The sequence below is a fragment of the Ideonella alba genome (genome assembly GCF_018069875.1).
In the GTDB taxonomy this organism is placed as follows: Bacteria; Pseudomonadota; Gammaproteobacteria; order Burkholderiales; family Burkholderiaceae_C; genus Ideonella; species Ideonella alba.
Map to the genome: position 1 here is coordinate 1 of NZ_JAGQDF010000018.1, position 57671 is coordinate 57671.

At 70.3% G+C, this 57671-nt stretch carries 42 protein-coding genes and 1 pseudogene (1 of these 43 running past the window's edge); 16 read left to right on the top strand and 27 right to left on the bottom strand.

What is annotated here, in order from left to right:
* The 4 genes and pseudogenes from KAK07_RS23035 to KAK07_RS23050 form a co-directional block, all read left to right on the top strand.
* Positions 1-495: pseudogene (locus tag KAK07_RS23035) on the top strand (type I glyceraldehyde-3-phosphate dehydrogenase); the annotation flags it as partial.
* Positions 492-1682, top strand: a complete 1191-nt coding sequence (locus KAK07_RS23040) for a phosphoglycerate kinase (protein WP_210863375.1) — start codon at positions 492-494, stop codon at positions 1680-1682. The pseudogene KAK07_RS23035 and the gene KAK07_RS23040, both read left to right, overlap by 4 nt.
* A 27-nt stretch (positions 1683-1709) precedes the next feature.
* On the top strand, positions 1710-2747 hold the full coding sequence (gene fba / locus KAK07_RS23045; protein WP_210863377.1) for a class II fructose-bisphosphate aldolase: 1038 nt from the start codon (positions 1710-1712) through the stop codon (positions 2745-2747).
* A gap of 7 nt (positions 2748-2754) precedes the next feature.
* Entirely contained in the window at positions 2755-3492 is a 738-nt protein-coding gene (locus KAK07_RS23050) for an HAD-IA family hydrolase (protein WP_210863379.1), read from the top strand.
* Here the strand turns inward: KAK07_RS23050 and KAK07_RS23055 are convergent.
* Positions 3477-4052 carry an outer membrane lipoprotein gene (locus KAK07_RS23055; protein WP_210853114.1) on the bottom strand — a complete coding sequence of 192 codons (576 nt, stop codon included), beginning with the start codon at positions 4050-4052 and terminating at the stop codon, positions 3477-3479. The genes KAK07_RS23050 and KAK07_RS23055 overlap by 16 nt on opposite strands.
* Positions 4053-4256: 204 nt before the next feature.
* On the opposite strand from KAK07_RS23055, the gene KAK07_RS23060 reads away from it, so the two are divergent.
* The 4 genes from KAK07_RS23060 (at position 4257) to KAK07_RS23075 (ending at position 10986) form a co-directional block, all read left to right on the top strand.
* The gene (locus KAK07_RS23060; protein WP_210863381.1) at positions 4257-5972 is read left to right on the top strand and encodes a hypothetical protein; all 1716 of its coding nucleotides are present in this window, start codon (positions 4257-4259) and stop codon (positions 5970-5972) included.
* 22 nt (positions 5973-5994) lie between these two features.
* Positions 5995-9129: a hypothetical protein gene (locus tag KAK07_RS23065; protein ID WP_210863383.1), complete on the top strand. Its 3135-nt coding sequence runs from the start codon at positions 5995-5997 to the stop codon at positions 9127-9129.
* A gap of 7 nt (positions 9130-9136) precedes the next feature.
* Positions 9137-9820, top strand: a complete 684-nt coding sequence (locus tag KAK07_RS23070) for a CpXC domain-containing protein (RefSeq protein ID WP_210863385.1) — start codon at positions 9137-9139, stop codon at positions 9818-9820.
* Positions 9821-9936: 116 nt separating this feature from the next.
* Positions 9937-10986, top strand: coding sequence for a hypothetical protein (locus KAK07_RS23075; RefSeq protein WP_210863387.1), 1050 nt, complete (start codon positions 9937-9939; stop codon positions 10984-10986).
* A gap of 112 nt (positions 10987-11098) precedes the next feature.
* Here the strand turns inward: KAK07_RS23075 and KAK07_RS23080 are convergent, their stop codons facing one another.
* A complete protein-coding gene (locus KAK07_RS23080; RefSeq protein ID WP_210853100.1) occupies positions 11099-11671 on the bottom strand; it encodes an SEL1-like repeat protein in 573 nt (190 codons plus the stop codon).
* Positions 11672-11860: 189 nt separating this feature from the next.
* Positions 11861-13687: a serine/threonine protein kinase gene (locus KAK07_RS23085; RefSeq protein WP_210863389.1), complete on the bottom strand. Its 1827-nt coding sequence runs from the start codon at positions 13685-13687 to the stop codon at positions 11861-11863.
* Positions 13688-13896: 209 nt separating this feature from the next.
* On the opposite strand from KAK07_RS23085, the gene KAK07_RS23090 reads away from it, so the two are divergent.
* A complete protein-coding gene (locus tag KAK07_RS23090; RefSeq protein ID WP_210863391.1) occupies positions 13897-14466 on the top strand; it encodes an OmpA family protein in 570 nt (189 codons plus the stop codon).
* Positions 14467-14550: 84 nt separating this feature from the next.
* The gene (locus KAK07_RS23095; RefSeq protein ID WP_210853094.1) at positions 14551-15063 is read left to right on the top strand and encodes an OmpA family protein; all 513 of its coding nucleotides are present in this window, start codon (positions 14551-14553) and stop codon (positions 15061-15063) included.
* 21 nt (positions 15064-15084) lie between these two features.
* On the opposite strand, the gene KAK07_RS23100 is transcribed toward KAK07_RS23095, so the two are convergent.
* Together KAK07_RS23100 and KAK07_RS23105 are read right to left on the bottom strand one after the other, a co-directional pair.
* Positions 15085-16044: a ligand-gated ion channel gene (locus KAK07_RS23100; protein WP_210863393.1), complete on the bottom strand. Its 960-nt coding sequence runs from the start codon at positions 16042-16044 to the stop codon at positions 15085-15087.
* 34 nt (positions 16045-16078) lie between these two features.
* Positions 16079-17869 (bottom strand): type VI secretion system contractile sheath domain-containing protein, encoded by a 1791-nt coding sequence (locus tag KAK07_RS23105; RefSeq protein ID WP_210853090.1) that lies wholly within the window; start codon positions 17867-17869, stop codon positions 16079-16081.
* A 229-nt stretch (positions 17870-18098) separates the two neighbouring features.
* Between KAK07_RS23105 and KAK07_RS23110 the strand changes: the two genes are divergently transcribed.
* Both KAK07_RS23110 and KAK07_RS23115 read left to right on the top strand, forming a co-directional pair.
* Entirely contained in the window at positions 18099-18695 is a 597-nt protein-coding gene (locus KAK07_RS23110) for a hypothetical protein (RefSeq protein WP_210853088.1), read from the top strand.
* Positions 18696-18748: 53 nt separating this feature from the next.
* Positions 18749-20080 (top strand): hypothetical protein, encoded by a 1332-nt coding sequence (locus tag KAK07_RS23115; protein WP_210853086.1) that lies wholly within the window; start codon positions 18749-18751, stop codon positions 20078-20080.
* Between the two features lie 43 nt (positions 20081-20123).
* On the opposite strand, the gene tssM is transcribed toward KAK07_RS23115, so the two are convergent.
* The 6 genes from tssM to tagH form a co-directional block, all read right to left on the bottom strand.
* A complete protein-coding gene (tssM, locus tag KAK07_RS23120) occupies positions 20124-23699 on the bottom strand; it encodes a type VI secretion system membrane subunit TssM (RefSeq protein WP_210853084.1) in 3576 nt (1191 codons plus the stop codon).
* A gap of 71 nt (positions 23700-23770) precedes the next feature.
* Entirely contained in the window at positions 23771-25108 is a 1338-nt protein-coding gene (locus KAK07_RS23125) for a DotU family type VI secretion system protein (RefSeq protein WP_210863394.1), read from the bottom strand.
* Positions 25109-25149: 41 nt separating this feature from the next.
* Positions 25150-26487 (bottom strand): type VI secretion system baseplate subunit TssK, encoded by a 1338-nt coding sequence (gene tssK, locus KAK07_RS23130; protein WP_210853080.1) that lies wholly within the window; start codon positions 26485-26487, stop codon positions 25150-25152.
* 13 nt (positions 26488-26500) lie between these two features.
* Complete coding sequence (locus KAK07_RS23135) at positions 26501-26887, bottom strand: DUF4280 domain-containing protein (RefSeq protein WP_210853078.1); 387 nt, start codon at positions 26885-26887, stop codon at positions 26501-26503.
* A 12-nt stretch (positions 26888-26899) separates the two neighbouring features.
* Positions 26900-27712, bottom strand: a complete 813-nt coding sequence (locus KAK07_RS23140; protein WP_210853077.1) for a PP2C family protein-serine/threonine phosphatase — start codon at positions 27710-27712, stop codon at positions 26900-26902.
* 58 nt (positions 27713-27770) lie between these two features.
* Positions 27771-29654: a type VI secretion system-associated FHA domain protein TagH gene (gene tagH, locus KAK07_RS23145; RefSeq protein ID WP_210853075.1), complete on the bottom strand. Its 1884-nt coding sequence runs from the start codon at positions 29652-29654 to the stop codon at positions 27771-27773.
* A gap of 216 nt (positions 29655-29870) precedes the next feature.
* Between tagH and KAK07_RS23150 the strand changes: the two genes are divergently transcribed.
* On the top strand, positions 29871-30824 hold the full coding sequence (locus KAK07_RS23150) for an NEL-type E3 ubiquitin ligase domain-containing protein (RefSeq protein ID WP_210853073.1): 954 nt from the start codon (positions 29871-29873) through the stop codon (positions 30822-30824).
* Between the two features lie 21 nt (positions 30825-30845).
* Here the strand turns inward: KAK07_RS23150 and KAK07_RS23155 are convergent, their stop codons facing one another.
* From KAK07_RS23155 to tssA, 16 genes are all read right to left on the bottom strand, one after another.
* Positions 30846-31658 (bottom strand): hypothetical protein, encoded by an 813-nt coding sequence (locus KAK07_RS23155; RefSeq protein WP_210853071.1) that lies wholly within the window; start codon positions 31656-31658, stop codon positions 30846-30848.
* Positions 31655-33418 (bottom strand): hypothetical protein, encoded by a 1764-nt coding sequence (locus KAK07_RS23160; RefSeq protein WP_210853069.1) that lies wholly within the window; start codon positions 33416-33418, stop codon positions 31655-31657. The genes KAK07_RS23155 and KAK07_RS23160 overlap by 4 nt, the downstream gene beginning before the upstream one ends.
* 58 nt (positions 33419-33476) lie before the next feature.
* Positions 33477-34046, bottom strand: a complete 570-nt coding sequence (locus tag KAK07_RS23165) for a DUF4123 domain-containing protein (protein ID WP_210853068.1) — start codon at positions 34044-34046, stop codon at positions 33477-33479.
* Between the two features lie 19 nt (positions 34047-34065).
* On the bottom strand, positions 34066-36153 hold the full coding sequence (locus KAK07_RS23170) for a type VI secretion system Vgr family protein (protein WP_210853066.1): 2088 nt from the start codon (positions 36151-36153) through the stop codon (positions 34066-34068).
* A gap of 44 nt (positions 36154-36197) precedes the next feature.
* Positions 36198-38876, bottom strand: a complete 2679-nt coding sequence (tssH, locus tag KAK07_RS23175; RefSeq protein ID WP_210863396.1) for a type VI secretion system ATPase TssH — start codon at positions 38874-38876, stop codon at positions 36198-36200.
* The gene (gene tssG / locus KAK07_RS23180; RefSeq protein WP_210863398.1) at positions 38873-39991 is read right to left on the bottom strand and encodes a type VI secretion system baseplate subunit TssG; all 1119 of its coding nucleotides are present in this window, start codon (positions 39989-39991) and stop codon (positions 38873-38875) included. The genes tssH and tssG overlap by 4 nt, the downstream gene beginning before the upstream one ends.
* 7 nt (positions 39992-39998) lie before the next feature.
* A complete protein-coding gene (tssF, locus tag KAK07_RS23185) occupies positions 39999-41864 on the bottom strand; it encodes a type VI secretion system baseplate subunit TssF (protein WP_210863400.1) in 1866 nt (621 codons plus the stop codon).
* Between the two features lie 13 nt (positions 41865-41877).
* The gene (gene tssE / locus KAK07_RS23190; protein WP_210853058.1) at positions 41878-42405 is read right to left on the bottom strand and encodes a type VI secretion system baseplate subunit TssE; all 528 of its coding nucleotides are present in this window, start codon (positions 42403-42405) and stop codon (positions 41878-41880) included.
* Positions 42398-43228: a type VI secretion system accessory protein TagJ gene (locus KAK07_RS23195; protein WP_210853056.1), complete on the bottom strand. Its 831-nt coding sequence runs from the start codon at positions 43226-43228 to the stop codon at positions 42398-42400. Before KAK07_RS23195 ends, tssE begins: the two co-directional genes overlap by 8 nt.
* Positions 43229-43250: 22 nt before the next feature.
* Positions 43251-43838, bottom strand: coding sequence for a zinc ribbon domain-containing protein (locus KAK07_RS23200; RefSeq protein WP_210853054.1), 588 nt, complete (start codon positions 43836-43838; stop codon positions 43251-43253).
* A gap of 25 nt (positions 43839-43863) precedes the next feature.
* Entirely contained in the window at positions 43864-44487 is a 624-nt protein-coding gene (locus tag KAK07_RS23205) for a type VI secretion system tube protein Hcp (protein ID WP_210853052.1), read from the bottom strand.
* A gap of 27 nt (positions 44488-44514) precedes the next feature.
* A complete protein-coding gene (locus tag KAK07_RS23210) occupies positions 44515-45030 on the bottom strand; it encodes a type VI secretion system tube protein Hcp (protein ID WP_210853051.1) in 516 nt (171 codons plus the stop codon).
* Positions 45031-45154: 124 nt separating this feature from the next.
* A complete protein-coding gene (locus tag KAK07_RS23215; protein WP_210853049.1) occupies positions 45155-45658 on the bottom strand; it encodes an Hcp family type VI secretion system effector in 504 nt (167 codons plus the stop codon).
* A gap of 42 nt (positions 45659-45700) precedes the next feature.
* Positions 45701-47200, bottom strand: coding sequence for a type VI secretion system contractile sheath large subunit (tssC, locus tag KAK07_RS23220; protein ID WP_210853047.1), 1500 nt, complete (start codon positions 47198-47200; stop codon positions 45701-45703).
* Between the two features lie 47 nt (positions 47201-47247).
* Positions 47248-47748 (bottom strand): type VI secretion system contractile sheath small subunit, encoded by a 501-nt coding sequence (tssB, locus tag KAK07_RS23225; RefSeq protein WP_210853045.1) that lies wholly within the window; start codon positions 47746-47748, stop codon positions 47248-47250.
* A gap of 107 nt (positions 47749-47855) precedes the next feature.
* Positions 47856-48944 carry a type VI secretion system protein TssA gene (gene tssA / locus KAK07_RS23230; protein ID WP_210853043.1) on the bottom strand — a complete coding sequence of 363 codons (1089 nt, stop codon included), beginning with the start codon at positions 48942-48944 and terminating at the stop codon, positions 47856-47858.
* A 328-nt stretch (positions 48945-49272) separates the two neighbouring features.
* Between tssA and tagF the strand changes: the two genes are divergently transcribed.
* From tagF to KAK07_RS23245, 3 genes are all read left to right on the top strand, one after another.
* Positions 49273-49938: a type VI secretion system-associated protein TagF gene (gene tagF / locus KAK07_RS23235; RefSeq protein ID WP_210863401.1), complete on the top strand. Its 666-nt coding sequence runs from the start codon at positions 49273-49275 to the stop codon at positions 49936-49938.
* A gap of 134 nt (positions 49939-50072) precedes the next feature.
* Positions 50073-51800 carry a ShlB/FhaC/HecB family hemolysin secretion/activation protein gene (locus tag KAK07_RS23240; RefSeq protein WP_210853034.1) on the top strand — a complete coding sequence of 576 codons (1728 nt, stop codon included), beginning with the start codon at positions 50073-50075 and terminating at the stop codon, positions 51798-51800.
* A 67-nt stretch (positions 51801-51867) separates the two neighbouring features.
* Positions 51868-57671 carry the 5' portion of an autotransporter-associated beta strand repeat-containing protein gene (locus KAK07_RS23245; protein ID WP_210863403.1) on the top strand. 4042 nt of this gene lie beyond the right edge of the window, so only the first 5804 of its 9846 coding nucleotides appear in the window; its start codon is at positions 51868-51870; its stop codon lies off the right edge, out of view.

Consider the following 57671-nt stretch of genomic DNA (forward strand, 5'->3'; position numbering starts at 1 on the left):
GGCCTGATGACCACGGTGCACGCCGCCACCGCCACGCAGAAGACTGTGGACGGTCCGAGCAACAAGGACTGGCGCGGTGGCCGCGGCATCCTGGAGAACATCATCCCCAGCAGCACCGGTGCCGCCAAGGCGGTGGGCGTGGTGATCCCCGAGCTGAACAAGAAGCTCACCGGCATGGCTTTCCGCGTGCCCACCAGCGACGTGTCGGTGGTGGACCTGACGGTGGAGCTGAACCAGGAAGCCAGCTACGCCGACATCTGTGCCGCGATGAAGGCCGCCTCTGAGGGCGCCATGAAGGGCGTGCTGGGCTACACCGAGGACAAGGTGGTGGCCACCGACTTCCGCGGCGAGCCGTGCACCTCGGTGTTCGATGCCGAGGCCGGCATTGCCCTGGACACGACCTTCGTCAAGGTCGTGGCCTGGTACGACAACGAGTGGGGCTACTCGAACAAGTGCCTGGAGATGGCGCGCGTCATCGGGAAGGACCTGCGATGAAGGTGCTGCGCTTCGAGGACCTGGCGAACGACGGCCAGGCGCGTGGGCGGCGCGTCTTCATCCGCGCCGACCTCAACGTCCCGCAGGACGACGCCGGCCACATCACCGAGGACACCCGCATCCGCGCCTCCGTGCCCTGCATTGCGATGGCGCTGCAGGGGGGCGCCGCGGTGATGGTGACCTCGCACCTGGGCCGCCCCACCGAGGGAGAGTTCAAGCCCGAGGATTCTCTGGCCCCGGTCGCCAAGCGCCTGGGCGAGCTGCTGGGCCGCGAGGTGAAGCTGGTCGCCAACTGGGTGGACGGCGTGGCGGTAGAGCCCGGCGAGGTGGTGCTGCTGGAGAACTGCCGCGTCAACAAGGGCGAGAAGAAGAACAACCCCGAGCTGGCGCAGAAGATGGCCGCACTGTGCGACATCTTCGTGCACGACGCCTTCGGCACCGCCCACCGCGCCGAGGCCAGCACCTACGGCATCGCCCAGTTCGCCAAGATTGCCTGCGCGGGCCCGCTGCTGGCCGCCGAGATCGATGCGATCAGCAAGGCCCTGGCCAACCCGAAGCGCCCGCTGGTGGCCATCGTCGCGGGCAGCAAGGTCAGCACCAAGCTGACCATCCTGCAAAGCCTGGCCAAGAACGTGGATGGCCTGATCGTGGGTGGCGGCATCGCCAACACCTTCATGCTGGCCGCCGGGCTGAAGATCGGCAAGAGTCTGGCCGAGCCCGACCTGCTGGGCGAGGCCACCGCGGTGATCGCCGCGATGAAGGCGCGCGGCGCCGAGGTGCCCATTCCTGAGGACGTGGTCACCGCCAAGGCCTTCGCGGCCGACGCGCCGGCCACCATCAAGGCCGCCACCGAGGTGGCGGATGACGACCTGATCCTGGACATCGGCCCAAAGACCGCGGCGAAGCTGGCCGCGCAACTGAAGGCCGCCGGCACCATCGTCTGGAACGGCCCGGTGGGCGTGTTCGAGTTCGACGCCTTCGCCAAGGGCACCGAGGCCATCGCCCGCGCGATCGCCGAGTCGGACGCCTTCAGCATCGCCGGCGGCGGTGACACGCTGGCGGCGATTGCCAAGTACGGCATCGAGCAGGACGTGGGCTACATCTCCACCGGCGGCGGCGCCTTCCTGGAGGTGCTGGAGGGCAAGACCCTGCCGGCTTTCGAGATCCTCAGCCGCAGGGCGGCCTGACACCCCATTCGCAACCAGGAGACTGCCATGGCACTCATTTCACTGCGCCAGATGCTGGACCACGCCGCCGAGCACGGCTACGGCGTGCCGGCCTTCAACGTCAACAACCTCGAGCAGATCCACGCGATCATGCAGGCGGCGCAGGCCACCGACAGCCCGGTGATCCTGCAGGCCAGCGCCGGTGCGCGCAAGTACGCCGGCGAGGCCTACCTGCGCCACATGGTGCTGGCGGCGATCGAGACGCACCCGGACATCCCGGTGTGCCTGCACCAGGACCACGGCGCATCGCCTGCGGTGTGCATCCAGGCGATCCGCTCGGGTTTCTCGAGCGTGATGATGGACGGCTCGCTGATGGAGGACGCCAAGACGCCGGCCAGCTACGACTACAACGTGAACGTCACCGCCAAGGTCCGCGAGATGGCCCATGCGGTGGGCGTGAGCGTCGAGGGTGAGCTGGGCTGCCTGGGCTCGCTGGAAACCGGTGATGCCGGTGAGGAGGACGGTGTCGGCGCGGTTGGCAAACTCAGCCACGACCAGATGCTGACCGACCCGACCGAGGCGAAGGACTTTGTCGCGCGCACCGGGGTGGATGCGCTGGCGATTGCCATCGGCACCAGCCACGGCGCCTACAAGTTCACCCGCCCGCCCACCGGCGAGGTGCTGGCGATCGACCGCATCGCGCAGATCCACGCCGCCATTCCCCACACCCACCTGGTGATGCACGGCAGCTCCAGCGTGCCGCAGGAATGGCTGGCGATCATCCGCCAGTACGGTGGTGACATCAAGGAGACCTACGGCGTGCCGGTGGAGGAGATCGTGCGCGGCATCGCCAGCGGCGTGCGCAAGGTCAACATCGACACCGACATCCGGCTGGCGATGTTCGGTGCGATGCGCCAGCTCTTCGCCACCCAGCCGGCCGAGTTCGACCCGCGCAAGGCGCTGGCCGCGGCCACCAAGGCGGCGCAGGGCATCTGCCAGGCGCGCTTCGAGGCCTTCGGCTGCGCCGGCCAGGCCAGCCGGATCAAGCCGGTGGCGCTGGACGCCATGGTCCGCCGCTACCAGTGAGACGGGCATGCTGAAGGCCCTGCTGTGGGATGTTGACGGCACGATCGCCGAGACCGAGCGTGACGGCCACCGCGTGGCCTTCAACCTGGCCTTTGCTGAACTGGGCCTGGACTGGGGCTGGGACGAGCGGCGCTATGGCGAGCTGCTGCAGGTCACCGGCGGGCGCGAGCGCCTGCTGGCCGACATGCGCACCCGCGCCGATGCGCCGGCCAGCACCGCCGAGCGCGAGACCTTGGCGCTGCGCCTGCATGCGGCCAAGAACCGCCACTACGCTGCGCTGGTGACGCAGGGCCGCATCGACGCGCGCCCCGGCGTGCTGGGCCTGATGCGCGAGGCCGCGGCCGCCGGTCTGCGCCAGGCCATCGTCACCACCACCAGCCGCAGCAATGTCGACGCGCTGATGCCGCGCCTGCTGGGCGAGGACTGGCGGACCCTGTTCGAGGTGGTGCTGTGCGGCGAGGACGTGGCCCGCAAGAAACCCGACCCCGAGGTCTATGACCGCGCGCTGGCGCGGCTGCGGCTGGCGCCAGGGCAGGCGCTGGCGATCGAGGATTCCTCCCCCGGCGGTCAGGCAGCGCAGGCCGCGGCGGTGCCGGTGATGCTGCGCCCCAGCGTCTACTTCCCGGCGCGCGAACTGCCCGAGGGCTGGCGTGGCTGGTTCTGCGGGCCGCAGCAGGCGCTGAGCGTGCCGGTGCTGCGCGAGCACCACGCGGCCTGCACGGCGCTGGCTCAGCGCGGGGTATAGACCGGCGCGCTGGCGCCAGTGGCCGGCGGCGGCACGGCCGGCCGGGCCGAGAGCACCGGCGGCGGCAGCGTGGGCGCCGCGGGCGCGGCCTGGGCGTTGCCGCCAGCCGCCTTGCTGACCCGGGCGCGGTAACCGTCGCTGACCACGGTGACCGCATCACCGGGCTGGAAGACCTCGGCGCCCTGGCCCTGCACGATCATGCGCTTGTCGCCGTTGCGCATCTGCAGCGTCAGCTCGATGCCGTTGCTGCGCGTGGCGTCGCGCTCGATCGCGTTGCCCAGCATCGCGCCGGCCACGAAGCCGACGATGCTGCCGACGAAGCCGTCACGGTAGCCGCCGATCTGTGAACCCGCGACACCACCCACCACCGCGCCGATGGCCGAGCCGCCGCCGCTCTGGTGGCCGTCAATGGTCACCGGGCGCACGGCCACCACGGTGGCTTCCTGCACCGATTGCAGGCGCTGGGTCTGGTAGACCGGCACCCGGTCCGGGGAGGTGACGACGCAGCCGCCCAGGGCAAGGGTCAGCAGGCTCAGCGGCAACAGGCGCGAAGGGTTCATCACGGGGCAACGATCCAGGGGGGTCTCGGGTTGACAGTGCCGATTGTCGGCGCGGGCGGGCATCGGGGGTGCTGCCCGAATGTCAAGGAATGTGTCGGCCGCCAGGGCCCCCCGCACATGGGGGGCCCGAAAGCTCGGCAGGCGCGGCATCTCGGGGTATTCTGGCCCACGCTGGCGACGCCCTGTGCCGCGCGGAGACCCGAGATGGCCGACAAGATCCTGACCGAAGCCGAGTGGAAGAAGTTTGCCAAGGGGCGCACCGTCAAGGACGCGGCCCTGCTCAAGGCCATGGCCGAGCTGGGCAAGGCCGAGCGCGCCGGGCCGGACGCCGTGCTCAAGGCCCTGGACGAGCTGGAGAAGCAGGCCGACGCGCTGGCCAAGGCCCACAAGGCCGACAAGGAGGTCGCCAGCCAGGTGGCCGACATCGGCAAGGCCGTGGCCAAGCAGCGCAAGCTGTCCGAGCAGGAGGCCAAGGCGGCCGCCAAGGCCCAGGAAGAGGCCGAGGACGACGAGTCCAGCCCGGCCCAGCTGACCACCAAGCTGATCCCGCTGATGCGCGAGGTCCGCAAGGGCAACCCGATGCACGCGCTGATCGCCTTGGGCGGGCCGCTGGCGGCGGTGCTGCTGTCACGCCGCCCGATCACCGCCAGCTCGCGCAAGCTGCTGGCCGGCGAGTTCGACGGCGGCAGCATCAAGTACTTCCCGGCGCAGTGCATCTTCGAGGCCAACAGCCACACCTTCGTGCTGGAGACGCTGCCGGCCGGCATCGCCAAGAAGCTGAAGGCGGCACTGCTCAAGCAGACCGAGCAGCGCTACAAGGTGCGCGCCCGTGGCGCCGACCCGAACGAAGTGGACGACGACGGTGACCTGGTCGAACCCGACGACCTGGCCGAGGACAGCGCCGATGCGCCGCGCTCGCGCGGCGAGGCGCTGGCCGCGCACGCCGACGACGAGCCCGACACGGGCGACACGGCGACGCGCGGAAGTTCCGACGGCGAGCGCACCGACACCCCCACCGATACCTCACCGGACACGCCGTCCGACCCCGTGGCCGACCCGGAGCAGGTCCGCTTCGACGCCCGGCTGCGCGAGATGCGCGCCTCGATCGAGCGGTTCGCGGCCTCAGGCGTGGCCGAGGTGGCCAAGCTCAAGCCCCTGCTGGACTTCGCCACCGGCAAGGCCGCTGAAGGGCTGCACCGCGCTGCCCACCAGGGTCTGGACGCGGTGGCCAAGCTGATCGAGAAGGCGGCCCCCAAGGTCGGTGCCGAGTCCGCGACCGCCGCGGGCGACGGCATGACCGGCTTCAAGTCCCGCATCACCGAGCTGACCGCGGCGCTGAAGACCGCGCTGGACGCCGGCCGCGACGGCGCTGCCGAGCAGCGCGCCCGGATGGCGCAGGCGGTGGCGGCCGCGGGCAAGCAGGCCTTCGACCAGGCCCATGGCCTGCTGGATGAGGTCGAGGCCTGGCTCGGCACCGCCGCGGCGTCGGCCGGTGGCGGCCTGGTGGCGCTGCAGCAGAGCCGGCTGGCCTTGGACGGCCTGCGCCAGCGCGTCAGCGACCAGCTGGACGCGCTGGAGCAGGCGGTGATCGAACAGGTGCGCGCCCACAACGCCGACGCCGACAACGAGGACGAGTTCGACGAGGCCGAACTCACCGCGGGTCTGCGCCGTCTGCACACCCTGCTTGATCGGCTCGACACCCGGCTGATCGACAAGCTCGACGAGGCCCTGTCGGCCAGCGGCGCCGACCGCCAGCAGCGCCACCGCGAGGCCCAGGCCATCGTCACCGAATACCGCAGCTTCGTCGGCTCCGACCCGCTGATCGCCCAGATTGACGCCAACGGCTTCCTCGACACCGCGATCCGCCGCGAGGCCGAACAGACCCTGACGCAGCTGGCCGAGCGCCTGCAGACCGCCTGACGATGCCTGGAGAGACCCCGCCATGAAGCTCAACGCGCTCCAGAAACAGTTCATCACCGGCCAGCTGGGTGTCCAGCCTCGCAAGCGCACCGGCCTGTTCAAGAGCACCGACCAGAAGACCGACGAGGCGATCGGCCAGGCCGCCGAGAACTACACCCGCCGCGAGGGCAAGGTCCTGAAGGACCTGGCCACGCTGGAGAAGTCGGGCGGCCTGGGCGGTCTGATCGCCAGCTTCGAGAACGAGGTCGGCCAGATCCAGAACCGCATCAAGGGCGCCTTGCGCGATGCGGGCGAAGCCGTGCTGCGCGAAGCCTATGAAGCCCTGGACGCGATCAAGCAGGCGGTGCGCAGGGAGGTCGACGCGGAGAAGGCCAACCCCGGCTTCGTGGCCAAGCGCGAGGCGGTCAAGGTCCTGCTCGACAAGCTGGATGCCCACGCCCAGGCGGCCCACGTCAAGCCCTGGACCGACCAGGCGCGCACCGACCATGCCGAGGCGATCCGCCTGAACGACGCCAAGCATTACCCGCAGGCCACGGTCAAGATCGACGCCGCCAAGAAGCGCTGCGACGAGGCCCTGGTGGCGGCCGGCAAGTACAACGACTACCGCATCGCCCGCGCCCCGGCCACCGGCACGCTCAAGACCATGGCGGGCATGTACGCCACCGCGGCCACCTACACCGGCTTCCAGGACAAACTCAATGCGGCCGATGCCAAGGCCACGCTGGCCACCGGCAAGTACGACGAAGCCATCGCCGCGGTCAAGAAGATCGCATCGGACATGTCGAGCACCCGCAAGACCTGGCTGGACGATGACCTCAACAACGCCATCACCGAATTGAAGAAGCCCCCCCAGGCGGACTTCATCAAGGACGACAGCCTGAAGAAGCTGCAGGACATGCTGGCGGCGGTGCCCGGCCAGGTGGCCTCGGGCGACTACGCGGCCTTGAACGTCGTCGATCGCGCCGCCCGGCGCGAGCTGCAGCGCGGCCAGGACATCAAGCAGCGCCGTGAGGCCTTCGTGCAGGCGCGCACCGCCGCCGTCCAGGCGCTGGCGCCGCTCAGGACCTGCGTGCCGCTGGCGGCCCGGGTGGGGCAGCTGGACACCCGGCTGAGCGCCGAGGCCGATCCGGCCGCGTCGATTTCGACCATGCGCTTCGAGGAGGCCATCTCGGTGTGCGATGCGGTGCGCACCGAGGCCCTGGCCCTGGCTCCTGCAGCCGCTTTGGCCACCGCCGTGGTCAACGACCTGGCCGGACTCGACAAGCGGCTGGAGGTCCTGGACCAGCTGGCCGGCACGCGCCGCCCGGCTGCGGCCCTCGAGACCCTCAAGGCACTGCGTCTGAAGGCGGGCGAGCGCGCAGCGCCGGACACGGCCGACTGGGCCGGCGCGCGGGTCTACATCACCCAGTTGTCCACCGAGATGGACAACGCCGAGAACCTGGCCAAGCAGCTGGACGCCACCGCCGGCGTGGCCGACGCGGTCCAGTCGAGCGCCGACGTGACGGCCCTGGGCAAGGCCCTGGAACAGCTGCAGGCGGATGTGGCCAGGCTGGAGGCACCGCCGTTCCCGGACCTGTTGACCAAGGAACTCAAGACCGCGCGCACCCAGCTGTCGCAGGCGCTGAAGCTGCTCACCGAAGGGGCGGCGGACAAGGTGGGCGAGTTGATCGCCCAGGTCGCCCGCATCGTGGCCGACGGCTGGGTACGCCGCGAGCAGCAGCGCAGCGCCGACGAGGCGCTGACCTCGCTGCGCGAGCGGGTCAAGGCGCTGGAAGGCCAGACCAAGGCCGGCAGCTTCAAGGCCCTGGCGGGCAAGGCGGGCGAGCTCAAGGCCGAACTGGCCAAGGCCGAGAAGGCGCACAAGGGCAGCGACGCCACCGCCACCCAGACCGGCATCGCCAGCACGCTGGCGCTGGCCGGCGAGATCGACCGCTGGGTCGAGGACATCAAGGCCTTCGATCTGCGTGCCACCGACCTCGGCCAGCGCAGCCAGGACGCCAAGTCCGCAGGCGCCGACGTCAAGGCCATCGACGCCCTGCTGAAGAAGGCCGCCGAGGCGCTGGCCAAGCTGGATCTGGCGGGGGCGCGCAAGCACCACGACGACGCCGACGCGGAGCTCACCACGCTGCGCGTGCAGTCGCTGGCCAAGGCCAACCCCGATGACCCGGCGGTGGTGGCGCAGGCCGAGGCCCTGCTCAAGTTGCCTGGCGGCGACAAGAAGCTCGACAGCTTCGTGCAGACGCTGGGCAACGAGGCCGATTTCGGCCTGATCTGCAAGCTGGCCGAAAAGCGTTTCGGCATTCAGCTCGATGAGCGCACGCGCACCGCACCGGGCGATGCCACGACCTCGGGCGAGGCCGGCGCCAAGACGGTGTCGGCCAAGGGCATGTGGGAGGCCCTGGCCCAGGTGCCCACCGGCCATGCCAAACAGCCCAGCCTGAAGAAGGTGACGCTCGACAAGCCCAACAGCGATGGCGGCGCCTACAACTGGGCTGACAAGGCCATCACGATGGATGGTCGCCCCGACGACGGCAAGACCGAGAACTTCGACCACGACACCCGGATGAAGGCACTGGGCCACGACAACCAGGACGAGTACGCGCCGATCGACGACACCGGCAAGAACCTGTTCAACATGACCGCCCTGCACGAGATCGGCCACGCGGTGGATGATCGCCTGGGCTTCATGAACGGCAAGATGGGCCAGGCTGCCTTTGGCGGGTGGCGGGTCTACACCGACCTGACGCCGATCGCCCAGGCGGTGGCCGCGGCCAAGCAGTTCGACGAGGGCTTCGTGCGCCAGCTGATCAACGGCCAGGAGCCGGCGCCGGTGGTGATGCCCGCGGACTACCCCGGCGGGGCCGAGAAATGGGCCAAGGCGCGCCAGGCGGTGCTGGAGTGGCACCAGCTCGCCACCAAGGGAAACATCTGGTACAGCTACGCCAAGTCGAAGGCGGCGGCGATCGGCGACGACGTCTACCAGGAGGCCTACGCCAACAATTGGGTCAGCTACAAGCTGGCCGAGCGGGCCAAGGGGGTCACTGGCTACCAATGGCGGGCGCCCGGCGAATGGTTCGCCGAGGTCTACATGTGCTGGCACGGCGGCAAGCTCGACAAGGCCAAGCACCCGTTCAAAGACTGGCTGAACGCCCTCTGAGGTCCGCATGTCGATCTTCCGAACCCTCACAGCCCACTGCTCCGCCTGCGGCGGGGCGGTGCCCGTGGATGTCGTCCTCAGCGTCAATGCCGACCGCCGGCCGGACCTGCGCGAGGCCATCCTGGACAACAGCTTCCAGATGCGGCGCTGCCCCGGCTGCGGCAGCGAGACCCGGCTGGCCCCGCAGTTCCACTACCTGGACCAGAAGCGCGGCCGCTGGATCGCCGCCTGGCCGCGCGAGCGCCTGGGCGACTGGGAGGCCGCGGTCGAGGAATCCCACCAGGCCTTTGACGAGGCCTTCGGCGCGGCGGCGCCGGCAGGCGCGCAGGCCATCGGCCGCGAGCTGTCCTGGCGTGTCACCTTCGGCTGGCCCGCGCTGCGCGAGAAGGTGCTGCTGGCCGGCTCCGGCGTTGACGATGTGCTGATCGAGATGGTCAAGCTGGCGCTGATCCGCGCCGGCGGGCCGGCGCCCCTGCTGTCGGCCGAGTTGCGCCTGCTGAACCTGGCCGATGACGAGCTGGTGTTCGGCTGGCAGGACAACGAGTCCTCGGTCGTGGTCGGCTGGCGGCGCGCGCCGCGCGCGCTGCTGGCCGAGATCGACGCCGATCCGGACTGGGCCGAGATGCGCGGCCGCATCGCCCAGAGCCCCTTTGCCGATGCCACCCGGCTGTTCATGCCGGCGGAGGTCTGACGATGCCTGAACATGATCCCGCTGCAGGCGCCCGATGGCGCCGACGAGACCTGCCCGCCGTCCTGGCTGGTCTGTCCGGACTGATGTCCGCCTTGCCCTCGAAGGGAGCCCCCGCCGTGCATGAGATTCCGCTGCTGCTGGTCGTCGAGCGCCTGACGGTGTCCAACCAACTGAGCGTCAATGGCCTGCCGCTGCGCTGGTTCGCGGCGGTGGAGGCCGGCATGGGCGGCCAGGCCAGCGTGCTGGGCCGGCCGCTGGCCCGCTACGCGGTGCTGCATCCGTATGCGCTGCGCCCGCGTGGCAACCTGCTGGTGCTGGACCTGGGCGCGGTGGGCGACGTGCCGGTGCAAGTCGACCTGCGCCCGGCGATGATGCGCTTCACGCCCGGCCAGCCGCGGGGCACGGTGTATCCGCTGACCGAGCTGGGGCGGCTGTCCCGCAGCGTGGGCGCCGGCTCGGCCGCCCAGCGGCTGGAGCTGGCCTTCGACTGCCCGGGCCTGCCGGCCTGGGACTGGGTGGACGCGCCGCTCATCGACGACACCCCGGCGCGGCGTGAGAGCCTGCAGACGGCCGTGCAGGCGGTCTGGGAAGGCTTGTACCGGGCCGGCAGCGGCACGCCGCCCACGAACTGGGTGGCCTCGGTGCGCGCCAGCACCGCTGACTTCCAGCGCGCCAGCGCCCTGGGCGGCCGGCCGGCCTGGGCACTGGATCGCCTGCTGGAGGTGGCCACCCGGCTGCAACTGCCTGGCGACGAGAGCCCGGAGCAGTTCGTGCGCAGCCTGGAGCGGCCTTCGGGTGGGCGTGACAGCCGCGACGACGCACCGACGGTCGCCGACCTGCCAGCGCGCCTGCCCAACGGCCAGTGGCCCCCGCGTGTGCAGCTGCGCTATCTGTCGGTCTTCGGGCCGCTGACGATGCAGACCATGGCGCAGGGGCGTCTGGCACGCCTGACCGACGCCCACGGCCAGTCACTGATCCAGTTCCAGAGCAACTACCCGGACGGCCCGCGCGGGCGCCCGGAGACGGTGCGCCTGGCGGTGGATCCGCTGTTCCGCCTCAACGCCCGTCAGCAGTGGGAACTGGCGGCGCTGTACCCGACCAGCCTGGCGTCGATCGTGATGACCGACGACTGGCCGCACCAGATGCTGGACAAGCTGCCCTACTGACGAGCCTGTGCCCGGCCCTGCGGGTGCGCAGGGCGGGTCAGCGTGGGCCAGGACAGCCACGGCGGGGCCCGCAGGCCCGGTGTGTCAAGGCAGGACCCGAAGGCCCTGCGTGTCACTTGCGGACGTGGTCGAGCGCCACCGGCGCCACATAGCCCTGCTGGGCGGCGCGGGTCTCGTAGACGGCGGCCTGCGAGGGCTGGCCTTCGCGGCGGAAGAACAGCGCCAGCTCATACGAGGCGTTGTCGCTGCCCAGCTGCGAGGCCAGCTGCAGCCAGCCCACGTAGCGGTGCGGGTCGGCCACCGCGTGGGCGCTGCCCGGCTGGTAGCGGCGCGCCATGCGCAGCGCGGCGTCGGCGTTGCCCAGCGCGGCCTGGCGCAGGTCCTGGCGTTCGCCCGGGTTGTTGCCGGCCACGAAGGCGCTGCGTTGCAGCAGCATCACGTTGGAGCGCAGCAGCTGCGCGGTCCAGGCGGCCTTGCGGCGGGTGTCCCAGGCGTCGGCGATCGCATCGTCACGCTCTTCAACGGCCAGCAGGCGGTCGGCGATGCGCACGATGTCGGCCGGCCAGGTGGCGGCATGCATCTGCTGGCGCAGGTCCTCGCGCGGCGCGGTGGCTTCATTGGCCAGCGTGGCGGTGGAACCCAGCGCGATGAGGAGGGCCAGCAGCAGCCCGGAGGTCTTGTTCACGATCACCTCTTCCGTTGAGCGAGTGTCGCTCCCAACTTCGGCCATCGGCAGCGGAACTTGAGCCGCTGGGGTCGCCCGGACCGGGGCCCTGACGCCCGGCGGGCCGCCTGGCTCATACGGCAGTTTGACCCGAGACAAGTGATTTGTCACGCACCACTGCGTGATCGATACCACGATCGTGGGTGGGCGTTAGCGCACGATGTCCAGGCGGATCTCCGCGGCACCGTAGCGCGCGCAATCGGGCGTGCTGCAGTTGCGCGCCCGGCCGATCAGCGGTGACACGGCGCCCGCCTCCTGCACCACGCGCTGCAGCGTGCCGGCGTCGGTGGGCAGGCTCAGGTAGCCACCTTCCTCGCGGCCACCCCAGGTGGAGAAATCACGCTGCTCGGGGGTGACGATCACCAGCAGGCGGGTCGGCCCGGGCGGGTCGCCGATCGGAATGCGGTCGGGCGGCAGGCGCAGCGGCTTGCCGGCCACCACCGGAATGCTGCGGTGCAGGCTGTCGGGCAGCAGGCGGATCAGGCTGTTGTCCGGACCCAGGGCGAGCACGGTGGCGAAGCCGTTCTGGCTGGACCGCAGACCGAAGACCAGGTCGTCGCGGTCGATCTTGAGCGTGGTCTTGGGCGCACTGGCAGACACCTGGACGTCGGCGTGGGACTCGCGCAGCACGCGGTCGAACTCGCTGGCGATGCTGAGGCTGGCCTGGGCGGCCGGCGCGGGCGGCGTGGCCACCGGGGTGGCGGCCGGGGTCGTCTCAGGTGCGCTGGCCATAGCCACCGGCGGCGGGGCCGGGGTGGCCACGGTATCGATCGGGGCGGCGCTGGCGGCCGCGCTTGGTGCGGGGGCCGGCGCCGGCGACCGCCCCAGCGCCAGGTAGCCCACGGCGCCCAGCACCGCCAGACCGGCCACGCCGGCGCCCACCCACAGGCCCATGCCGCGCTTGGCCGGTGCCGGCGCGGGGGCGCTGGTGGGGCTGGCCCGGCTGGGGGCCGGCGCGGAGGGCATCAGCGTGACACCGGCGCCGAAGCTGCCCGCCTCACCCAGGCCCAGGTCGGCCCGGAAGTCGTCGATGGAGGGCGTGCGCTGGTCCGGCAACACGCCCAGCGCCTTGTCGATCGCGGTGAGGAAGGACTCACTGTACTGGCCGGCGTGGGTCTGCGCGATGGGCTTGTAGCCATCGGTGACGATGCGGCTGACCGACGGCGGCGGCGTGCTGCCGGTGATCGCGTAGTAGATCGACGCGGCCAGCGCATAGACATCGGTCCAGGGTCCCTGCTTCAGGTCGGGCGATTCGGCGTACTGCTCGACCGGCGCGTAGCCCGGCTTCAGGATCACGGTCAGCGCCTGGGTCATGTCGCCGATCACACGGCGGGCGGCGCCGAAATCCAGCAGCAGCGGCCGCTCGCTGCCGGCCAGCAGGATCACGTTGTCGGGCGCGATGTCGCGGTGGAAGCAGTTCTCGCGGTGGATCACCGCCAGCGCCTCGGTCAGCGGCGCCAGCAGGGTCATCAGCCAGGTTTCGTCGGGGGCGCTGCCGTGGTTGCGCAGCCAGTCCTTCAGCGTGATGCCCTCGTAGAAGGGCATCACCATGTAGGCGGTGCCGTTGGCTTCCCAGAAGCGGTAGACCTTGACCAGCGAGGGGTGGTCGAACTGGGCCAGCAGCTTGGCTTCGTTGATGAAGCTTTTCATGCCGGCGGCGAAGGTGTCCTGGTGCCGCTGCGACTTGACCTGCACCTGGGTGGCGCCCACCCGCATGGCCAGCGAGGAGGGCATGTACTCCTTCAGCGCCACGCGGCGCTCCAGCGAATGGTCCCAGGCCAGGTAGACGATGCCGAAGCCGCCTTCGCCCAGCACGCCGGTGAGCTCGAACTCGCCCAGGTAGGTGCCGATGGGCAGGTTGCTGCCGCCGTCCTGGGGGGCGGGTGCCGGCGCGGGGGGCGCGGCCGGCGTGGGGGCGCTGGACGCCCCCACGGGGCGGATGACGGTGCGGTCGTCGTCGTCGGAAGGCAGGGTCATGGACGAGCGGGCAGTTGGGGGCGAGCGGCGGCGTGCCGATTGTCACGCTTCAGGCGCACAATCGACGCCCGGCGCTGCGTCGGGCGTGGACGTCCCCACTTTACGGGGGGGGCGTCAACGCGGATTAGCGTTGGATTGTTTTAGCATTTCACAGTTGATCACAAATGCCTGTCCTGCGGGGCGGCAGCATCCCGAACTGGGGGTCCCCGATGAAACAAGTTGCTCGCGGCGTGCAGCGTTCGCTGCCCGTGCTGGCCTGGCTGGCCGCCGCCGTGCTGTCGCTGCCTGTCCAGGCAGCGGAAGGCAGTGTCGAGCTGGGTGCCGGCGTGCCGACCGTGAAGGATGTCGAGCAGGGTCTGTTCCCCGACGATGTCTGTGAAGACCTCAAGGCCAGCGGCTTCAAGTGCATGGGCTTCAAGCCGCCGGTGCGCTTCGTGCTGCCCACCACCTCGTTCCAGGTCGGCTCGTCCGCCTTGCCCGATGGCCTGAAGAAACAGCTGGATGTGTTTGCCCAGGTGCTGAAGGGCAAGAGCGGCTCGGCGCGCGCCGTGCGCATCGAGGGCCATGCCGACGCCTCGGGCACGCCGGAGGTCAACGAGGCGCTGTCACTGCGCCGTGCCGAGGCCGCGCGCGATTACCTGGTCAGCAAGGGCGTGTCGCCCGACCTGCTCAAGCCGGTGGGCATGGGCAGCAAGGCGCTGGCCGTGGGGGACCAGCCGATGTCGCCCAAGAACCGCCGCGTCGAGATCGGGCGCGAACAGCCGCCCCAGTCCCCCTGACCGCCGACCGGCCAGTCCCTGAACCCGCTTGATTCGATGGTGATTCCGATGCGTGCTGCTGCTTCTCTCCTCCGCTGTGCTTCCGTGGTCCTGGCCCTGGGCTGTGTGGGGGTACAGGCATGGGCCGCCGATGACGGCGTCGAGCTGGGCAACAAGGTGCCCAGCGCCACCGACATCGAGCAGGGCCTGTTCCCGGACGACGAGTGCGAGCAACTGAAGGCCGCGGGCTTCAAGTGCATGGGCTTCAAGCCGCCGGTGCGCTTCACGCTGCCGGCCGCCACTTTCAAGCTGGGATCGGCCGAGCTGCCCGACGTGCTGCGTCAGCAGCTGGACGCCTTTGCCAACGTGCTGCGCAACCGCCGCGCCACCGACCGCAAGGTGCGGGTGGAAGGCCACGCCGACGCCTCGGGTGACATGGCTGCCAACCTGGAGTTGTCGCAGCGCCGCGCCGATGCCGCCAAGCAGTACCTGGTCGACAAGGGCGTGAACCCCGACCTGGTGATGGCCGTGGGCATGGGCGCCAAGCAGCTGAAGGACCCGCGCAATCCCAATGCGGCCGAGAACCGCCGCGTGGTCATCGGGCGCGAGCAGCCCTGAGGGGCTGCCCGCCGCCGGGCCTTACATCGACCGGTAGATCGTCCAGCCGGCCCAGCCGTAGAACAGCAGCGGCATCACGACCAGCACGATCCGGTCGATCTTGAAGGCCAGCTCCTCGCGGCCGGTCACCTCGAACTTCAGCGCAATCGCTGAAATCAGCAGGCTCACGAAGATGAAGGCCAGCGCCACCATGTGCATGTGGTCGGCCAGCGTCATCACGCCGGAGTCGGGCACCGAGCCGGCCGCCACGAAGGCGCTGGCCGCCACCGCGAACAACGAGCCCACGCCCATGCCGAAGCGTGCATCCAGGTCGGACGGCTTGACCATGAAGGCCACGAAGGCCACAGCGGTGGCCAGCAGCACCGTGCTCAGCAGCTTGAAGGCGCTGCCGAAGGTCTGACGGTCCAGGTCCAGCGCGAACGAGAAGCGCGAGAAGTCGGACCGCGCTTCCGACGACAGCGACGGGTCGCCGTAGTTGCTGTGGTAGGTCATGGTGCTGACCTGGGTGGCGAAGTTGCTGGGCACCCAGCCGGCAATCGTCATCTCGTCGCCCAGGCGCGAATTCGGCTTGTCGTCGACGAACACCATGTCATCGGCGCCCAGATTGCTGTCTTCGATCGCGATCTTGATGCGGTGGCGGTCGAAGGGGTAGCTCACCAGGTCCCAGGGCTCGTTGATCGTGGCCACGATGCGGGCACTGGCGTAGTGCTCACCGTTGACGACCTTCTCGACGACGCTGGACTTGTCCTCGATCTTGCCGTTGACCAGCTCGAAGCTCTCCAGCGGCTTGTAGTCCTTCAGCGCGTCGGTCTCGCGCCAGCGGAACCAGATGAAGAAGTCCATCGTGTACTTGTTGGCCCGGAAATCCAGGTCGCGCACTTCCTTGACATAGCTGCCGATCGTCACCGGTGACGGTGCCGCCTGGGCCGTGGGTCCGAACAGCAGCCCCGCCAACAGGGCGAGCAAGGCATACCAACGCATGAACATCCTCCGTGTGTGTCGTCGATCCGTGTGATCAGCCCAGCGACTTGAGCAGCGCCTCGAGGTCGGGGTCCATCGCCGGCTCCTCCGCGGCGGGCTCGGCCGGCGTGTCCAGGCTGGCCAGCAGCGCGGCCAGTTCGTCGTCGACGGCCGAGGCGGCCTCTTCAGCGGCCGGCGCGGCGGTTTCGGTCGCGTCGCTGCTGCTGTCCTCGGGCGCATTGGCGGTGTCGTCGCTGTCGGCTTCCTCGGTGCGCATCGGTGTGCTGACCGTCACCGTGCCGCCACCGCGCGCCTCGGGTGTCCAGTCGGTCTTGACCGGGGTCTTGCTGTGCACCGAACCACGCTCCACCACCAGGCCCGAGCGCGGCGCGGCCTGCGTGGCCAGGCCGTCGCCATTGATGGCGGTGACGCCGGTCAGGCGCACCAGCGGCTGGCCCTTGAAGGCCATCAGGCCATTGATGCCCATGTCGCGCAGCAGCGTGGCCACGGTGGTGCTGACCAGGCGCTCGGTGCAGGGCAGGGCGGTGGAGTCGCCGTCCTCGTCCAGGTAGTGGTGGAAGGGCAGGTCGTTGATGGTGAGCTGCGCGCCGCGCACGCACAGCACGCACAGCGCCAGCAGCGCCGGATGGCCCCACAGCATGCTGCGCAGGCCGCTCTGGCGGGTGAATTCCTCGTAGGCGAAGCTGCTGATCGGCTCGCTCTTCTTGCCGTAGGGGTGGCGCAGCAGGAAACGGGGGCCGAACAGGCCCAGGAACGAGGCCTGGGGGGACTCGCGCAGCGCCTTCACCGTGTCGCGCACCAGCCGGTGCGGCGGCTCCTTGCGGTTGCTGAAGGCGGTGGTGTCGATCGCGCTGAGGAAGGGCGCACCGGCCGCCGCGCCCAGCATGGCGGCGCGGCCCAGCAGCTCCAGCTGCGGCGGTGTGGCCTCGAAGTGGTAGCAGCCCACGATGTAGCTGTAGCCGCCGTCCTCTTCCTGCGAGGGGGTGTCGACCAGCAGCTTGTACAGGCCGGACTCGCACAGGTCGTCGTGGCTGCTCAGGTCGGCGGCGAACTCCTCGGCACTGACATCGATCAGGTGCACCTGCAGCTGGTGGCTGGTTTCCAGCCGGCGCAGCAGGAAGTCCACCCCGCGCCAGAGCGACTCCATGTTCTGGAAGTCGGGCTGGTGCAGCACCGCGGTCATCGCGTCGCTCAGGGCCGCATCGACCGCGGCCAGCAGCCGGGCCTTGTCCGGGCTGTCGGCCGGCGTGATGAAGGGGCCGATGATCCGGCGCAGCAGGCCGTCGATCTCGGTGTCGGCCTCCTGGGCGCGCGACGGGCGACCGGTCAGGCGGGCGAAGTCGTCCAGCGTGCCGCTGACCGACAGCGCCGCGCCCTGGGCACGGGAGTGACGGCTGACCGCCGAGGCCTTGCGCAGCGCCTCATCGCCCCAGGACTGCACCTCGGCCGCGGCCTTGGCAAAGGTGGAGGGATTGTTCAGGCGCCGGCGCAGGTCGGACAGCGCCGAGAAGACCTCGACGTTCTGGTAAAGCTCATCGGGGTGGAAGGACTCGGTGTCGGTGATCGGCACCTCGACCGCCGCGCCCTCGGCGCCGATGGGCAGGGTCAGCGTCAGGCCCAGGCGGCCGATCGCGTCCTCCAGCGTGTCGAACTCGACCTTCAGCGGCTTGCGCCGGCCCAGCGCGTCCGCGGCGTCCAGGCGGCCGGCCAGCGCGCCGCCACCGAAGTCGCCCAGCAGTGCCACGCGCAGTGGCCGCTTGGCGGCCCAGGTCGGCGGCTGGGTGGTGAGGTGGCCGAAGTTCGGTTGCCAGGCGTCGTCGCTCATGCGCTGCGTGCTCCAGAGAGGGTCGGCGGGGATGGTCAGCTTGGACTGTCGCCGCCCGCCCGCCCGGCGTCAATGCACTGACCACCGATGCGGCGCCGACGACACACCCAGTGTGAGCTGTCGCTGCCGTTAGCCCCGATTAGCGGGCGAAGTGCTGCAATCGGCAAGCCCATGGACTGGGGAGCAACCGCGCCGCTGGTGCCAGGGCATCAACCCGGAGCGCGCACCCATGGCCAAGCTGCACCTGACCTTCACCCCCAAGCTCGGCTCCAAGCCGGTGAAGAACACGCCCATGGTGACCCACACCCAGCTGGCCGAGGCCATCCGCCTGCGCTCGATGGTGATCGACTGGAGCAAGTCGGGCATGGCCGCGGCGATCATCGACGAGGTCAAGTCGGCCATCAAGGTCGAGGCGGTGCGCAGCGGCATCAAGTCCTCCGAGCTGACCGGTCTGCCGTCCAAGGAATACTCGGGCAAGCATGAGCTGTATGTCTATGTGGGCGACGACAAGGCCACCAAGATCGATCTGACGATCGAGCCCGAGCCCAAGCTCGACATCGCCAAGGAATGCCCGCTATTCGCCAAGACCAAGGGCGCCAAGGCCAACAAGGAATACCTGGGCGGCGGCGAGGACGAGCCGCATGTGCACGTCTACGGTGGCGGCTTCCATCTGAAGCTGGGCAACAAGCGCTTCAACATCGTCCAGAAGGGCGTGCTCTACGAGGAGCAGCTGAAGGACGCCCACGCGGCGCTGAAGTCGCATGCGCTGAAGGACACGCTGGCGCCGTTCGTGGCCGCGGCGCTCGACAAGTTCGGCATGCTCTGACCTGGCCGCAGCCCACCCCTCACCGCATCACCCCCACTGAGAGGCAACCCACCATGGGATACGAAGCTGAATTCAAGGCTGTGCGCAAGGAGCGCGTGACGGCGCTGCAGAAGCTCAAGCCGGGCTCCGTCTTCGAGGCCTTCGTTGGCGAGGAGAAGATGGTCACGCAGTTCAAGGCGCTGGACAACGCCGGCGACGACGCGAAGAAGCTCGTCGACGCGCACGGTGATGCGGCCAAGTACTTCAAGGTCTGGGTCAACAAGATCCGCGAGCAGCTGAAGAAGGAAAAGGGCGATCAGAAGGCCCTGGGCAAGATCGTCGACGGGCTGGAGGACGACGTCCAGAAGCTGCTGCAGGAGATCGAGCTCAAGGCCAAGCGGCTGCAGACCATGGCCGAGGGCCCCGAGGGCGGCAAGGCGGTGGTCGACAAGATGGTCGAGGGGGTGCGCCAGAAGAAGCTCAAGGCGGCGCTGGCGCACTTCGAGGAGCGTCGCCGGATCCACCTGGCGGCGATCGAGAACATCGAGAAAGAGGTCAAGTCCGCCGGTCCGCAGATGCGCAAGTGGCACGAGACGGCGGCCGCCGCGGTCGGGCAGGCGCTGGGCCTGGCCAAGCTGGGCCGCCTGAACGACGCCCGCAAGGTGGCCGACCTGGCCCTGAAGTCCGCCGACGAGGCCGAGAAGACCGCCAAGGCGCTGCATTCGGCCTACGAGCTGCGCATCACCAAGGCCTTCCAGTCGGACCGCAACCGCGGCTTCCTGACCTATTGCGACGGCGGCGAATTCGACCTTCAGGAAGACCAGAAGCCCGAGTTCCTGAAGGGCCAGATCGGCATCAATGCGATCTTCAGCAAGGCCCAGCACCTGGGCAAGCAGGTGCTGGGGATGATCGAAGAGTACGAGCAGCTGGCCGAGGACACGCGCGTGGCCGCGACCGAATCCGACGAGGCCGCCAAGTTGAAGGACATCCGCGGCATGGTGCTCAAGGGCCTGCAGCAGGCCCTGAACAAGGGCAAGGGGCTCGCCGCCAACATCAACGAGCAGTACGAGACCGAGACCAACTCCGGGCTGACGCACTCGACCAAGGAATACATCGAGCAGTGGCAGACGCCGTCCAAACAGCCCGGTCTGCGCGAGTCGATGCCGCCCAAGATCACGGCCTGGCAGGCCAAGATCAATGCGCTCCAGCAGGAGGTCAATGTGCTGGAGTCACTGGCCAAATCGCAGATCGCCAAGCTGCCCAAGGACCTCAGCAGTCAGCCCGAGTTCAAGTCGATCAGCGCCGAGTTGCTGCAGCTCACCATCGCCGCCAAGCGCCAGGTGACCAGCTTCACCCGAAGCGGCGAGGACTACATCAGCCAGATGGAGAAGCTGCTGAAGGGCTGATCGGCCCACCGGGCCGGGCCCGACAGGGCCGGCCCGGCCGGGCTCAGAGTGCGTCAGGACAGCGGAAGCCGCTCATCTCGCGCAGCCGCAGCGGGTTGAGCGCACTGCCCGAGATCACCTCCATACGCAGCTTCTTGCCGTCCACGGTCATCACGACGGCGAACTTCTCGGGCTGCGGCGAAGGCTGGATCTCGAAGCTGTTGAACAACCGGAACAGCGCCCACGGACCTTCGAACAACTGCGGCGTGGTGCCCGGGCCCCCGCTGAGCTTGATCTGCGAGGCCACCTTGGTGCTGGGCCAGGTGATGGTCTGCGCGGCGGTGTTGCCGGGGGCGAACTTCAGCACCTGGCCGTCGATGTCGATGTCGACTTCCTTCAGACCCTCGGCCATCTCCACCACGCGCACATCCACCTTGAATCCGGGCTGCTTGCCGCCGGAGCGGAAGAAGGCCTCGCGGATCTTGGCGGCGCGCTGGAAGTCGGCCAGCGCGGCGCCGCCGGGCGGGCGGGTGCCGTCGGTCAGCGGCTTGAAGGTCCAGGGCGTGACGCCGGTGTCGACCAGCGTGGCCAGGCGGCGGTTGTAGAAGTCGTCGAGCTGGCCGCCCACGCCGAACATCTGGCCGAAGTCGTCGGGCAGCACGTCGGACTTGGAGCCCGGCGCGAACGGGAAGCGCCCGGCGATCGTGCGCTGGCACTGCTCGGCGATGGGTTTCAGCTCGGCGCTCAGGCCCTGGCGCTCGGCATTGCGGCTTTGCGCGGCACCGGCGCTGCCCAGGGCCTCGAGGATGGACTTGATCGGCTCGGGCTGCAGGCCGGCCGCGGCCTTGGCGGCGTCGCTGCCACCACCGCCGCCGCCAGCGGGCGGCGCGCTCTTGCTCTTCTGCGCGGCGGACACCGCGTTGAGCTGCACATAGACCTCGTTGAACAGCTTGCCCACCTCCTCGATCGGCGCCGGCTGGCCCTGCAGCAGGCGGTGGATGTGCGCGAAGTGGTCGTCGACCATCTGCTCGAGCGGGTCGCCGTCGGCCTTGGCGGCGGGGTCAGGCGCCTTGCCCACCAGCGCGGCCATGTCCTCCTTGGCCTTGCCGGCCTTGCTGAGCAGGCCGCCGGCCACGCTGTCGGCGCGGGCCTCGTCGCGCGCCTTGACCGCGGCGCCCAGCTGCGTCTCACGCGTGACGGCGCGGATCCAGGCCATCAACGGTGAATCGGGCGCGGCCAGCACCCGGGCCACGGCCACGCTGCGGTCGATGCCGTCCAGGCGCACCAGGCGCACATCCTTCAGGTAGGCGTCCCAGACCTTGATGTATTCCTGCAGGTACAGGCGCCGGATCTTGGCGTCCAGCTCGTTGCCGGCCAGCATGTTCTTGGCCGCGTCCTTGACGCCACCGGGCGACGCGGGCGTACCCAGCACCCACTCCTGCTCGGCGGCCAGTGTGGGCGTGACCCTGGCCACGGCCTTGGTGAAGCCCTTGAAGTAGCCGTCCTTGGTGAACAGGCCCGGCACGCCCTTGGTGATCGGCTGGCCGCTGGCACGCTCGAAGACCTGGGCCGAGTTGGGGCCACCTGCAGCGGCGATCGAGATCTCGGGGAAGTCGCTGCCGGCACCGGCGCGGCGCAGGCGGCTGAAGATGCGGTACTCCAGCGGGTAGGCCACCAGCATCTCGCGCACGTTGGCCACCAGGGTCTTGTCCATCGGCGCGATCGCCTGCGGCGCACCCTGGGCCAGCGCGTTGGCCAGGTGCACACCCAGTGCGGCGCGCTTGGCGTCGTTCAGCGTGCCGGCCAGGTTGGCGTCCCAGTCCAGCGTGACCCAGGCGTGCAGCGACTCGGCGTCGAAGCGCTCGGGCGTGTAGAGCATCACGTAGGCCTTGAGCGCCTCGTAGGCCAGCTCCAGGTTGTCGCGGTTGGCGGCGCGCAGCCGCTCTTCCAGGCGGCGCACCACCCGCGGCAGCAGCGCGTGGTCCAGCAGGTGGCGGTAGCCGGTGTCGGCGCCGGCCTGCAGGTAGCGGCCCTGGTACAGGCCCAGGCCGTTGAGCAGGGGCACATTGTCGTGGTCGAAACCGGCCGGCGTGGCGGCCTGGTTCAGCAGGTCCAGCACCGCGGGCAGGGTGCCGAAATCGCTGCTGGCGTTGGGCACCACGGTGTCCACGGCGGCCTTCAGCTCGGGCAGCTTGCCTTCCACCTCGGCCACATAGGCCTGGTTGCGCCACAGGCTGACCACCCAGCCGGCCAGCAGCGCCACCGAGGTGAGGCCCAGCACGCCAAAGCCCGCCAGGCGCAGGCGACGGCGGCTGGCGGCCACCTGCTTGTTCTCGCCAGCCAGGCCCTGCTCGACGAAGATCACGTCCTTCAGCAGGCGCGCCAGGAAGAAGCTCTTGCCGCGCGACGAGGCGATCCCCGCCGCCTTCTGGTCCACGCCGAAGGTGCGCGCCAGCGTGCCCAGCACGCGGTCGATCGGCGAGCCCTCCTGGGTGCCGCTGGTGAAGTAGACGCCGCGCAGCAGCGCGCGCTCCTCCAGGCTGCCGCCGCCGTCGAAGACCTGCTCCAGGAAGCCGCCCAGCAGGCCCTTGAGGCCGCCGAACTGCTGTGGGAAGGTGAAGACCGCGGCGCGCTTCATCACGTCGCGCTCGGCCTGCAGGGCATCGAGCAGGCGATCGCGCAGGCGCTTCTCCAGCGCCGCGAACTCGGCCGGAAAGGACTGCATCGGGTTGTCCAGCCCGCGCGGATCGTGCGGGAAGCTGAAGCCCCAGACCTGGTCGCGCTCTTCCTTGGCGAACTCGCCGAAGGTTTCGTTGAAGCCGGCGATCAGGTCGGTCTTGGTGACCATCACATAGACCGGCGGGCGGATGCCCAGGCGCTGGTGCAGCTCCTGCAGCCGGGTGCGCAGGCGCGCCGCGTGGTCCTTGCGGTCGGCCGGGCTCTGCTGCAGCAGGTCCTGCACGTTGACGGTGAGGATGACGCCGTTGATGGGTCGGCGCGGGCGCGACTTCTTCAGCAGGCCCAGGAAGTTCTCCCAGGCGGTGGCGTCGACCTTCTCGTCGGACTTCTGCAGCGTGTAGCGCCCGGCAGTGTCGATCAGCACCGCTTCGTCGGTGAACCACCAGTCGCAGTTGCGGGTGCCGCCAACGCCCTTGATCGCGCCCTGGCCCATCTTGCCGGCCAGCGGGAAGGTCAGCCCGGCATTGAGCAGCGCGGTGGTCTTGCCCGAGCCGGGTGCGCCGATGAAGATGTACCAGGGCCGCTCGTAGAGGTAGCCGCCGCGGTTCAGGAAGGAGCGCTTGCCGCTCTGCCTGGCGCTGTCCTCCAGCGTGGCCAGGGCTTCGGTGAAGCGCTTGTCGAGTTGCTCGGCCTCGCGGTCGCTGGCCGAGGGGCCGCCTTGCAGGCCGCGCACCATGGCCGTGCTGTTGCGTTTGCGGCGCCAGGCCCGCAGCGCCACGATCAGGCCGATGAACACCGCCAGGCCCGCGATGGTCCACAGGCGCGCGCCAGCGCCGTCGAGCGGGTGGTCGTCATTCCAGGACAGGACCGGGCCCACCCACCAGACCAGCGCGGCCAGGGCCAGGAAGCCGTAGAGCACCAGCAGCAGCGGGTGGAAGAGGATCTGCAGGACTTTTTTCATGCGCTTGTCTTCGACGTGCGTTCAGCGTGCGAGCGTGCGTTCAGCCTTCGCGGGGCGGGCGTGCCGGGCGCTCACGGGGCGTTCTGGGCCACGAACAGGGTCACCACCACGCGGCGGTTGCGCGCGCGGCCGGCGGGTGAGCCGTTGTCGGCCACCGGTTCGGCGTCGGCGCGGCCCTCGGCCTTCAGCCGCGACAGCGGCACGCTCTGACCCAGGTCCTGGCGCACCGCGTCGGCGCGGTCCTGAGACAGGTGCCAGTTCGACGGATAGCGCAACGTGCGGATCGGCTGGTTGTCGGTGTGGCCGGTGATCAGCACCTGGCCCGGGGTTTCGGACAAGGCCTTGGCGATGCGGCCCAGCAGCGGGCGCACGCTGTCGGAGATCTGCGCGCTGCCGGGCTCGAAGAAGCCGTCGCCGCGGATCGTCACCACCGAGCGGTCGGCCAGGTCCTGCACGCTGACCAGGCCGGCGTCGATCTCGGCCTTCAGGAAGGTGGCCAGGCGCGGTTTGGGGGCCGGCGGCGGAGGCGGTGGTGCCTGGATCGTGGCGGCCTTGACGTCCAGCGCTGCCAGAGCGCTGAACACCGGGTCGGCCTTGTCGGCCAGGCGCAGGCGCAGGCCCAGGAAGACCATCGCCAGCACCAGCGCGGTGACCGAGGCGATGACCCACATCGGCAGGCCATCGGTCAGGCGCTCGCCCTCGGTGGGCACACCCTGCCAGCGCGGCGACAGCGTGCGCTCCTGGGCGGGCTTGCCCTGGCGCAGCATCTGCGCCAGGCGGTCACGCACGCTGTCGAGCTGGGCGCGGCCGTTGTCGAGCACGCGGTAGCGGCCCTCGAAGCCGAAGCTCAGCACCACGTACAGCAGCTCCAGCAGGTTGCGGTTGGCGTCCACCTTCTCGGCCAGCTTGGACATCAGCTGGAAGACCTTCTCGCCGCCCCAGGTCTCGTTGTGGAACTGCACCAGCAGGCTCTGCGCCGACCACACACCCGAGCCGCCCCAGGGCGTGCTGGCGGCCATCTCGTCGAGCAGCGTGCACAGGATGTAGCGCGCGGCGATCACCTGCTCATTGGGCAGGCCCTGGGCGCGGGCCTGGGTTTCGAACTTGCGGATGCCCTCGGCCAGCGATTCCTTCAGGCCCGCCGGGTTGGGGTGGCGCGCGGTGGTGCGCACCCGCGGCGCCGCCGCCAGCAGCGGCACGGCCGCGGCCACCAGCGGGTTCAGGCTGGCGGTCATCAGCGCGTCCATCGCCATCGGCGCGTCGCGGCCACCGGCCGCGGTGGTGGCGGCCGCGGGCGCCGGCGCACCCGGGTCGGCGGGCGTGCCCGGTCGGGCGCCGCGCCCGGCGGCGGGCTTGATCACGGTGCGGTCGGAGCCGAAGGCGGCAAACGGATCGTCCTGGTCGCTCATGATGGGGTCTCGCGGCGTTGACGGGTGGGGTGCTCAGCGGCTCAGCCGCGCACCGCCCAGAATTCGAGTTCAAGGCCGGGGAACTCGCCCGCGATGTGCAGGGCCAGTCCACCGGAGGATTCCAGCTGCTTCCACAGCTCGTTGCCGCGGGTCTCCAGCTCGAAGTAGTTGAAGCCGGCGTGGTAGGGGATCTGGCGCGGCGCCACCGGCATCGGCCGCAGCGTGACGCCGGGCAGCTGCAGGTTGACCAGGTCGCGGATGCGCTCGACCGGGCCGATCTTGACCTGGGTGGGGAAGCGGGCGCGCAGCGCGTCGCCCGGCAACTGGGCGCCCACCGCCAGCACGAACTGCGCGCTGCGCTGCAGCTCGATGTCGGCAATGATCGCCACCCGCACGCCATAGGCGCGTTCCTGCAGCTCGATCGGGATGGCGTTCTGCTCCAGCACCATCGACAGGGACTGGCGCAGCGCATCCATCAGCGGCTTGAAGCAGCGCTGCGGGTCGTCGTGCAGGTACGCCGGCAGCGCCGGCGGACGGCGGCGCTCGCCGAAGGTGGACAGGTCGCCGGCCAGCGAGCAGGCGCTGAAGTACAGCTCGCGCGGGTGCAGCACCGAGCACTGGCGCATCTGCGCCAGCAGCGGTTCGTGGCGGTTGACGGCTTCGAGCAGCAGGAAGTCGGCGATCTCGCCGACACCGGCGCGCCCCGGCTGGGCCAGGCGCGCGGCCAGCGCCTCGCCACGCTGGTGCAGCAGGCCGTGCAGCTCGCGCAGGTAGCCGGCCAGCAGGTCGTTGCCGCCGGCGTGCAGCGTGGGCGGGATGAACTGCGTGTCCAGGGTGACCTTGTTGTCGGCGCGGCGCTCGATGATGCGGCACAGGCCCAGCGTGGCGTAGCCCTCGGCGGCGTCGCGGGCCAGCATCAGGCGCAGGTTGACGCGGCCGATCTGCAGCGGCGCAGCGCGCTCGCCGGTGGCGTTGCTGTCGCCCACGTCCACCTCGGTGGCCAGGAAGCGCGGCGGCATCGCCGGCGTGTCGCCTTCGGCGTCGGTCTCGGCCACGCCGGGGCGCGGCAGGGTCAGGGCCAGCACCACCAGCTCGTCGCGGGCGTCTGGCGGCACGTCCAGGGCGGCCGGCGCGGCGTCCTGGCTGGGGATGTCGAAGGCCTGGCCATCGGGCATCAGGCCCACCGCGGCGTTGATGGCGATCTTGCCCAGGTTCAGCGCGGCGTTGTCGAGCTGCAGCGAGACGAAGCCCCAGCTGTAGGCCAGCAGGGCGCTCTGGCGGGCATGGTCCTGCGCGGCCAGGTAGCGGTCGTGCTGCTGGAAATGCTGCGGCTGGAGGAACATGCCCTCCGCCCAGATCACTTTGTTTTGCCAGGTCATGGATGCGTTGTGTTCAGGGAATGTCGTGGGTGAACTGGCCCGGCGTGCTGAAGGTGATCACGCCGCCCCACATGCAGTTCAGGGTGCAGGTGTTGTCGATCGCCGGGATGTTGCCCAGCAGCACGGTGGGCACGCCGGGCGTCCAGGGCGCCGGGAACACCGGCACGCAGGGCATGGGGGTGAGCACGCCCAGGGCCGCCGAGGTGGCCGAAGCGACCGTGGGGTTGGACAGCGACGTGCACATGCCGAACGGCGGGATGTTCATGAAGGGCACGTTGTCGGTGATGACGCCGCAGACCAGGTTGCTGCTCATCACCATGCGCGGCGTGGCGTTGAAGGTGGACGGCGCCAGCCCGAACGGGCAGGTCATCATCGCGCTGGTGGTCACTTGCTGGGGCATCGGGGGGCTCCTTCAGGCCATCGGGTTGCCGACCCAGACGGCGATGCCGCTGAAGTTGTCGTGCCGCGGCTTGTTCGTGGCCCGGGCGTGCGCCAGCACCGATTGCTCCAGCCGGGCCAGCCAGTCGGCCGGGTCGCTGGAGCGGGCCAGGCTGGCGCTCATCTCGGCCTCGTCCACATGCTCCCACAGGCCGTCGGTGCACAGCAGGAAGACGTCACCCTCGCGCAGCACCCAGGGGCGCGAGGCGGTGGAGACCTTCAGGTGCTCGGTGGGCGTGCCCAGCGCCGACAGCAGCTCGCTGCGCTGCGGGTGGGTGCGCATCTGGTCGGGGCCCAGCAGGCCGGCCTCGACCAGCGACTGCACCACGCTGTGGTCGCGGGTGTGGGCCAGCATCTGGCCGCTGCGGAACAGGTACAGGCGCGAATCGCCGGCATGGCCCCACAGCGCGGTGCCCGAGGCCAGGTCGATGAACAGCGCCACCACGGTGGAGTGCATGTCCTTCTGCGCCGGGTCGTCGTCGCGGTGGCTCAGCACCGACGCGTTGGTGTCCAGCAGCAGGTCGTGCACTTCGTCGGGCGCGTGCAGCGGCGCGGCCGAGGCCTGCTCGATGATGTGGCGCACCGCCAGCCGTGCGGCGACGTCGCCGCCGCCGTGGCCGCCGGCGCCGTCGGCCACCACGCAGCACAGGTACTGCTCGGAGTGCCAGTGGCCGCAGGCGTCCTCGTTGTAGTCGCGGCCGCCCTGCCGCGACAGGATGGACAGCTCGATCGCCGGCAGGTCACCCAGGCCGAAGACCGAATCGGCGAAGGGGGCGTCATCGCTCACGGGGCGACCCTCCTTGCTGCGCACTGCGGCAGTTGCCGCTGGGAACGGTCCGGCGCGCTCATCCACGCCCCCGCGACTGCAGCTGGTCGATGTGTTCCTCGTAGGCCTTCAGGAAGGCCTTGCCGAAGACGGTGTGGAAGTCGTCCTGCGCCTCGCTGCGGATCTGGGTGTAGAGCTCGTTGAAGCTCTCCCACAGGCGCGCCTTGCGGGCCGCCGGCAGGATGGCCTGCAGCGCGCTGCGCTGGGTCAGCGTGCCCTCCAGGCGCGCCGGGTCGAAGCGCTCGAGCACGCCTTCCAGGGCCGCCCGCATGCCGGCCACGAAGCCGTACTGGTGGGCGCGCAGGTCGTCGTAGGCGTCGCGCATCGCCGGCGCCGCGGGCATGAAGCCGCGGGTGGGCGGCGCCAGCAGGTGGCCCAGCGCGGCCTCGGCACTGGGCGAGAACTTCAGCGGGTTGTTCTCCTTGGCGACGATCATCGTCGACTCGGCGCGGATCTCGCGCTTCATCGCGGCGCGCGCCACCAGCAGGTCGACGGTGCCGGCCGCCGATTCGCGCAGCAGCTCGCCGATCAGCTTCATCAGCGCCGGGGTCAGCGCCTCGACCTGCACCGTGGGCGTGGCCAGGCCTTCACGGAACGCGGCCAGCAGCGCCTGCACCGCCGCCGCGTCGGCAGGGCCGGCCGCTGCCATCGCCGCGGGCGGCGCAGCGATGGGCGCCGGGGTCGGCGCAGGCATGGCCGCCGGTGGCGCCATCGCCATCGCCGGGGCCGGAGCAGGCCGCAGCTCATCCAGGAATCCCATCGCCGGCGCGGCCGGTGGCGGCGCGTCCAGACCAAAGGCCGCCAGCGGGTCGCTGCTCGGCAGCGACGGGGGAAGGGGTGGCAGCGCGGCAGGCGCCGACGGGACGGGGCTGGCAGGCCGCGGCGGCGCCGGCGGGCGGGCGCGGATCACGGTGCGGCCTTCGGTCCCGGCCTCGTCCCAGGACATCACCGCTCCGGCGGGCCGCTCGGCCGGCGCCACCGGTGCCGGCGCAGGCGCCGGCGGCAGCGGACTGGGCGGCGGCGCCGACAGCGCGCCGGGGGGCAGGAAGGGCCGGTTCAGGTCGGAAAAGTCGTCCGGCAAGGTGGCCGAGGTGGCGCGCGGCACGGCCTTCAGCGAGGCCAGCGGATCGGCCGAGGCCGCCATGTTGGGCTGGGCGGCCGCGGCCGTCAGGGCCGACTGGCCCAATGGGTCGCCCACGGCGCCGGGCTTCAGGCCGAACAGGCTGTCGAGCGAATCGCCGCCACTGGCCGCGGGGCTGGACGGCAGGTCGGGGATCAGCGGCGCGGGGGCGCCCCCCACGGCATCCAGGCCGAAGCTGCCGCCGAAGGCACGGCCCAGGTCGGGCGCGCCGGGCTTGGGAGCGGGCGCGGCAAAGGGGTCCCAGTCGTCGGGGATGCCACCCGCCGCCGGGGCGGCTGCCGGGGCAGCGGCTGGCGCGAAGGCCGCGAACGGGTCGTTGCTGCGGGCCGCCGGGGCGGCCGGTGGCGTCAGCGCCAGCGGGTCGAAGCTGGCGGGCAGCGCGCCCTTGGCCGGCGGCGCGGCGGCGGGGCCCAGCAGGTCGGCAAAGGGATCATTGGACTTGGCGGCGCCGGCGCTGGCGCGGATCTCGATCTGGTAGCCGCCGATCTGCAGCCAGTCGCCGTCCTTGATCGGCGCCTCCTTGCCGTTGCCCAGCGCCTTGCCGTTGACCAGGATCGCGTTGCTGCCCTTGTCGATGACGCCGAAGCTGCCGTTGCGGTAGACGACCTGGGCGTGGACGCGGGAAATCGTGCGGTCGGGATCGGGCAGCACGAACTGGTTGGTGTCGGCACGGCCGATGGTGCCGCCGAGCTCGTCGAAGGCGGCACTCAGGCTGCTGGCGGGGGGCGCACCGTTGAACGAGATGACGGTCAGCGTGATCACGGCGAAAGGTCCTTGAAGGGCCGGGTGGCGGTGGCGGCGGGGCAGCCGGTGGCGGCCACCGGGGTGGCGTCGAGCATACCGTTGCCGAGCGCTAAGCGGCAGGGGCGAATGCGGGGGTGGGGGTGGCCGAAGGGCCCGCGGCGCGGTGGTGTTGCCCTAACATCGCCGCGTCGGCACGGGTGGCGCCGCGCCACCCCGCAACCAAGGCCATTGACCATGCCCTGCTTCTGCTCCAACGCGCTGTCGGCCTTTGCGACGGCGGCCTGCTCGGTCTCGCTGCCCGCGCTGCCGATTCCCACGCTGCCCTCGGCGCTGTTGTCGGCGGTGGCCTCGGCGCCTTCGCTGCCCACCTTCAGTGTGCCGGCGGCGCCGTCGATCACCGCGTCGATCTCGGCGATCGCGCAGCTGCTGGCCAGCCTGCCGGCGGTGCTGCCGATGCCCAACCTGGTGCTCGATCCATTGGCGCTGCAGCTGCCGCTGACGCAGCTCTCGCTGTCGTTCAGTGTCGCGGCGGCGTCGCTGCCGTCCTTGCCGGCGCTGCAGGCCACGCTGTCGGCGCTGGCGCCGCTGGGTTCACTGGCCTCGCTGATGATGGCGCTGTCGGGCCTGGGCATCGACCTGCGCGCCGGCGGCGCGATCCCGTCGCTGCAGGCCCTGCTGGCGGTGCCGCCGGTGCCCTCGGTGTCGCTCACCTCGCCGCTGTCGACGGCGATGCTGCAGCTGTCGGTGGCCGCGGGGGGGCTGCCGGCGCTGCCGGTGCTGCAGGCGGTGGTGCCGGTGCTGGCCAGTCTGCCGCCGCTGCCCACGGTGGTGCTGCCCACGCTGGCGAGCCTGTTCGGGCTGCTGTCGATCCAGGCCATGGTGCAGGCCCAGCTGGGTGTCAACCCGCTGGCGCCCGGGTCCCTGCCGGCGCTGAACGCGGCCTTGTCGGGCCTGCCGCTGCCCGCACTGGCGGCCCTGCAGATTCCCAGCTTTCCGCCACTGCCCCCCTTGCCCGAGGTGCCGATGCCGGATCTGCCCGACCTGCCGGCGCTGTCGGCGGCGCTGGGGGGCATCACGCCCGGGCAACTGGGGCCGCTGACGATGCTGATGTCCACGGTGGCCCTGCAGCCCATGCTGGCGCTGCCCGGCGCCTGTGGTGCCGGCTGCGCGGTGGCCATGATGTCCTGAGGCCCAGGCCACCGACGCGCGTCAGCGCAGCACATACAGGCGTCCTTCCACCGCGGTCAGGCGCAGCGGCCAGGCCAGCTGACGCCCATCGGCATCGGCCTTGGTCGACAGCCAGGGCGTGCCATCGGCGCGCAGGCATTCGAACAGGCGACCGCGCGCCACGCGGCGCAGCACCAGGCCGGCGGGCTCGAAGGGCAGCCAGTCCAGCCGGCGCGCCTCGGCCAGCTCCAGCAGGTGCACCCGCAGGCGGTCGAGTTCACTGCGCGCGTCGCGCTGGTAGGCCGCGGCCACTTCCTCGACGCGCAGGCGCAGCGCCGCCAGGAAGGCCTCGGGCTGGCCCTCGGTCAACTGGCGCGCCCACAGCGCGGTCTGCTCGGCCACCAGCGCGTGCAGGGCGGGGCTGTCGTCGATGGCCGGGGCGTCGACCCAGCGCCAGCGCGGGAAATTGATCGGCAGGTTCAGGGTCTGGTCCAGCGGCAGCGGCGCCACATGGGCCTGGCCGGCATCGGGCGCCCAGTCGATCTGGCCCAGCGTGCGCGCGTGGCCCTCATCGGCCAGCTTGCCGGTGCGCGGCAGCAGCAGCCGCAGGTGGGCCGAGCAGCGGCCATTGGCCGTGACGCGCTGCTGCGGCGGGGCCTTGTCCGGGGCCATCGTCGCCGGGTAGGGCCAGACCATCAGCGCCAGCTGGTTGTCGCCAGTCAGCGTGTATTCGTGCACCGGCAGCAGCACACGTGGGCGCCCAGGGTGGGCGCGCGCCACCGGAATGCCGTTCAGCCAGGCCTCGGCCTCGCACTCGACGGCGTCCAGCTTGAGCACCAGCAGCCGCTCGATCATCCCAGGCTCCAGTCGACCAGGGTCATGGCCGGCAGCAGCGAGCGGCGCCACTGCAGGTGGCCCAGCAGCGGGTCGCTGATGCGGCACAGCGCCTGCACCGGCTCCACCGCCAGCTGGGCGAACCACTGCCAGCCCAGGCCGTCGGCACGGGGCCGCAGGCCGCAGCGGCCGACCACCGCGCCGGCCACCAGGCTGGCGTCCACCATGCAGGCACTCTCGGCGGCGGCCACGTCCACCTGCAGCGTCAGCGGCAGCAGGATCGCCACCTGGGCGCCGGCGGGCGGCAGGGCTTCCTGGCCATCGCGGGCGCTGGTGTCCCACTGCAGCTGCAGCGGGATCTGGCCGGCACAGTGCAGGCGCCACTGGCTGAGGCTGCCATGGAGCGCCAGTTGGCCCGACAGGCGCAGCGACAGCCGCGCGGCGATCAGGTCCAGGTGCGCGGCCACGCGGTGGCTGGGCGTGCCGGCCAGCCCCTCGGCGGCGGGCTGCCAGCCCCAGGCCAGACCGGCGTCGCCGCACAGCAGCGCGGGCTCGGCCGCCATCTGCGGCTGCTCGAAGCCGGCCTCGCGGCACCAGGCGGTGAACAGCCGCTCCAGCCCCTGCTCGAGCTGCGCATCCAGGGCCTGCAGGCCGGCCTGCCAGGCGCCGGCGTCCAGGCGCTGGCCATCGCGCTCGATGATGCAGGCGGCGCGTGGCGCATGCGGGGCCGGCGCGGCGTCGGTGCTCCACTGGCGGTCGGGGGCGGCCTCGCGGCGCCACAGCATCCAGTGCTGGGCGGCGGGGTAGACGCACCAGTCGGTGGCCAGATCGCCCAGCGCGTCGCCCTGCTCGCGCAGGCCGCAGGAGGCCAGCTGCAGGCGCCCGAAGCGGGCGCCACCCGACCAGGCCAGCGCCGGCTGCCAGGTCTGGGTGGGCGGCAGCTCGGTGGCTGAGGCATGCTGGGTCAGCACCAGTTCGGTGGTGTGCGGCCCGCGCCATTCCAGCAGCCCGGTCTCGGTGAACTGCAGCACGGCCGGGTGGACCGCCGGGTCGCAGCAGTGGCCGGCGCGCAGCCGCAGCCGCAGCCGGGCGGGCCGTCCTGCCGGGTCCTGTCCCAGCAGCGAGATGCGCGAGGGCCAGGCGGCGGCATCGGCGGCCGTGACCACCAGCGGCGCGGGGGGGGCGCTGTCGCCGCCCGCGCGGCTCCATTGCCCGCGCTCGAAGCGATAGGGTTGGCGCGGCGGGGGCTCGTGCTCGCGCAGCTCGACCGCGTCGATGTCGCAGGGCTGGCCCAGCACCAGGCGCTGGCCCCGCTGCAGCGAGCCCATCACGCCGAGCTGACGCAGCGCGTCATCCAGCAGGGCGATCGCGCGGTCGAAATCGGGCAGCTTGGGCAGATCGGCGGCCGCCGGCCCGCCCGCGGCCAGCAGGCGCTGCAGTTCCTCGCGGCAGCGGCGCACCAGCTGGAAGGCCTTGGCGCCCTCCTGACGGCGCCGATCGCCCAGCAGGTCCAGCGCCCAGGTGTGGCCGCCACGGCTTTCGAACTCGGTGCCCAGCACCACCCAGCAGGCCAGGTAGCGGGCCACCGCCAGCGCATGGGTCAGGCCATGCGCGGCGGCGCGTTGTTCGCCGTGGGCCACCAGCGCGCCCAGGCGGTCGCCCACGCGCTCGGCCAGCGCCGGGAAGGCGGCCACCAGCACCTGCGCCAGCTGGCGGCGGTCGCGCTCGGCCTGCACCGCCTGCAGGCGCGTGGCCTGCTCGACATTGAGCACCAGGGTCAACGCGCGGCCCTCCGCACGGCGTGCGCCCGGTTGCGCGCTGGGGAGCGGCGCGGCCCGCTCATGTGCCCGCCCCCAGGCGCAACTGGCGCCATTCGAGGTGGCCGCCGGTGATGCGCGCCAGCGACCAGTGCGCTGGGCCGGGCAGGGCCCAGGCACCGACCGGGCCGTTGACGGCAGCGCGCTGGGCGGCGTCGGCATGGTCCAGCACGATGCGCAGCATCTCGGGGCTGAGCGTGTCCAGCGGCACCACCCGGCCATCCGGCAGGCGCGCCTGCAGCAGCGCGCGCAGGTGGTTGCGCAGGGCGATCAGGCGCACGCCGCTGAGCACCAGCACGCCCCAGTCGGTGGGTCCGTCGCCCGGCACCAGCAGCGCATCGGTGAAGGGGCTCTCGCGGCGCAGCCGCACCAGGTAGGGCGCACTCTGCTGCACCGCCGGCGGCAGGGCGCCGGGCAGCAGGCAGTCGAAATCGTCGATCTCGCCGGCCTGTTGCGCCGCCGCCAGCCGCGCCGGCAGGCCGCTCAGGCAGCGGCCCAGCAGCACGGCGTGCACCTGCTGGCGGTCGTCGGCCCAGAGCTGGGCCCTGAACTGCGCAGGGGCGATCTCGAGGGGCGTGTCGGCAGCAGCCATCGGCGCGACGGTCGGGCCCTCAGCTGCCCGAGGCCAGCGGGTCCTGGTCCGGGTCCGGCAGGGTCGGGGCGGTCGGATCCGCCGGGCTGGCCTGCGCCGCGTCGTTGGCATTGCCGGCCGAGCCGCCGCTGTTGATCTTGACCATTGCGCCCTGGATGGTCACGCCGTCGGGACCGACCAGGATGAAGGAGCCGCCGGCCTTGATGCACAGCGTGGTGCTGCCGTCGATCACCACGCCCATGCCCTTGAGGTGCAGGCTGGAGGTGGCGGTGGCGTTGAAGGCCTGGCCCACATTGATGTCCATGCCCTGGCCCGAGGTGATCGAGATCGCCTGATCGCCCTTGACGGCCACCGCATCGGTGATCCCGGTGTTCAGTGCGCCCTCGATCTTGAGGTTGAAGTCGGCACCCAGCTTGGCGTGCACGTCCTCCTTGATCGACAGCGTGGCCTTCTTGCCCACGTCCACTGTCAGGTTCTCGCCGATCTGCTGCGCCACGTTCTTCTCGACCTTGTCCCAGCGGTCGTTCTTGACGGTGATCTTGGCGTCGTTCTTGACCAGCTGGTGGTAGTCCTTCTCGGCCTGGAACCAGACGTATTCGGAGCCCTTCAGGTCATCGAAGCGCAGCTCGTTGAAATTGGCCTCGCCCCCTTGCTTGGTCGAGCGGCTGCGGATGCCGGTGACGGTCTTCTGGGCCGGCAGCTCATAGGGCGGCATGCGCTCGGCGTTGTAGACGCGGCCGGTGACCAGCGGGCGGTCGGGGTCGCCGTCGAGGAACTCGACCACCACCTCGTCGCCCACCCGCGGGATGGCGATCATGCCGAAGTTCTTGCTGGCCCAGGGGTGGCTGACACGCACCCAGCACGAGGCGGTCAGGTCGTCCGGATTGACGCGGTCCCAGCGGAACTTGAGCTTCACGCGGCCATGCTCGTCGGTGGCGATCTCGTCGCCGCTGCCGCCCACCACCACCGCGGTCTGCGGCCCGTTGATGCGCGGCCAGGCCACGCTCAGCTGGGGCTGGAAGCGGATGCTCTTGGGGATGGCGTCGAAGCGCGCCTGGAAACCGCGGCTGCCGCCCTTGACGTTGGCCTCGTACTCGCCGAACTCGGCGGTGAAGACCAGCCGTGTCACCAGGTAGTCGCCGTTGTCGTTGGTGTGCTCCTTCAGCTTGAAGGTCTTGCCGGCGGCGATGGCGCGAAAGCGGGTCTCGGCCGAGGCGACGATCTGCTGGGTCTTGTAGGCGTCGACGCGGCCCTGGGCGAAGCGCTCGCCGACGCCCTTGTGGTCGGCCGCCGCCGCGGCGCGCTTGAGGTCGTAGAAGGCGCCGGGCCAGTGGCGCACCTCCAGGTCACCCGGGTTGGGGTACGACGGGGTGCGCATCTTGGTCACTTCCAGCGAGGTGGAGGGCACCTGGAAGTCATGGTCATCGTGGGTGTACTTCAGCGAGCCCACCTGCTTGACCAGGCGCCAGTCGGTGACCATGTCGTCGCGCAGCTGGTTGTCGGTCTGGGTGCTGGCCCAGGCCAGGCTGGCCCCGGGGATGGGGTCGTGGCCCGAGGCGTCGTCGCACAGCACCAGCTTGTGCTGGCCGTCCTCGTGGGTGAAGTAGTAGTACAGGCCCTCCTGCTCCATCAGCCGGGTGACGAAGTCGAAGTCGCTCTCGTTGTACTGGACGCAGAAATCGCGTGGCTTGTAGGTGGCGGTGGACTTGTCCTGCACCGACTGGTTGGAGTAGTCGCCGAAGACCGCCTTGATGATCTCGATGACGGTCTTGCCCTGGAAGATGCGGCAGTCCGCGCCCAGCTGCAAATACCAGAGCCAGACATTGAGGTCCAGGAAGTAGCGGTCGAGCTTGCCCTGCGAGCCGCCGCGCTCGAAGCGGGTGACGAAGCCGTTGATGTAGCGGTAGCTGCCATCGGCCAGCAGCAGCTTGACGGTCGCCCGGGTGCCCAACAGGTCGTCGGGCGTGATCACCGGATCGCTGCGCGGGCGCAGCAGCTCGATGCGGTACTGCGGCAGACGGCCGAGTTCCTCCACCGCCTGCAGGCGGTGGAAGAGCAGGGCGTCGGGGCCCTTCACGCACTTGAATTCGGCATCCAGCTTGGCCATCGAGGGCTCCTTGGGCCGGCGGCGCGTGGCCGCCCGGTCTCAACTCAATCGAAGGTGTAGGTGAACTCGCCGTCCGCCGCACCCAGGCGGATCACCTTGAGTTCCTCGCCACGCGCCATGCGCCCCAGGTACTCGATCGAGATCTTGGGCAGCACGGTGTTGGTGAGGATGGCGTCGATGATGCGCCCGCCGGCCTCGGCGTTGTTGCAGCGGCTGACGATCAGCGAGACCGCGGCGTCGTCGAACTCGAACGGGATGCGGTGGTTTTCCTCCACGCGCTTCTTGATGCGGCCCAGCTGCAGCCGGATGATCTTGGCCAGCATCTCGTTGGACAGCGGGTAGTAGGGGATGGTCACGATCCGGCCCAGCAGCGCGGGCGGGAAGACCTTCATCAGCGGCTCCTGCAGCGCCTCGGCCAGCGAGTCCGGGTCGGGCAGCAGTTCCGGGTCCTTGCACATGTTCATGATGAGCTCGGAGCCGACGTTGGACGTGAGCAGGATGATCGTGTTCTTGAAGTCGATCATCCGGCCCTCGCCGTCTTCCATGCGGCCCTTGTCGAAGACCTGGAAGAACAGCTCGTGCACGTCGGAGTGGGCCTTCTCGACCTCGTCGAGCAGCACCACGCTGTAGGGCCGGCGGCGCACCGCCTCGGTCAGGATGCCGCCCTCGCCGTAGCCCACATACCCCGGAGGCGCGCCCTTGAGGGTGGAGACGGTGTGCGCCTCCTGGAACTCGCTCATGTTGATCGTGATGACGTTCTGCTCACCACCGTAGAGCGACTCGGCCAGCGCCAGCGCGGTCTCGGTCTTGCCCACGCCCGAGGTGCCGCACAGCATGAACACGCCGATCGGCTTGTTCGGGTTGTCCAGCCGGGCGCGCGAGGTCTGGATGCGCTTGGCGATCATGTCCAGGCCATGCTGCTGGCCGATGACGCGCTGGCCGAGCGTTTCGCCCAGGCGCAGGATGGCTTCCAGCTCGTTCTTGACCATGCGGCCCACCGGGATGCCGGTCCAGTCGGCCACGACGCTGGCCACGGCCTGGGCGTCGGTGGACGGCATGATCAGCGGCGCATCGCCCTGCAGCTCGGCCAGCGCGGCCTGCTCTTTGCGCAGCTCGTCGATCAGCGCGCCGCGGTCGGCGTCGCCCGCGGGCACCGCCTGGTCGACCGGCTCGGCGTCGCCGCGCAGCTTGGCGCGCAGGGCCAGCACGCGCTCGACGATCGCTTTCTCGGCCTGCCAGCGCTCTTCCAGCGCCGCGAGGCGGGTGCGCTCGGCGGTCAGCTTGGCCTCGACCTCGGGGCCGCGCTCGCCGGTGTCGACACCGGCCGCCGCCTCGCGGGCGATGATGCCCTGCTCAATCTCCAGGGCCTCGATGCGGCGGCGGCTGTCCTCGACCTCGGCCGGAATGGCGTGCTGGCTGACGGCCACGCGGGCGCAGGCGGTGTCGAGCAGGCTGACCGCCTTGTCGGGCAGCTGGCGCGCCGGGATGTAGCGGTGCGAGAGCTTGACCGCGGCCTCGATGGCCTCATCCAGCAGCTGCACGCGGTGGTGCTTTTCCAGCACGCTGGCCACGCCACGCAGCATCAGGATGGCCTTGTGCTCGTCGGGCTCGGGCACCTGCACCACCTGGAAGCGACGGGTCAGCGCCGGGTCCTTCTCGATGTACTTCTTGTACTCGGCCCAGGTGGTGGCGCCGATGGTGCGCAGGTTGCCGCGCGCCAGCGCCGGCTTGAGCAGGTTGGCGGCGTCGCCGGTGCCGGCCGCACCGCCGGCGCCCACCAGCGTGTGGACCTCGTCGATGAACAGGATGATCGGCTTGGGGCTGGCCTGGACTTCGTCGATGACCTGGCGCAGGCGCTGCTCGAACTCGCCCTTCATGCTGGCGCCGGCCTGCAGCAGGCCCAGGTCCAGCGACAGCAGCGACACGCCCTGCAGCTGCGGCGGCACGTCGCCGCGCGCCAGACGCTGGGCGAAGCCCTCGACCACCGCGGTCTTGCCCACGCCGGCCTCGCCGGTCAGGATGGGGTTGTTCTGGCGGCGGCGCATCAGGATGTCGACGATCTGGCGGATCTCTTCATCGCGGCCGGTGACCGGGTCGATCTTGCCCTCGCGCGCCCGCTCGGTGAGGTCCACCGTGAACTTCTTCAGGGCCTCCTGCTTGCCCATCGCCGCCGGCGCGATCGCGCCCTCGGCCTCGCCCGGCTGGGCGCTGCCCATGCTGCTGCCGTCCTGGGCGCCCAGGCGGGCCTCGGCGGTGCCGCTGCACAGCTTGGGGAACTGCTCGACCAGGTCGTCGGGCTTGATCTTCTCGAACTGGCGCGAGATGCCCAGCAGCGCATTGCGCAGGCTGTTGGTCTTGAGCAGGCCGATCAGCAGGTGGCCGGTGCGCACCTGGGTCTCGCCGAACATCAGCGTGCCGTAGACCCAGCCGCGCTCGATCGCGTTCTCGATGTGCTCGGAGAAGTCGGAGATCGCGGTGGAGCCGCGCGGCAGGCGGTCCAGCGCGGTGGTGATGTCGCGCGCCAGCACCGAGGCATCCAGCTGGTAGTGGCGCATCAGCGCCTCCAGGTCGGTGTCGGCGGTCTGCACCAGCTGGGCCAGCCAGTGCACCAGCTCCACATAGGGGTTGCCGCGCATCTTGCAGAACACCGTGGCCCCCTCGACGGCCTTGTAGGCCAGGGGGTTGAGTTTTCCGAACAGGGCGACTCGGCTGATCTCGCTCATGGTGTTCCTTGTGTGGCGCCAAAGGGCGGTGGGGGAGGGGAAGCCGCAGGGGCGGAAGGGGTGCGTCGGGTGCGCAGGATGCGTTCGGCGTCGAGCAGCAGGTCGCCCGCGTCCTGCTCGCGGCGGTAGTGGCCCAGCCAGCTGGCGCGACCCAGCGGCGTGGTGCGCCGGCCCAGGTGGGCGCGCGGCACCTGCTGGCGGCGCAGCACCAGGCGCAGGTCCCAGTCGAACTCCAGGCCCACCCATTGGCGCACCATGGCGTGCAGGCGGGCCAGGTCACGGCCGCCGGGCAGGAAGTCGTGGTAGCGCGGCAGGTCGAGCGGGCCGATGACGATGCGGAACTTGTGCTGCACGTCCCAGACGCTGCCACCCAGCACCGCGCCGCCGCCCAGCGGCTGGCCATCGCGCTTGGACAGCCGGCTGCGCTCGGCGCGGCCCAGCGCCATCCAGTGGCCGCACCATTGTTCGATGCGCACCGGCACGTCGAACTCGGCGCGCAGCCAGCACAGTAGGCCGTCGGCGTCGCGGGTGGCGCGCGCCAGCCGACCGGCGAACAGCAGCTTGGGCATGTCGCCTGCGGCGTCGCGCTTGAGCAGGGTCTCGTTGCCGATGCCGAACAGCGAGCCGATCCAGCGCGCATAGCGGCTGTCGTTCAAATGATCGAAGCCGACCGTGGGCTGGGCTCGCGCCCAGGCGCGGTAGAACAGCAGCGCGAAGCGGTGGGTCAGGTGGTCCAGGAAGCGCGCCAGCGCCTGGTCGCCGTGCTGGTGGGCGCGTTCACGCGCGAACTCGGTGAGGTGGATGGGCAGCGCGCCGTTGGGGCCGGTCAGGCCGAAGGCCCGCTGCATCAGCCAGCGCCGGCCCTTGGGCGTCTGGATCACGCCGGTGACGTTGGCCGGCGCGAAGCTCAGCTCTGGTGGCTGGCCCACGCGCAGCGGCTCGTCGCTGGGGCGCATGGCCTCGCCCAGGCGCGGCAGCTCGGGGTGCAGCGCCTCGATGCGGCGCAGCGTCAGGAAGAAGTCCTGGTGGCCCGGACGCTCGGCCAGGTCGCGCCACAGGGCCTCGCGCTCGGCCTCGAGGTGGCGGGTGGGCAGTGCGGGCGGCAGGCTGGTCATCGCTCGCTCACAGCACGGGGCGCTGGCCCAGCATCGGCTTCCAGCGGGCGATCGGGCCGCGCGACAGCGAGACCAGCGAGGTCTCGACGAAGCTGTTGAGCGAGGCGTGGCGCGCCAGGTAGTGGTGCAGCGCGGCGCCGAACAGGTAGGCGCTGCCGCCCTCGTGGCCGAGTTCGTCCACCGTCAGCTCAACCTCGATGCCGCGGCCGAAGGCGATCGGGCCGCGCACCGGATGGCGGCGCACCACCGGCCGCGTGCGCACGCCCTGCAGCGACTCGATCTGCCGGCGCTGGGCCGGCTCGCCCGCCATCGGGAAGCGGCTGAGCAGGTCGCGCAGCGCGGCCGCGGCCTCGCCGCCCTCGGTATCGAGCAGCGACAGGTAGTTCAGCGACAGCAGGTTCAGCAGCCGCCAGGCCACGCCGCCTTCGCGCAGCGCGGTCTGCGGCCGGGACGGGCCGTTGACCACGCGCACCGCGTTCAGCGGCACCGGCGCATCGAGTTGGAACTCGGCCTGGCCGCCGGCCATCGGGATGAAGATCGGCAGGTCGCGGTTGGTGCAGCGGGCCTTCAGCGCCACCTGGCGCAGGTCGCCCGAGTAGGGCGCCTCCTCGGGGTCGACCAGCGAGACAAAGACCTCGGAGCCGATGTAGCCCGAGCGCGGGCCCTCGCGGCGCGCCGCCTCGGACGGCAGGCGTGGCTCGCGCCACGAGGAGTAGTAGGCCGGCTGGCCGGTGGGCGCCCGGTGGTCGGGCGCGAACATCGGCATGAAGCGGCGCTCATCGCCCTTGTCGTCGTAGCCGGTCAGCGACAGCAGGTCATAGACCTCGAAGTCCAGCGGCGCGGTGCGGTCGGGCACGACATGGAACTCGTACTGGCCGTCGTCGACCTGGATGCGGTCCATGCGCTTGGTGAACAGGTTCACCGCCGGCACACAGTGCAGCATGAAGTGGCTGGCGTCGACCACGCCTTCCAGGCCGGTGCCGGGCCGGTTGAGCAGCAGCGTCAGCTCCAGCGCATGGCCGTCCAGGCGTTGCAGCACCGGACGCAGGCCCTGGATGTCGACGAACAGGAAGCGCTCGGGGAAAGTGAAGTGCTCCTGCAGCAGGCGCACGCCGCCAAAGCCGCGCAGCGTGACGGGCAGCATGGCCTCGTCGTCGCTGTAGCCCACCGGCTGCACCGCCGAGGCCGGCAGCAGCTGGCGGCTGTCGGCCAGGCCGGGCGCGCCGGCCAGCACGCCCACGGTGCTGCCCAGCACCAGCTCGTGCACGCGCATCGCCACCTCGGTGGGACCGCCCACGTAGAAGCGCAGGCTGTCCAGGTCGAGCTGCGACAGCTTCATGCCCGCGGGCAGTTGCAGCCGCACCCGGATGCCGGCCCGCGGCCGCTCGGGCAGGCCCAGGCCGGCGATGTTGAGATCGGCCAGGTTCAGCAGGTACTCGGCCTGGGTGGTGCTCAGCGGGGTCAGCCGCAGCGGGCTGGCGGTGCGGTACTCGCAGCGGGTGCTGGTGTTGGCCAGCGGCGGTGCGTAGAGCGGCAGGTCGCGCGGCAGCGGCGGTGCCTTCAGCAGGTTGGCGTCGGGCACCGGGTGGACCTGGGCCACCAGCATCGAGGGGATCGGCGCCAGGAAATTGGGGTACAGCAGCTCCAGCAGCCGGTGCGAGAAGCGCGGGAACTCGCTGTCCTGGCGCAGCTGCACGCGCGCGGCGAGGAAGGCGCAGCCTTCGAGCAGACGTTCGACGTAGGGGTCGGTGACCTCCATCGACTCCATGCCCAGGCGCGAGGCGATCTTCGGGAACTCGGCAGCGAACTCCGCGCCCACCTCGTAGAGGTAGCGCAGTTCCTGGTTGTAGTAGCGCAGCAGCCGGGCGTCCATGGGCTCTGGCGGGTCAGGCGCGCACGTCGCGCAGGCGGGTGGTGCCGGTCTCGAAGTCGACGTCGGCCGCCAGCAGCAGCTCCAGCGGCACCGGCTGGTTCCACATGAAGCCGCGGATCGTCATCTGCATCGTGTTGTGGTGGTTGTCGTGGTCGACCTTGACGTCGACCTCCAGCGTGGCGGGGTCGATGCGCGGCTCGAAGGTCTTGATGCAGTCGGCGACCGCCCGCTTGATGGTAGGGATGTCGACCGAGGACAGGGTCTGGCCCGAGAAGGCCGGCATGCCGAAGTTCAGCACCGAGCGGCGGGCGAGCTCGTTGTGCTGCCAGAGCTGGTGCTCGGCGCGACGCTCGGAGCGCGGCTCGGGCTCGGGGCGGGTGGCGTTGAACAGCCAGCTCAGGTCGCGCAGCACGGCCTGGCGCAACTGCTGACGGGTCAGCACGCGCGCGGCGGCCGTCTCGGTCTGCTGACGGGGCTCGGGATCGATCAGCCGGTCGAGCAGGGAGGGCTGGAGCCGGTCACGCGAGGCCAGTTCAGCCATTCGCGGCGTCCTCGCCGGCGCTGGGCTGCAGCTCGATGTGGCGGATCGACAGCAGGTCGTGCTCGCCCTGGTCGGTGACCAGCACGCGCTGGCCCAGGCCGAACCAGCGCTCCGGGCCGCCCTCGCGCCACTCGGTCTTGCGGGCCATCAGGATCAGGCCGTCGGTGCTTTTCTCGCTGCCCGGGTAGCGCGAGGGCACCATGGCCACCGCTTCGCCGCCGTTGGCGAAGGTCAGGCGCGCCGGCAGCCAGACCTGGTCGCGCAGGTCGGTGGGCGCCTCGAAACGAATGGCCGACAGGCGCGAGAAGGGCACCCAGTAGTACTTGCCGTTGATCGCGGCCTCCAGCACCGGGCCCAGGCGCGAATCGGCATCGGCGATCCAGTCGAAGGCCACGCCGTCGATCGTGCCGGCGGTGGCCGGCGCCTCGTCGAAGGCGCGCGCCGCCAGCGCGTGCGACTGCGCGGCATCGCCGGCACCGGCCTGCAGCATCGATTCGATCAGCAGCGCCAGCCACTGGTCGGGCTGGCCGAAGACCATCGGCGAGCGGCGGCCGGCGAAGACCGCGTCGCGCAGCTTTTCGCAGCGCAGTGCGTGGCCGACCATCTCGCGCATCGGGCCGGCTTCGCTGTCCATGTCGGCCAGCACGTTGAGCTGGGTGTGGGCGCGTTCCCACTGGCCCAGCACGCACAGCAGCTGGGCCAGGAAGACCCGCAGCCGGGCATCAGCCGGTTTGGCGCGCACCGCCTGGGTGAGTGCCGCCAGGGCGGACTGGGGGTCGCCGGCGCGCAGGGCGGTTTCGGCAGTGGCAAGGGCGTCGTTCATGGTGGGGTCGCCGCAGGGGCGCTCAGAAGGCGTGGCCGCAGTCGGTGCAGAAGCGCGCCGAGCGCGAGGTCATGGCGCCGCAGGCGGGGCAGCTCTTGTGCGTGCTGGCCAGGTCGTAGCCGCACTCGGCACAGAAGCGGCCGCCGTCGCTGGGCGTGCGGCAGTTGGGGCAGTAGGCGCCGGCGGCATCGGCGCTGGCCGATGCGGTGGCGCCCCCACCCCCGGCCGAGCGGGCGCCGCCGCGGCGCTCGACAGCGCATTTCTCGCAGCAGCCCTCGGACGGGTTGAAGCACTCGTTGCAGACGGTGGCGTGGCAGACCTCGCAGTTGACGAACTGGCTCTCGGCCTGGCGCATCGCGGTGGCCAGTTCGCTGTCGCGGGCCGATTTCGCGCGCATGTCGGCCAGGCTGGTGCTGGCGCGGCCGGCGTTGTCCATGCCGGGCAGCAGGAAGGTGAACTTGTGCAGCAGCGTCGACAGCTGGCCCATGCGGTAGGGCTTGAAGGGGCTGCGCCAGGTGTTCGAGCAGTGGGCACAGGCGAACTCGAACTGGAAGCCCGCCTGCATGTGCGAGCCGATGACGCTGAGGTCGCGGTACTGGTTCAGGGGCATGGGTGGGCCTCGCTGGCTGTGCCGCTCAGTTGCGGCGGTTGCCGCCGCCGCCATTGCGCGAGCCGGCTCGGTTGTTGCCGCCCCGGCCGTCGCGATCGCGGTCGTTGCCGTCGTCGTCGCGGTCGTCGTCATCGCGCCGTGGACGCTGGCGGCGCGGCGCGTTCAGCGAGGCATTGGGCGGACGCATGATCTCGGCGTCGGTGGCGACCTTCTGGCCCAGGGGGTTCTTGACGTAGTGCTTGAACTTGATCGAGTTGAAGTCGCACTCCCAGTGCTCGTCCATGTCGGCCGAGGCGTCCGACAGCGAGCCGGTCATCGACAGGCTGATGATGCGCAGGTTGGTCAGCTCCACCCACAGCTCGAACTCGTTGTAGGTCCAGTCCGAGAAGCAGATCTGGGCCTTGGGGAAGGGCTTGCCGGTGTTCAGGGCCTTCATCAGCACCGTCGACGAGCGGTCGGGCGGTTTGGTGAAGCTGAACTTGGTGGGCACGACCTCGTCACGGCCATCGCCCTCGGCCTGCTGGAACGCGGCGCCCCAGTTCCAGTCGTCGAGCTCGATCCATTTCTCGAAGCCGTCGACTTCACTTTCGCCGACGACGGGGCCGCCGCCCTCGGTGGACAGCGACATGAACAACGGGGTGGACGGCATGGTGGGTGCGCCTGTGCAGGAAGGAGATCAGCGGTCGCTGCGCCCCCGCGCCTCGGCGGAGAAGGTCAGGCGGCCGGAGTGTTCGTCTCGGCGCTTGGTGGTCGGGTAGTAGTCGACCCCGATCAGCGCATAGGACAGCTTCAGGGAGCACTTGATCTGCGCCACCTTGCCGCTGTTGATGTCGAGTTGCAGGTCCTCGACGTAGCCGTTGCGGGCCTCGATCGTGAGCAGCTCCCGAGGTCGGTCCTTGGGCTGCACCGCGTGGATCATCGACAACCTGGCCTTGGTGAACTTGTCGCGGTGCCGCAGGGCCTTGAGCAGGTTGATCGTGGCGGTGTCGAAGTAGCCGGACAGGTCCAGCGTCTCGAACTTGACCCCCGAGCCGTCGCGCTGCGACACCTCGGCACGCACTTCCTGGACCGACATGCCCCATTTCCAGCCGTCGATCTCGATCTGGTGCTTGAAGCCGGCCACGGTGGATTCGCCACGCAACTGTCCGGCCTTCTCGAAGGTGATGTCCAGGTAGAAGAGGGTGTCGCTCATGGCGGGACCGTGGGCTCAGGACAAATCAAGCGCGCGCGCCGAGGCGCGCGCGACTTCGGCAGGGTTTCCCGGTCCGGCTGGCACAGGGCCGGAGAAACCGTGCACGGGCAGTGCGGCCTGGGCCTTACTGCAGCAGCTTCATCGCCGCGATGTCCCACTCGAACGGGATGAACGAGCTCTCGAGCTTGCCCTGGTTGGTCTGGGCCTTGTACTCGACCTTGATCTTCTTGAAGACCATCTCGACGTCCTGGTTCACCGAGCCGTCTTCGCCGCCCTTGGACGAGACCTTGGTGATGAACACGTCGGTCATCGTCAGGCGCATGAAGATCTCGGGGTTCTTGGCGCCGGTCTGCTTCAGGCTTTCGATGGTGACGACGCCGAAGGCGGTGCCGGCGACGATCTTGCCCATGATCACGGGCGAGGCCTTGTCGTAGTAGTGGCTGAACGACAGGTTGCCGGGGGTGGGCTTGCCCACGCTGGCGCCGCCGCCCTTGAGGAAGCTGGTCTCGGCCTCGATGTCCCAGCTCCAGTCGCCGATCTCGATCCAGCCCTGGTCGCCGTGGTGGCCGTCCTGGAACGACTCGCCCTTTGGCACCGCGTCGAACTTGATGAAGGTATTACCGGGCATGTGCAGTTTCTCCGTGCAGGGTTAAGGGGAAGGGTGCGGTTGTCAGCCGCCGGATTTCTCGGAGGGCAGTTTGGACACCAACCGCAGCGACACGGTCAGACCTTCGAGCTGGTAGTGAGGCTTCAGGAAGAACTTGGACTGGTAGTAGCCCGGTGCTCCTTCGACCTCCTCGACGACGACCTCGGCCGCTGCCAGGGGGCGCTCGGACTTCGTCACTTCGCTGGAGTTCGTGGGGTCGCCGTCGACGTAGTTGCCGATCCAGTCGTTCAGCCAGCGCTCCATGGCGTCGCGGGTCTTGAACGAGCCCACCTTGTCGCGCACCATGCACTTCAGGTAGTGCGCGAAGCGGTTGCAGGCGAACAGGTAGGGCAGGCGGGCGGCCAGGGCCGCGTTGGCGGTGGCGTCCGGATCGTCGTACTCGGCGGGCTTCTGCAGCGACTGGCCACCGATGAACGCGGCGAAGTCCGAGTTCTTGCGGTGGATCATCGCCAGGAAGCCATTCTTCGACAGCTCGGCCTCGCGCCGGTCCGAGATGGCGATCTCGGTGGGGCACTTCATGTCCACGCCGCCGTCGTCGGTGGGGAAGGTGTGGGCCGGCAGGTTCTCGACCGCGCCGCCCGACTCGACACCGCGGATGCGCGAGCACCAGCCGTAGAGCTTGAAGGAGCGGTTGATGTTGGTGGCCATCGCATAGGCCGCGTTGCACCACGAGTACTTGTCGTGGTCGGCGCCGACCGTGTCTTCCTCGAAGTTGAACGCGTCCACCGGGCTGGTCTTGGCGCCGTAGGGCAGGCGGCCCAGGAAGCGCGGCATGCACAGCGCCAGGTAGCGCGCGTCGTCCGACTCGCGCAGCGAACGCCAGGCGGCGTACTCGGGCGTGGTGAAGATCTTGGTCAGGTCACGCGGGTTGGCCAGCTCCTGCCAGGAGTCCATCTGCATCACGGTCGGCGCGGCGCCGGTGATGAAGGGGGCATGGGCCGAGGCGGCGATCTTGGACATCTCGCCGAGCAGCTCGACGTCGGGCGGCGAGTGGTCGAAGTGGTAGTCGCCGACGATGGCGCCGAAGGGCTCGCCGCCGAACTGGCCGTACTCTTCCTCGTAGAGCTTCTTGAACAGCGGCGACTGGTCCCAGGCCGTGCCCTTGTAGCGCTTGAGGGTCTTGCCCAGCTCCTGCTTGGAGATGGACATCACGCGGATCTTCAGCTGCTCGTCGGTCTCGGTGTTGTTGACCATGTAGTGCAGGCCGCGCCAGGCCGACTCCAGCTTCTGGAGGTCGGGGTGGTGCAGGATCAGGTTGACCTGCTCGGACAGCTTGCGATCGATCGCCGCGATCATCGACTCGATCGTGGCCACGGTGTCGTTGCTGATCAGCTTGGCGTTGGTCAGCGCCTGCTGGGCCAGCGTCTGCACCGCGGTCTCGACGGCCGAGCGGGCCTCTTCGGACTTGGGCTTGAATTCCTTGCTGAGCAGCGACGCGAAATCGCTGCCTTCCATCGTCACGCCGGCAAAGGACGCATTGCCTTGCTGCAGGGGATCGGCCATCGGTAGCTCCGGGTTCTGGGTGTTCGAAGGGGCTGGGGGTCAGACGCTCAGGCGTCGCCTTCGGGCTTGGGGGTGCTGCTCAGCGACTGCAGCAGCGCCGGGTCGTTGAGCACCTTGCCGATGAGCTCTTCGGCGCCGCCCTTGCCGTCCATGTAGGTGACCAGGTTGGACAGCTGCTGGCGCGCCTCGAGGAGCTGCTTCAGGCCCTCGGTCTTGGCGGCGATGGCGGCCGGCGAGAAGTCGTCCATGCTCTCGAAGGTCAGGTCGACCGACAGGTTGCCTTCACCGGTCAGGGTGTTGGGCACGGTGAAGGCCGCGCGCGGCTTCATGGCCTTCATGCGGGTGTCGAAGTTGTCGACGTCGAACTCGAGGAACTTGCGGTCGGCCACCGGCGGCAGGGGTTCCTCGGGCTTGCCGGCCAGGTCGGCCATCACGCCCATCACGAAGGGCAGCTGGATCTTCTTCTGGGCGCCGTAGAGCTCGACGTCGTATTCGATCTGGACCCGAGGCGCCCGGTTGCGGGCGATGAATTTCTGGCTGCTTCCCATGTGTTGGCTCCGGGTTGAGAAAGAGAGTTGTCAGGGTCAGGGCGAAGGAGTGACCAGCGGGCAACGGGTTGGTCTGTCCGCAGCAGCGGCCGACCGCACCGGAGCCCTCAATGGTCGGACGTGATGCTATCGGGATCAACCCCCATGATTCGAGCAACTTCGTTGATCGCATCGGGTGCGAGATCGCGGACCAGCTGCAGGAAATTCTTGTCGATCAGGCGTTCGGCGCGGCGCAGCAGCAACTGGGCCGGGTTGGTGGGCTCGTGGCGTTCGAGGTAGTTGCAGACCAGGGCGATGGCCTTGAGCGCGTCTTCCCGCGATTCCACGCTCCAGGCGCCGCCACCCCGGCGTGCACGCGGGGCATCTGCCGCGGCCTCGCCGCCGCCCTCGCCGCCGTCACTGCCCGCACCGTCGCCGCTGCCGGCGCTGGCGCCGTCGAAGGACTCGGGCAGCAGGCCCAGCACGGCATCAAGCATGCCGCGGATCGGCTTGAGGTCGACCGAGCGCTCGAAGCCGAAGCGGTCCTGCATCAGGCGCTGCAGCTCCTTGAGCTGCTCCTGCGCGTCGAGCACCGCGGTGCGCAGCTGCGCGCCGGGCTCGGCCAGGTCAGGGTCGGTCAGCACGCCGCGCACGTGGGCCAGCGAGGGCGGGTCCTCGTCGGGCTTGGGCGTGAGGCGGTCCAGCGCGAGTTCGACGTCACGCACCCGCAGGCCGGCCAGGCGGCGGTCGACCAGCAGTGGGCACTCGCGGGTGTCGCCCAGCAGGCCGTTGAACTGGGCCAGCGAGCTGACCGCGGTGATGCGGGCGAAGGGGTCGCCGTCATCCGGGTCGAGTTCGGGGTGGAGCTGCTCCCAGAAGCGCTCCATCAGGCCATGCAGCAGGCGCACGCCCGGGGCCAGCGCCGGCAGGCCGTGTTCATAGAGCTGGGCGCGGATCCAGGGCACGACGATGCGCAGGTCGCGGGTGCGCTCCATCAGCGCCACGGCGCGCGACTCGACGTCGCTCCAGACGGGGGGCTCGGCGGCCGAGAACTGGGTCTCGGGCTTGCCTTCGGCGGCCTGCGAGAACTCGAGGAAGTCGAGCTCGTACTCCATGTTCTCGCCGCAGGGGGCGTCGCCCACCGGTTCGAGCCAGGCGTCGACCTGGCGGTCGATGGACTCGACCGACGGATGCTTGGGTCCTGAGGATTCGCTCATCCAGCCGTCCTCCGGGTGTCCGGCTGGTCAGGTCCGGGTGTGGTGGCAATCACGACGGGCATGTGGCGTGCATCCATAGCGTTCCGCTAATCTATCACGCCGATGTGGGCGCGGGCATTAGCGCTGGTTAGCATGGGGTCAGGGTTGACCATAGGGGGAGGCCAGGCCATGGCCGGGGATAAAAACGAGGAAGAATTCGCCGGTCGGCCGCGGCGATGCCCGGCAGCGCGCATTGTGGGCCGACCGCTCTGTCCTCCGACCCCCCAGCCTGTGGTGGCCGATCGCTCCGCCGCGACGGCCGTTTGACCTTCGCCAAACCGACTGCGCCATGTTCGAGACCCTCATCGCACCGGGATGGTTTGGCAAATTGCCAACAGCCGGCGACTTTGTGTCCCGGCGCCTGCCTCAGGATGTCATCGATTGGTGGGACAGCTGGCTCTCGCTGGGCCTGGCCGCGCTGCGGGAGCGCCATGCCGACGACTGGCAGGCGCAGTTCCTGGCCGCGCCGGTCTGGCGCTTCGTGCTGGCGCCCGGGGTCGCGCCGGGCAAGCTGGGCCAGCATGCCTGGGCGGGCGTGCTGATCCCCTCGGTGGACAGCGTCGGCCGCTACTTTCCGCTGACCCTGCTGGCACCGCTGGCCGGCTGGCCGCTGGACCCCGCCGACGGCGAGGCCCTGGGCTGGTGGCTGGAGCGCCTGGAGCGCACCGCGGTCGATGCGCTGCACGACGACTGGTCCATCGAGCGCCTGGAGGCCGAGCTCGACGCAGACCCGCAGCGCCGTGCGCCACCCAGCGCGGCCGACCTGGATCTGGCGCAAGATCGCGTCATCTTTGCAGCGGACGCCCTAGCATCCATGGGGGTGGCAGGGCGACGCCTCTTCACCGAACATCGCACGGGCCGCTCGCTGTGGCAGCGCGGATGCTCGACCGACGGGGCGTGCCAGCTGGTCCAGGGCCTGCCGCCGGCCGCATCGCTTTTCGAGGCCTGGGCATGACCGACCCGGCCGGACTGCGGGCACACTGCCCCGACAACGCCCGCACCGCAGACTTGTATGACGAGGAGATTCCGACGATGAACGCCCAGCACAGCGGAGCCCCCCGGCCCCAGCGCCGATCGCTCCGTCCCGTGATGACGGCCACCCTGCTGGCATGGGCCCTGGGCACTGCCGCGCAGGCCCAGGTGGCGCCGCCCCCGGCCGAAGGCGCCTTTGTGCCCACCCCACCGTCGGTGCCCAGCCCCTCGTCGCTGGGGGGCGACGCCCGTCTGCCGCGCACCAGCACGCCGATCCTGGTGGACGGTGCGGTGGCGCCGGTGCAGCGCGAACTGGGCAAGCGCGACGACAACCTGACGATCGACGTCAACGCCTACCGCGTGGCCGACGACGCCCCCGAGGCCCTGCGCCAGGCGCTGGCCACGATCACCGCGCCCTATGTGGGCAAGGGCCGCAGCTACGAGGACCTGGTCAACGCCGCCAGCGACATCACCCGCTACCTGCAGCGTGACCTGGGCTACTACCTGGGCTACGCCTACATTCCCGAGCAGGCGCCCAAGGAGGGCGTGATCACGATCGGCGTGCTGGTCGGCAAGCTCGACCGCTACGTGCTGAACTGCGACGAATCTCAGCCGCTGCCGGTGCGCTGCGAGGTGATCCAGTCCTACCTCGACCAACTGCGCACCGGTGACGTGCTGACCGTGCAGGCGGTGGAGCGGGCGGTGTTCCTGATCGGCGACCTGCGCGGCATCAACCTGCGCGCCGAGGTGAAGGAAGGCAGCCAGCCCGGCACCGCCATCCTTGAATTCACGCCCAAGGCCGATCCGCAGTGGAACGGCAAGGTCGACGTCGATGCCAACGGCTCGCGCTTCATCGGCCGCGAGCGGATCGGCGCGATGCTGTCCTACGACAGCCCCTTCGGCCGCGGCGATGGCATCACGCTGTCTGGCCTGGGTTCGGTCAACGGCGGCATGCAGTTCGTGCTGCTGGGCTACAACACGCCGCTGTTCGGCAACGGACTGAAGGTGGGTGCGTCGGTGTCGGGGCTGCGCTACCAGCTCAGCGAGGTCGAGTTCCCGCTGGGCCTGGAAGGCACCGGCGTCACGGTCAATGCGTTCGCGCTGTACCCGTGGCTGCGGTCGCGCAACATCAACCTGTTTGCGCTGGGTTCGCTGGACCACAAGCAGTACGACGACTCGGCCGCCGGCTCCTCCACGCTCAAGCAGGCCGACGTGCTGGGCCTGGGCGTGACCGGCGACTTCCGCGACGCGCTGTTCGGCGGGGGCGTCAACACCTTCCAGGCCTCGATGAACCTGGGCACGCTGCGCTTCCCCGATGGCCGGCCGCAGGGCCTGGACAGCGCTGCGCGCTTCGCCAAGCTCAACCTGGCCTACACCCGCCTGCAGGCGCTGCCGGTGGAGCGCCTGATGGTCTACGGCTCGGTCCATGGCCAGTACGCGCTGCACAACCTGGACACGACCGAGCAGTTCCGCATCGGCGGCCCCGACGGCGTGCGCGCCTTCGCGCCCGGCGAGGGCACCGGCGACAGCGGCCTGGTGGCCACCGGCGAGCTGCGCTGGCTGCCGCCCGAGTCGCTGTTCGACCGCTGGGCGCGCGAGCTGGTGTTCTCGGTCTTCGGCGATGCCGCCTATGTGCTGCTGCGCCACGACCCCACCCAGATTCCCCGCGCCGCCAACTACCGCAACGAGGCGCGCTATGCCGGCGCCGGCCTGTCGGTGGTGTGGGCGCGCCAGAAGGCCTACTCGATGCGCATGAGCGTCGCCTGGAAGCTGCGTGGCACCGCCACCGGCGACACCCTGGCACGTGACCCGCGCATCTATGTCCAGGCCAGCTACTACTTCTGAGGCCCGCCCAGGCGAAGCTGCCTGACCGCCCGTCCGCATTGCAGACCGACCTGCCGAGAGTTCCACCATGAAGCGCACTACCGCATCCGCCCTGACCCTGTCGCGCGCACCCCTGCCCGGGTGGCGTCCGGTGGCCTGGGCCGCCTGCCTGATGTTCCTGGACACCGCCGCACTGGCCCTGCCGCAGGGCGCCCAGGTGGTGACCGGCCAGGTGACCGTCAAGCCGGTGGCGCCGGGCCAGCTGCTGGTGCAGCAGGGCAGCCAGAAGGCGATCGTCAACTGGGACCGCTTCTCGGTGAACGTCGGCGAGTGGCTGCGCATCCAGCAACCCAACAGCAGCGCGGTGCTGCTGAACCGGGTGGTGGGTGTCGATGCCTCGGCGCTGATGGGCCAGATCAGCGCCAACGGACGGGTCTTCCTGATCAACCCCAACGGCATCGTCTTCGGCAAGGGCTCGCGCGTCGACGCGGGCGGGTTCATGGCCACCACGCTGGGCATGACCGACGCCGATTTCATGGCCGGTCGCTACCTGCTGTCGGCGGGCAACGGCCAGCCGGGCAAGCTGCAGGCCGATGGCGTGATCGACGTGCATGGCGGCACGCTGGCGCTGATCTCGCCCGAGTTGTCGGTGGGCGGGCGCCTGCAGGGCCAGCGCGTGGGCCTGGCGGCGGCGGAGCGGGTGCAGGTCGACGTTGAAGGCGACGGCCTGATCTTCTTCAATGTGGCCAACAGCAAGCTCGACGCCCGGCTGGACGTGCTGGGCCAGGTGCTGGCCCAGGGCGGCGGCACCGTCGACATGCGCGCCCAGGCCCGCGCCGGCTTTGCCGACACGGTGCTCAACATGAACGGCGTGGTGCAGGCGCGCTCGCTGGGCATGAAGGACGGTCAGGTCGTGATCGACGGCGGTACCGCCGGCCAGACCCTGGTGCGTGGCTCGATCGACGCCAGTGGCCAGGCCGCCGGCTCCACCGGCGGCTCGGTGGACGTGCTGGGCCACCACGTGGGCCTGTTCGACAACGCGCGCATCGATGCCTCGGGCTCTGCCGGTGGCGGTGTGGTCCATGTGGGCGGGGGCTTCCGGGGCCAGGGCGAATCGCACAACGCCGACGCGGTGTTCATGGGCACCCGCGCCACCATCATGGCCGATGCGCGTGACCAGGGTCAGGGCGGCGAGGTCGTGCTGTGGTCCGAGAACTCGACCCGCTTCGGGGGCTCGATCTCGGCCCAGGGCGGTGTTCGCGGTGGCGACGGCGGCCTGATCGAGACCTCGTCCAGGAACGCCCTGGAGGCGGTGGGTCAGGTCAACACGCTGGCGCCCCATGGCCGTGTCGGCCTGTGGCTGCTCGACCCACGCAATGTGGAGATCGTCAACGGCAACGGCCGCTCGAACATCAACGACACCGGTGGCAACGGCGTCTTCGTGCCGGACGGTGACGGCGCCACGCTCGGCGCCGGCCTGATCGAGAACCGCCTGAACACCACCAGCGTCTCGGTCACCACCGCCGACAACACCGGGGTGACCGAAGTCGGCAACCTGCTGGTCAGCTCCGCCATCTCCTGGAACAACCAGAACTCCCTGACGCTGCACGCCGACAACAACCTGACGGTCAATGCCGCGATCACCAACACCCGCCCGAACGCCAACAACAGCAGCCTGATCACGCTGGACGCCACCGGCGCGATCAGCGTCAATGCGGTCATCACGACCCGGGGCAGTGTCACGCTCAACGCCGGCACCGACCTGACGCTGGGCAGCGTGGTCACCGCCAACGGCGGCACTTCGGTGATGAACCTGCGCTTCGGCCAGGGCGGGGCCGGCGGTACCCTGGCGGTCAATGCGGCGCCGGCGGGCACCTCGATCGCGGCGCTGGGTGGCGCGGGCGACGACACGCTGACCTTCGGCACCGGCATCACGCCCTTCACCGGCAGCTTCAATGGCGCCGCGGGCAACAACACGCTGGGCATCACCGATGGCGGCCGGACCTTCCTGATCTCGGGCGCCAATGCCGGCACGCTGGCCGGCAACACCACCTTCAGCAACGTGCAGACGCTGCAGGGCGGCTCCGGGGGTGACACCTTCACGCTCAACACCGGCGTCACCAGCTTCAACGGCTCGATCGACGGCGGCGGCGGCACGGACACGCTGGGGGCAACCAACGGCACCAATGCCTGGTCGATCACCGGGGCCAGGGCCGGCACGGTCAACACCAGCACCAGCTTCAGCAACGTCGAGTCGCTCAGCGGCGGCTCGGGCGCCGACACCTTCACCTTCGCGGCCGGCGTGTCCACCTTCAACGGCTCGATCGCCGGCGGCGGCGGTGCGGCGGACAGCCTGGTGATGACCGATGGTGCCAACAGCTGGGACTTCGGCGGCGGCTCCTCGGTGACGCTCAACACCACCACGACGATCACCTCCACCGAGACCCTGCAGGGTGGCAGCGGCAACGACAGCTTCACCGCGCCCACGGCGGCCAACGCCTTTGCCGGCACCATCGTCGGTGGCGGCGGCTCGAACACGCTGTCGCTGACGGCCGGTGGCACCAGCTGGGCGATCAGCGGCGCCAACGCCGGTGTGCTCAACAGCCTGACCACCTTCAGCGGCATCGGCACGCTCAATGGCGGCGCCGGCTCGGACACCTTCACCCTCAACACCGGCGTCACCACCTTCGGCGGTTCGATCGTCGGGGGCGGCGGCACCGACATCCTGGCGGCCACCAACGGCACCAACGCCTGGTCGATCACCGCGGCCAACACCGGCACGCTCAACACCACCACCGCCTTCAGCGGCATCTCGTCGCTGTCCGGCGGCAGTGGCGCCGACACCTTCACCGTGGCGGCGGGTCTGGCCAGCTTCAACGGCTCGATCGCCGGCGGCGGTGGCACGGCGGACAGCCTGGTGATGACCGACGGCAACAACGCCTGGCTGCTCAACGGGGGCTCGTCGGTCACGCTGAACACCAGCACCACGATCACCTCGGTCGAGTCGATGCAGGGTGGCAGTGGCGACGACGCCTTCACCGTGGCTGCGGGCGCCACCGGCTTTGCCGGCACGCTGCTGGGCGGCGCGGGCAACAACACGCTGACTGCCACCGACGGCACCAACGCCTGGACCATCACCGGCGCGGGCGCCGGCACGCTCAACGGCGTGACCACCTTCAGTGCCATCGGTACCCTGACCGGCGGCACCGGGGCCGACACCTTCACGCTGGGCAGCGGCGTCAGCAGCTTCGTCGGCGTGATCGACGGCGGCGCCGGCAACGACGTGATGGCGGCCACCAACGGCACCAATGCCTGGGCGCCGACGGCGGCCAACACCGGCACGGTGAACACCGACACCAGCTTCAGCAGCATCGAGTCGATGCGCGGCGGCACGGGCGCTGACACCTTCACCTTCCCGTCGGGTCTGGCCAGCTTCAATGGCTCGATCGCCGGCGGCGGCGGCGCCGACGTGGTCAGCGTGCCTGACGGCAGCAACACCTGGACGGTCTCCAGCAACAGCACGGTCACGCTCAACAGCACCACCGCGATTTCCGGCGTCGCCACGCTGCAGGGCGGCACCGGCGACGACACCGTCACCGTGGCCAGCGGCGTCACGGGCTACACCGGCTCGATCATCGGCGGAGGCGGCAACGACACCTTCAGCGCCACCGACGGCACCAACAGCTGGAGCCTGACCGGCGCGGCTGCCGGCACCTTCAACGGTGTCACCAGCTTCAGCGGCTTTGCCACCATCACCGGCGGCAGCGGGGCCGACACCTTCACGCTGGCCAGCGGCGTGGGCAGCTTCGTCGGCGTGATCGACGGCGGCGCCGGCAACGACGTGATGGCGGCCACCAACGGCACCAATGCCTGGGCGCCGACGGCGGCCAACACCGGCACGGTGAACACCGACACCAGCTTCAGCAGCATCGAGTCGATGCGCGGCGGCACGGGCGCCGATACCTTCACCTTCCCGTCGGGTCTGGCCAGCTTCAACGGCTCGATCGCCGGCGGCGGCGGCGCCGACGTGGTGATCGTGCCCGATGGCAGCAACACCTGGACGGTCTCCAGCAACAGCACGGTCACGCTCAACAGCAGCACCGCGATCTCCGGCGTCGCCACGCTACAGGGCGGCACCGGCGACGACAGCGTCACCGTCAGCGCCGGTGTGACCGGCTATGCGGGAACGCTGGTGGGCGGTGGCGGCAACGACACCGTCACCGCCACGAATGGCACCAATGCCTGGAGCATCACGGCGGCCAACACGGCCACCCTGAACGCGACCACGGTGTTCAGCGGCTTCGGCACGCTGACCGGCGGCAGCGGCGCGGACAGCTTCACGCTGGCCAGCGGGGTCACCAGCTTTGTCGGCTCGCTCGCCGGCGGCGGCGGCACCGACACCCTGGCCGCCACGAACGGCAGCAACAGCTGGAACCTGCTGGCGGCGGGCGGCGGCACGCTCAACACCGACACCCTGTTCAGCGGCTTCGAGTCGCTGGCCGGCGGCACCGGTGCCGACGGCTTCGTCCTGGCCAGCGGCCTGTCCAGCTTCGCGGGCTCGCTGTCCGGCGGCAGCGGCACCGACACGCTGGCGGCCACCGATGGCAGCAACAGCTGGGCGATCAGCGCCGCCAATGCGGGCACGCTGAACACCAGCACCAGCTTCAGCGGCATCGAGTCGCTGACCGGCGGCACCGGCGCCGATGGCTTCACCCTGGCCACGGCCGTCACCAGCTTTTTGGGCACGCTCAGCGGCGGCGGTGGCACCGACACGCTGGCGGCCACCAATGGCACCAATGCCTGGGCCCTGTCCGCCGCGAACACCGGCACGCTGAACACCACGACGGCCTTCAGCGGCATCGCGTCGCTGACCGGCGGCAGCGGCAACGACACGTTCACGCTGGCCAGCGGCCTGGCCAGCTTTGGCGGCAGCCTCAGCGGTGGCAGTGGCGGCACCGACTCGCTGGTGGCCACCGATGGCGCCAACACCTGGCAGATCAGCGCGTCGAACACCGGCACGCTCAACAGCAGCACCGCGTTCAGCGCGATCGACAGCCTGGCCGGCGGCAGCGGCAACGACGACTTCACGCTGGCGGCCGGTGTCACCACGCTGGCCGGCACGATCAGCGGCGGTGGCGGCAGCGACAGCGTCACGGCCACCAACGGCGCCAACAGCTGGCGCCTGACCGGCTCGGCGGCGGGCACGCTGAACACCACCACGGTGATCAGCAACGTCGGCAACTGGGCGGGCGGCAGCGGCGCCGACACGCTCAACGGATCGAACACCGGCACGGCCTACTCGGTCACCGGCGCCAACGGCGTCTCGGCCAGCGGCGTGGCCATGTCCTCGGTCGAGAGCGTCGCAGGCGGCACCGGGGCCGACAGCTTCACGATGGCGGCGGGGGTGTCCACCTTCAGTGGCGCGCTCAACGGGGGCGGCGGCAACGACACGCTGGCCGCCAGCAACGGCCTGAACAACACCTGGGTGCTCAGCGCCAACGGCGCGGGTTCGCTGAACACCAGCACCAGCTTCAGCAACATCGAGACCATCACCGGCAGCACCGGCACCGACAGCCTCACCGGCGTGGCCAGCGGCAGCAGCTACGCGATCACCGGAGCAGGCGCGTTCACGGTGTCGGGCATCGCCTTCTCGGGCTTCGACGCGGTCACCGGCGGGGCTGGCAACGACACCTTCACCTTCAACAGCGGGGTCAGCAGCTTCGGCGGCACGCTGGGCGGTGGTGGCGGCACCAACACGCTGGCCTCGACCGGCGGCACCACCTACAACTGGCGCATCACCGGGGCCAATGCCGGCACGCTCAACACCACCACGTCCTTCACCGGCATGCAGACGCTGTCGGGCGGCACCGGCGCCGACAACTTCACCGGCGC

Bases quoted from the DNA above. Each gene is read 5' to 3' on its own strand.
- KAK07_RS23210 (WP_210853051.1), bottom strand. From the start codon at position 45,030: ATGAGCGACACCCTCTTCTACCTGGACATCACCTTCGAGAAGGCCGGA.
- tssG (WP_210863398.1), bottom strand. From the start codon at position 39,991: ATGACCAGCCTGCCGCCCGCACTGCCCACCCGCCACCTCGAGGCCGAG.
- tssA (WP_210853043.1), bottom strand. From the start codon at position 48,944: ATGAGCGAATCCTCAGGACCCAAGCATCCGTCGGTCGAGTCCATCGAC.
- tssC (WP_210853047.1), bottom strand. From the start codon at position 47,200: ATGGCCGATCCCCTGCAGCAAGGCAATGCGTCCTTTGCCGGCGTGACG.
- tssH (WP_210863396.1), bottom strand. From the start codon at position 38,876: ATGAGCGAGATCAGCCGAGTCGCCCTGTTCGGAAAACTCAACCCCCTG.
- KAK07_RS23200 (WP_210853054.1), bottom strand. From the start codon at position 43,838: ATGCCCCTGAACCAGTACCGCGACCTCAGCGTCATCGGCTCGCACATG.
- KAK07_RS23135 (WP_210853078.1), bottom strand. From the start codon at position 26,887: ATGCCCCAGCAAGTGACCACCAGCGCGATGATGACCTGCCCGTTCGGG.
- KAK07_RS23205 (WP_210853052.1), bottom strand. From the start codon at position 44,487: ATGCCGTCCACCCCGTTGTTCATGTCGCTGTCCACCGAGGGCGGCGGC.
- KAK07_RS23125 (WP_210863394.1), bottom strand. From the start codon at position 25,108: ATGAGCGACCAGGACGATCCGTTTGCCGCCTTCGGCTCCGACCGCACC.
- KAK07_RS23065 (WP_210863383.1), top strand. From the start codon at position 5,995: ATGAAGCTCAACGCGCTCCAGAAACAGTTCATCACCGGCCAGCTGGGT.
- KAK07_RS23105 (WP_210853090.1), bottom strand. From the start codon at position 17,869: ATGAGCGACGACGCCTGGCAACCGAACTTCGGCCACCTCACCACCCAG.
- KAK07_RS23100 (WP_210863393.1), bottom strand. From the start codon at position 16,044: ATGCGTTGGTATGCCTTGCTCGCCCTGTTGGCGGGGCTGCTGTTCGGA.
- KAK07_RS23170 (WP_210853066.1), bottom strand. From the start codon at position 36,153: ATGGCCAAGCTGGATGCCGAATTCAAGTGCGTGAAGGGCCCCGACGCC.
- KAK07_RS23195 (WP_210853056.1), bottom strand. From the start codon at position 43,228: ATGAACGACGCCCTTGCCACTGCCGAAACCGCCCTGCGCGCCGGCGAC.
- KAK07_RS23215 (WP_210853049.1), bottom strand. From the start codon at position 45,658: ATGCCCGGTAATACCTTCATCAAGTTCGACGCGGTGCCAAAGGGCGAG.
- KAK07_RS23110 (WP_210853088.1), top strand. From the start codon at position 18,099: ATGGCCAAGCTGCACCTGACCTTCACCCCCAAGCTCGGCTCCAAGCCG.
- tssM (WP_210853084.1), bottom strand. From the start codon at position 23,699: ATGAAAAAAGTCCTGCAGATCCTCTTCCACCCGCTGCTGCTGGTGCTC.
- KAK07_RS23070 (WP_210863385.1), top strand. From the start codon at position 9,137: ATGTCGATCTTCCGAACCCTCACAGCCCACTGCTCCGCCTGCGGCGGG.
- fba (WP_210863377.1), top strand. From the start codon at position 1,710: ATGGCACTCATTTCACTGCGCCAGATGCTGGACCACGCCGCCGAGCAC.
- KAK07_RS23150 (WP_210853073.1), top strand. From the start codon at position 29,871: ATGCCCTGCTTCTGCTCCAACGCGCTGTCGGCCTTTGCGACGGCGGCC.
- KAK07_RS23165 (WP_210853068.1), bottom strand. From the start codon at position 34,046: ATGGCTGCTGCCGACACGCCCCTCGAGATCGCCCCTGCGCAGTTCAGG.
- KAK07_RS23155 (WP_210853071.1), bottom strand. From the start codon at position 31,658: ATGATCGAGCGGCTGCTGGTGCTCAAGCTGGACGCCGTCGAGTGCGAG.
- KAK07_RS23055 (WP_210853114.1), bottom strand. From the start codon at position 4,052: ATGAACCCTTCGCGCCTGTTGCCGCTGAGCCTGCTGACCCTTGCCCTG.
- KAK07_RS23115 (WP_210853086.1), top strand. From the start codon at position 18,749: ATGGGATACGAAGCTGAATTCAAGGCTGTGCGCAAGGAGCGCGTGACG.
- KAK07_RS23060 (WP_210863381.1), top strand. From the start codon at position 4,257: ATGGCCGACAAGATCCTGACCGAAGCCGAGTGGAAGAAGTTTGCCAAG.
- tssB (WP_210853045.1), bottom strand. From the start codon at position 47,748: ATGGGAAGCAGCCAGAAATTCATCGCCCGCAACCGGGCGCCTCGGGTC.
- tssE (WP_210853058.1), bottom strand. From the start codon at position 42,405: ATGGCTGAACTGGCCTCGCGTGACCGGCTCCAGCCCTCCCTGCTCGAC.
- KAK07_RS23090 (WP_210863391.1), top strand. From the start codon at position 13,897: ATGAAACAAGTTGCTCGCGGCGTGCAGCGTTCGCTGCCCGTGCTGGCC.
- tssF (WP_210863400.1), bottom strand. From the start codon at position 41,864: ATGGACGCCCGGCTGCTGCGCTACTACAACCAGGAACTGCGCTACCTC.
- tssK (WP_210853080.1), bottom strand. From the start codon at position 26,487: ATGACCTGGCAAAACAAAGTGATCTGGGCGGAGGGCATGTTCCTCCAG.
- KAK07_RS23085 (WP_210863389.1), bottom strand. From the start codon at position 13,687: ATGACCCTGCCTTCCGACGACGACGACCGCACCGTCATCCGCCCCGTG.
- KAK07_RS23240 (WP_210853034.1), top strand. From the start codon at position 50,073: ATGACGGCCACCCTGCTGGCATGGGCCCTGGGCACTGCCGCGCAGGCC.
- KAK07_RS23040 (WP_210863375.1), top strand. From the start codon at position 492: ATGAAGGTGCTGCGCTTCGAGGACCTGGCGAACGACGGCCAGGCGCGT.
- tagF (WP_210863401.1), top strand. From the start codon at position 49,273: ATGTTCGAGACCCTCATCGCACCGGGATGGTTTGGCAAATTGCCAACA.
- KAK07_RS23050 (WP_210863379.1), top strand. From the start codon at position 2,755: ATGCTGAAGGCCCTGCTGTGGGATGTTGACGGCACGATCGCCGAGACC.